43 protein-coding genes, 2 tRNA genes, 2 rRNA genes, 1 pseudogene and 1 riboswitch (1 of these 49 running past the window's edge) are annotated in these 47,984 nt (G+C 64.5%); of the genes and pseudogenes, 33 read left to right on the top strand and 15 right to left on the bottom strand.

The genetic code is table 11. The features are described 5' to 3' along the window. Positions 1 to 731, top strand: a pseudogene (locus SE92_RS20085) (LysR substrate-binding domain-containing protein); the annotation flags it as partial. On the opposite strand, the gene SE92_RS20080 reads toward SE92_RS20085, so the two are convergent. Continuing rightward, positions 728 to 1,381, bottom strand: coding sequence for a DNA-3-methyladenine glycosylase family protein (locus SE92_RS20080; protein ID WP_063203652.1), 654 nt, complete (start codon positions 1,379 to 1,381; stop codon positions 728 to 730). The pseudogene SE92_RS20085 and the gene SE92_RS20080 overlap by 4 nt on opposite strands. Before the next feature lie 114 nt (positions 1,382 to 1,495). Between SE92_RS20080 and gluQRS the strand changes: the two genes are divergently transcribed. Next, positions 1,496 to 2,368 (top strand): tRNA glutamyl-Q(34) synthetase GluQRS, encoded by an 873-nt coding sequence (gene gluQRS, locus SE92_RS20075; RefSeq protein ID WP_063203651.1) that lies wholly within the window; start codon positions 1,496 to 1,498, stop codon positions 2,366 to 2,368. A gap of 104 nt (positions 2,369 to 2,472) precedes the next feature. Continuing rightward, positions 2,473 to 3,741 (top strand): ATP-binding protein, encoded by a 1,269-nt coding sequence (locus tag SE92_RS20070; protein ID WP_063197758.1) that lies wholly within the window; start codon positions 2,473 to 2,475, stop codon positions 3,739 to 3,741. On the opposite strand, the gene SE92_RS20065 is transcribed toward SE92_RS20070, so the two are convergent. Beyond that, positions 3,668 to 4,561, bottom strand: a complete 894-nt coding sequence (locus tag SE92_RS20065; protein ID WP_063197756.1) for a YihY/virulence factor BrkB family protein — start codon at positions 4,559 to 4,561, stop codon at positions 3,668 to 3,670. The two genes, SE92_RS20070 and SE92_RS20065, sit on opposite strands and share 74 nt — an antisense overlap. A gap of 223 nt (positions 4,562 to 4,784) precedes the next feature. Between SE92_RS20065 and SE92_RS20060 the strand changes: the two genes are divergently transcribed. From SE92_RS20060 to SE92_RS20035, 6 genes are all read left to right on the top strand, one after another. Beyond that, positions 4,785 to 4,979 carry a twin transmembrane helix small protein gene (locus SE92_RS20060; protein WP_063197754.1) on the top strand — a complete coding sequence of 65 codons (195 nt, stop codon included), beginning with the start codon at positions 4,785 to 4,787 and terminating at the stop codon, positions 4,977 to 4,979. A gap of 1 nt (position 4,980) precedes the next feature. Next, a complete protein-coding gene (locus SE92_RS20055) occupies positions 4,981 to 5,553 on the top strand; it encodes a cob(I)yrinic acid a,c-diamide adenosyltransferase (protein ID WP_063197752.1) in 573 nt (190 codons plus the stop codon). 127 nt (positions 5,554 to 5,680) lie between these two features. Then, entirely contained in the window at positions 5,681 to 6,430 is a 750-nt protein-coding gene (locus SE92_RS20050) for an electron transfer flavoprotein subunit beta/FixA family protein (protein ID WP_063197750.1), read from the top strand. Then, positions 6,430 to 7,374, top strand: a complete 945-nt coding sequence (locus tag SE92_RS20045; protein ID WP_063197748.1) for an electron transfer flavoprotein subunit alpha/FixB family protein — start codon at positions 6,430 to 6,432, stop codon at positions 7,372 to 7,374. The genes SE92_RS20050 and SE92_RS20045 overlap by 1 nt, the downstream gene beginning before the upstream one ends. A 191-nt stretch (positions 7,375 to 7,565) precedes the next feature. Beyond that, the gene (locus tag SE92_RS20040) at positions 7,566 to 8,447 is read left to right on the top strand and encodes a 3-hydroxybutyryl-CoA dehydrogenase (RefSeq protein WP_063203650.1); all 882 of its coding nucleotides are present in this window, start codon (positions 7,566 to 7,568) and stop codon (positions 8,445 to 8,447) included. A gap of 218 nt (positions 8,448 to 8,665) precedes the next feature. Then, positions 8,666 to 8,860 (top strand): hypothetical protein, encoded by a 195-nt coding sequence (locus tag SE92_RS20035; protein WP_063197746.1) that lies wholly within the window; start codon positions 8,666 to 8,668, stop codon positions 8,858 to 8,860. A 6-nt stretch (positions 8,861 to 8,866) separates the two neighbouring features. On the opposite strand, the gene tlpA is transcribed toward SE92_RS20035, so the two are convergent. Further along, positions 8,867 to 9,532 carry a thiol:disulfide interchange protein TlpA gene (gene tlpA, locus SE92_RS20030; protein WP_063203649.1) on the bottom strand — a complete coding sequence of 222 codons (666 nt, stop codon included), beginning with the start codon at positions 9,530 to 9,532 and terminating at the stop codon, positions 8,867 to 8,869. Between the two features lie 101 nt (positions 9,533 to 9,633). Here tlpA and argH point away from each other — a divergent pair, with 101 nt between their 5' ends. From argH to lysA, 3 genes are all read left to right on the top strand, one after another. Next, positions 9,634 to 11,031: an argininosuccinate lyase gene (gene argH, locus SE92_RS20025; RefSeq protein WP_063197744.1), complete on the top strand. Its 1,398-nt coding sequence runs from the start codon at positions 9,634 to 9,636 to the stop codon at positions 11,029 to 11,031. A 94-nt stretch (positions 11,032 to 11,125) separates the two neighbouring features. Continuing rightward, entirely contained in the window at positions 11,126 to 11,419 is a 294-nt protein-coding gene (lptM, locus tag SE92_RS20020) for an LPS translocon maturation chaperone LptM (RefSeq protein ID WP_063197742.1), read from the top strand. A gap of 22 nt (positions 11,420 to 11,441) precedes the next feature. Then, positions 11,442 to 12,707 (top strand): diaminopimelate decarboxylase, encoded by a 1,266-nt coding sequence (gene lysA, locus SE92_RS20015; protein WP_063197740.1) that lies wholly within the window; start codon positions 11,442 to 11,444, stop codon positions 12,705 to 12,707. Between the two features lie 175 nt (positions 12,708 to 12,882). Here the strand turns inward: lysA and SE92_RS20010 are convergent, their stop codons facing one another. Then, entirely contained in the window at positions 12,883 to 13,773 is an 891-nt protein-coding gene (locus tag SE92_RS20010) for an NAD(P)-dependent oxidoreductase (RefSeq protein WP_063197738.1), read from the bottom strand. A 241-nt stretch (positions 13,774 to 14,014) separates the two neighbouring features. After that, positions 14,015 to 14,398, bottom strand: a complete 384-nt coding sequence (locus tag SE92_RS20005; protein WP_018316258.1) for a carboxymuconolactone decarboxylase family protein — start codon at positions 14,396 to 14,398, stop codon at positions 14,015 to 14,017. Positions 14,399 to 14,575: 177 nt separating this feature from the next. Here SE92_RS20005 and SE92_RS20000 point away from each other — a divergent pair, with 177 nt between their 5' ends. Next, on the top strand, positions 14,576 to 16,513 hold the full coding sequence (locus SE92_RS20000; RefSeq protein ID WP_063197737.1) for a TIGR02302 family protein: 1,938 nt from the start codon (positions 14,576 to 14,578) through the stop codon (positions 16,511 to 16,513). Then, positions 16,501 to 17,652 (top strand): DUF4175 family protein, encoded by a 1,152-nt coding sequence (locus SE92_RS19995; protein WP_063197734.1) that lies wholly within the window; start codon positions 16,501 to 16,503, stop codon positions 17,650 to 17,652. The genes SE92_RS20000 and SE92_RS19995 overlap by 13 nt, the downstream gene beginning before the upstream one ends. Before the next feature lie 67 nt (positions 17,653 to 17,719). Here the strand turns inward: SE92_RS19995 and SE92_RS19990 are convergent, their stop codons facing one another. Further along, positions 17,720 to 18,094 carry a response regulator gene (locus SE92_RS19990; protein ID WP_063197732.1) on the bottom strand — a complete coding sequence of 125 codons (375 nt, stop codon included), beginning with the start codon at positions 18,092 to 18,094 and terminating at the stop codon, positions 17,720 to 17,722. Between the two features lie 36 nt (positions 18,095 to 18,130). Beyond that, complete coding sequence (locus SE92_RS19985; RefSeq protein ID WP_063203648.1) at positions 18,131 to 19,009, bottom strand: MJ0042-type zinc finger domain-containing protein; 879 nt, start codon at positions 19,007 to 19,009, stop codon at positions 18,131 to 18,133. A 179-nt stretch (positions 19,010 to 19,188) separates the two neighbouring features. On the opposite strand from SE92_RS19985, the gene ftsE reads away from it, so the two are divergent. The 4 genes from ftsE (at position 19,189) to SE92_RS19965 (ending at position 22,437) form a co-directional block, all read left to right on the top strand. Further along, positions 19,189 to 19,848 carry a cell division ATP-binding protein FtsE gene (gene ftsE / locus SE92_RS19980; RefSeq protein WP_063197730.1) on the top strand — a complete coding sequence of 220 codons (660 nt, stop codon included), beginning with the start codon at positions 19,189 to 19,191 and terminating at the stop codon, positions 19,846 to 19,848. After that, complete coding sequence (locus SE92_RS19975; protein WP_063197728.1) at positions 19,841 to 20,809, top strand: cell division protein FtsX; 969 nt, start codon at positions 19,841 to 19,843, stop codon at positions 20,807 to 20,809. The genes ftsE and SE92_RS19975 overlap by 8 nt, the downstream gene beginning before the upstream one ends. Positions 20,810 to 20,924: 115 nt before the next feature. Beyond that, a complete protein-coding gene (locus SE92_RS19970) occupies positions 20,925 to 21,629 on the top strand; it encodes a YdcF family protein (RefSeq protein ID WP_063197726.1) in 705 nt (234 codons plus the stop codon). A gap of 34 nt (positions 21,630 to 21,663) precedes the next feature. Next, positions 21,664 to 22,437, top strand: coding sequence for a lysophospholipid acyltransferase family protein (locus SE92_RS19965; RefSeq protein ID WP_063197724.1), 774 nt, complete (start codon positions 21,664 to 21,666; stop codon positions 22,435 to 22,437). Here SE92_RS19965 and SE92_RS19960 read toward each other — a convergent pair. After that, positions 22,434 to 23,045, bottom strand: coding sequence for a gamma-glutamylcyclotransferase (locus SE92_RS19960; RefSeq protein ID WP_063203647.1), 612 nt, complete (start codon positions 23,043 to 23,045; stop codon positions 22,434 to 22,436). The two genes, SE92_RS19965 and SE92_RS19960, sit on opposite strands and share 4 nt — an antisense overlap. A gap of 110 nt (positions 23,046 to 23,155) precedes the next feature. On the opposite strand from SE92_RS19960, the gene SE92_RS19955 reads away from it, so the two are divergent. The 4 genes from SE92_RS19955 (at position 23,156) to SE92_RS19940 (ending at position 27,097) form a co-directional block, all read left to right on the top strand. Then, positions 23,156 to 24,340, top strand: a complete 1,185-nt coding sequence (locus SE92_RS19955; protein WP_063197722.1) for a DUF2125 domain-containing protein — start codon at positions 23,156 to 23,158, stop codon at positions 24,338 to 24,340. Positions 24,341 to 24,557: 217 nt separating this feature from the next. Further along, complete coding sequence (locus tag SE92_RS19950) at positions 24,558 to 24,785, top strand: hypothetical protein (RefSeq protein WP_063197720.1); 228 nt, start codon at positions 24,558 to 24,560, stop codon at positions 24,783 to 24,785. A 265-nt stretch (positions 24,786 to 25,050) separates the two neighbouring features. Then, positions 25,051 to 26,619, top strand: a complete 1,569-nt coding sequence (locus SE92_RS19945; protein WP_198172710.1) for a hypothetical protein — start codon at positions 25,051 to 25,053, stop codon at positions 26,617 to 26,619. A gap of 34 nt (positions 26,620 to 26,653) precedes the next feature. Beyond that, a complete protein-coding gene (locus tag SE92_RS19940) occupies positions 26,654 to 27,097 on the top strand; it encodes a hypothetical protein (protein WP_063197716.1) in 444 nt (147 codons plus the stop codon). Here the strand turns inward: SE92_RS19940 and SE92_RS19935 are convergent. The 3 genes from SE92_RS19935 to SE92_RS19925 are packed head-to-tail and all read right to left on the bottom strand — an operon-like array spanning position 27,091 to position 30,013. Then, on the bottom strand, positions 27,091 to 28,035 hold the full coding sequence (locus tag SE92_RS19935) for a prephenate/arogenate dehydrogenase family protein (protein WP_063197713.1): 945 nt from the start codon (positions 28,033 to 28,035) through the stop codon (positions 27,091 to 27,093). The genes SE92_RS19940 and SE92_RS19935 overlap by 7 nt on opposite strands. Continuing rightward, on the bottom strand, positions 28,032 to 29,129 hold the full coding sequence (gene hisC / locus SE92_RS19930; RefSeq protein ID WP_063197711.1) for a histidinol-phosphate transaminase: 1,098 nt from the start codon (positions 29,127 to 29,129) through the stop codon (positions 28,032 to 28,034). Before hisC ends, SE92_RS19935 begins: the two co-directional genes overlap by 4 nt. A gap of 35 nt (positions 29,130 to 29,164) precedes the next feature. Further along, the gene (locus tag SE92_RS19925) at positions 29,165 to 30,013 is read right to left on the bottom strand and encodes a chorismate mutase (RefSeq protein ID WP_063197709.1); all 849 of its coding nucleotides are present in this window, start codon (positions 30,011 to 30,013) and stop codon (positions 29,165 to 29,167) included. A gap of 158 nt (positions 30,014 to 30,171) precedes the next feature. After that, a riboswitch (SAM riboswitch) is annotated at positions 30,172 to 30,251 on the top strand. A gap of 89 nt (positions 30,252 to 30,340) precedes the next feature. Here SE92_RS19925 and metX point away from each other — a divergent pair. Both metX and metW read left to right on the top strand, forming a co-directional pair. Next, positions 30,341 to 31,543, top strand: a complete 1,203-nt coding sequence (gene metX, locus SE92_RS19920) for a homoserine O-acetyltransferase MetX (protein WP_063197707.1) — start codon at positions 30,341 to 30,343, stop codon at positions 31,541 to 31,543. Between the two features lie 2 nt (positions 31,544 to 31,545). After that, positions 31,546 to 32,208 carry a methionine biosynthesis protein MetW gene (gene metW, locus SE92_RS19915; RefSeq protein WP_063197705.1) on the top strand — a complete coding sequence of 221 codons (663 nt, stop codon included), beginning with the start codon at positions 31,546 to 31,548 and terminating at the stop codon, positions 32,206 to 32,208. 121 nt (positions 32,209 to 32,329) lie between these two features. Here metW and SE92_RS19910 read toward each other — a convergent pair whose 3' ends face one another. Further along, positions 32,330 to 33,193, bottom strand: coding sequence for an alpha/beta fold hydrolase (locus tag SE92_RS19910; RefSeq protein ID WP_063197703.1), 864 nt, complete (start codon positions 33,191 to 33,193; stop codon positions 32,330 to 32,332). A gap of 217 nt (positions 33,194 to 33,410) precedes the next feature. Between SE92_RS19910 and SE92_RS19905 the strand changes: the two genes are divergently transcribed. Continuing rightward, positions 33,411 to 34,160 carry an NlpC/P60 family protein gene (locus SE92_RS19905; RefSeq protein WP_063197701.1) on the top strand — a complete coding sequence of 250 codons (750 nt, stop codon included), beginning with the start codon at positions 33,411 to 33,413 and terminating at the stop codon, positions 34,158 to 34,160. A 138-nt stretch (positions 34,161 to 34,298) separates the two neighbouring features. On the opposite strand, the gene SE92_RS19900 is transcribed toward SE92_RS19905, so the two are convergent. Next, positions 34,299 to 35,087: an MOSC domain-containing protein gene (locus tag SE92_RS19900; protein ID WP_063197699.1), complete on the bottom strand. Its 789-nt coding sequence runs from the start codon at positions 35,085 to 35,087 to the stop codon at positions 34,299 to 34,301. A 237-nt stretch (positions 35,088 to 35,324) separates the two neighbouring features. Here SE92_RS19900 and clpB point away from each other — a divergent pair, with 237 nt between their 5' ends. From clpB to SE92_RS35980, 4 genes are all read left to right on the top strand, one after another. Continuing rightward, positions 35,325 to 37,964: an ATP-dependent chaperone ClpB gene (clpB, locus tag SE92_RS19895; protein WP_063197697.1), complete on the top strand. Its 2,640-nt coding sequence runs from the start codon at positions 35,325 to 35,327 to the stop codon at positions 37,962 to 37,964. Between the two features lie 306 nt (positions 37,965 to 38,270). Continuing rightward, entirely contained in the window at positions 38,271 to 39,194 is a 924-nt protein-coding gene (locus SE92_RS19890) for a hypothetical protein (protein WP_063197696.1), read from the top strand. A gap of 44 nt (positions 39,195 to 39,238) precedes the next feature. After that, complete coding sequence (locus SE92_RS35985; RefSeq protein ID WP_157095574.1) at positions 39,239 to 39,409, top strand: hypothetical protein; 171 nt, start codon at positions 39,239 to 39,241, stop codon at positions 39,407 to 39,409. Positions 39,410 to 39,478: 69 nt separating this feature from the next. Then, the gene (locus tag SE92_RS35980; RefSeq protein WP_157095573.1) at positions 39,479 to 39,616 is read left to right on the top strand and encodes a hypothetical protein; all 138 of its coding nucleotides are present in this window, start codon (positions 39,479 to 39,481) and stop codon (positions 39,614 to 39,616) included. 277 nt (positions 39,617 to 39,893) lie between these two features. Here the strand turns inward: SE92_RS35980 and SE92_RS19885 are convergent, their stop codons facing one another. Next, positions 39,894 to 41,513, bottom strand: a complete 1,620-nt coding sequence (locus SE92_RS19885; RefSeq protein WP_063197694.1) for an NHL repeat-containing protein — start codon at positions 41,511 to 41,513, stop codon at positions 39,894 to 39,896. 164 nt (positions 41,514 to 41,677) lie between these two features. Then, positions 41,678 to 43,741 (bottom strand): M23 family metallopeptidase, encoded by a 2,064-nt coding sequence (locus tag SE92_RS19880; protein ID WP_063197693.1) that lies wholly within the window; start codon positions 43,739 to 43,741, stop codon positions 41,678 to 41,680. 1,118 nt (positions 43,742 to 44,859) lie between these two features. On the opposite strand from SE92_RS19880, the gene SE92_RS19875 reads away from it, so the two are divergent. From SE92_RS19875 to SE92_RS19860, 4 genes are all read left to right on the top strand, one after another. Continuing rightward, positions 44,860 to 46,348, top strand: a 16S ribosomal RNA gene (locus SE92_RS19875). Between the two features lie 188 nt (positions 46,349 to 46,536). Then, a tRNA-Ile gene (locus SE92_RS19870) sits at positions 46,537 to 46,613 on the top strand. Positions 46,614 to 46,646: 33 nt separating this feature from the next. Further along, a tRNA-Ala gene (locus SE92_RS19865) sits at positions 46,647 to 46,722 on the top strand. 407 nt (positions 46,723 to 47,129) lie between these two features. Next, a 23S ribosomal RNA gene (locus SE92_RS19860) occupies positions 47,130 to 47,984 on the top strand (it continues 1,991 nt past the right edge of the window). The 16S and 23S rRNA genes sit together here with 2 tRNA genes alongside, the layout of an rRNA operon.

The raw sequence follows: 47,984 nt of genomic DNA, 5'->3' as shown, positions 1-47,984 counted from the left end.
ACGGCTTTGTGCTCACTGCCGACGGCCGCATCCTGCGTGAGCACGCCGAGGCGATGGCGGCTGCCGCGCTCCGCGCCGAGGCCGCCGTCGGCGCCGGCGGGCGCCAGGCGCGCGGCACGGTCAAGCTGTCGATCGGGGCGACGCTGGCCTCGCACTGGCTGATGCCCCGGCTCCACGCCTTTCTCGGCGCACATGATCACATCCGCCTCGAGATCATCACCCATCCGTTTCCAGCCAGCGTGCGGCGCCGGGAAGCCGACGTCGTGCTGCGGCCGCTCGACAGCGGCGAGGAAAATCTGGTCGGCCGCAAGATCGGCCGGCTCGGCACCGGCTTCTATGCCTCGCGCGACTATGCCGCCGGCCGGTCCCTGCCGGAGCGCAGCGCCGAGTGGAAGGGGCATAGCGTGATCGGCTTTGCCGACCAGGATTCCAACGCGCAGCTGGCGCGCTGGAGCGATGCGATCACCCGCCAGGGCACCGTCGTGATGCGCTGCTCGTCGCAGGGCGACATGCTGGCGGCGGCGCGCGCCGGGATCGGAATTTCCGCGCTGTCGTGCTTCGTCGCGGAAAGCTATCCCGACCTCGTGCGCGTCGCGCCGCAGAAGCTCGCCAGCGTGGCCGACCTGTGGCTGCTGGCGCATCCCGACCTCGTCGAGCTCCCTGCGGTGCGGGCCGTGGTCGATTTCGTGGCCGAATGCGCCCGCGCCGATCGCGAGCGTCTGCGCGGCTAGTTTGAGCCGGCGAGCACGCCCTCACGCTTCTTCACCGCGCGATAATAGCTCCACCAGAGATGCGCCGCCGCGCCGCGCAGCGGACGCCAGGGCTCGGCGAGCGGCGCCATCTGCTTCACGGTCGGCCGCGCCTTCAGGCCGAGGCCGATCTTGATGGCTTCCTGCACGGCGAGATCGCCGGCCGGCCAGGCATCGCCATGGCCGAGGCAGAACAGCAGATAGACGTCCGCGGTCCAGGGGCCGATACCGGGTAGCGCGATCAGCGTGTGATGCGCGGCGTCGGCGTCTTCCTCGGCAAGCACGTCGAGGTTCAGCCGCTGTGCGCGGATCTCGCGCGCCAGGTGCTTCAGCGTCTTGATCTTGGCGGCCGAGAGTCCGAGCCGTCCCAGCCGGTCGGCGCGGGCGCGTCCCACCGTCTCATGGTCGAACGGATCGAACGCCGCCGACAGCCGCCCCCAGATCGCCGCGGCGCTCGCGGTCGAGAGCTGCTGCCCGCAGACGATGTGGGCAAGCCCGGCAAACCCCGGCTCGCGCCGCCGCAGCGCCGGCATGCCCGCGATATCGAGCACCGGTTTCAAGCGCGGATCGCGCTTGATCAGCGCATCGACGGCCTCTTCGAGATCGGATTGGGTTTCGAGGTGGATGGTCATGGTGTGTTTCAACTCGTCATGCGCGGGCTTGACCCGCGCATCCATCTCCTATCGTAACAGAGTCCTTGGAAGATGGATGGCCGGGTCAAGCCCGGCCATGACGAGATTCATCCGATGGCACCACCCGTTTTCCGATTTGCCCCCAGCCCCAACGGCTTCCTGCATCTCGGCCACGCCTATTCCGCGCTGCTCAATTTCGACCGCGCGCGCGAGACCGGCGGGCGGCTGTTGCTGCGCATCGAGGACATCGACGCGACGCGATGCCGGCCGGAGTTCGAGGCGGCGATCTTCGAGGATCTTGCCTGGCTCGGGATCGCGTGGGAAATGCCGGTAAGGCGGCAGTCGGAGCATCTCGCCGATTATCGCGACGCGCTGGACAGGCTGTCGGCACTTGAGCTCGTCTATCCCGCCTTCGAAAGCCGCGCCGAGATCGCAAGGCTCGTTGCCGCGCGCGAGGCGGATGGCCCCTGGCCACGCGATCCCGACGGCGCGCCGCTTTATCCCGGCGATGCGAAATCACTCTCAGCTTCCGCGCGCGATCGTCTCGTCGCATCGGGCATGCCTTACGCGTTGCGGCTCGACATGGCGGCCGCCTGTCAGCGCGTTACCGGCCTGAGCTGGAATGAGCTCGGTGAGGGCCCCGATGGCGAGCGTGGCATCGTCCCCGCACACCCCGCGGCATGGGGCGACGTGATCCTCGCCCGCAAGGAGACACCGACCAGCTACCATCTGTCCGTCGTCGTCGACGACGCGCTGCAGGGCGTCAGTGAGATCGTGCGTGGCCAGGACCTGTTTTATGCGACCTCGGTGCACCGCCTGCTCCAGGCCCTGCTCGGCCTGCCCGGACCCGCCTACCGCCATCACCGGCTGATTTGCGACGACGAGGGGCGCAAGCTGTCGAAATCGAGCGGCTCGACCGGCCTGCGCGCCTTGCGCGCGGCCGGCATCACGCCCTCAAGCATCCGCCAGTTGGTGGGATTAGATTAAGTTTCTCTGGGGGTTAGCTAAACGCCGCCGTGACTCCGGGGGTTCCGCCGTGCCATGCTTGATCGACAGCCCGGGGTTCGAAGGGGATACTTCGAAGGGGATTCATGGCGGCGAAAAAGCGCGCAGCGCACACCACGCGGACGTCCAAGCGACCGCCTCGGAAGCGGTCCGGGCCGGTCGCCCCGTTGCGCAAGCGCAGCACAAAGACGGTCGCGCCCGACGTGGTCCAGGCCGCTCTCGCCGCCTTTGCCCATGAGGTCCGCACCCCCCTGACCGGAATCCTGGCGATCAGCGACCTGCTCGCGACCTCCGATCTCGGCGAACGGGAACGGCGCTGGGCCGACACCATCAAGGCCGGGGCTGAGCATCTGGCGAGCCTTGCCACGCTGTTCGTGGATGCCGCCAGAACCGGCAAGGGGGCCGGGAAGGGCGGAAGTACGCTGCGGCAGGACCTGTTCGATCTCAGGACGCTCGCCCGCAGCGCCGGCGATTCGCTCGCGGGGCGGGCCGCGGCCAAGGGGCTCCAGGCCCAGGTCGAGATCTCCGACAAGCTCCCTGGCCTCGTGGTCGGCGATCCCGTCCGGCTGCGCGCCGCGCTCGAGAACCTGATCGACAATGCCGTGAAGTTCACCGACCAGGGCGGTGTGGCGCTGGCTGTCGAGCCGTGGCGTCCCGCCAAGGGCAAAGCCAAAGGCAAAGGCAGGGTCGGCGTTGCGTTTGCGGTGTCCGACAGCGGCATCGGCCTGACCATGGCCGAGATCAAGCGGCTGTTCCGCCCGTTCACCCAGGCCAATGTCACCATTGCCTCGCGCTTCGGCGGCGCTGGCCTCGGCCTGTCCTCGGTCAAGCAATTGGCGCGTGCGATGGGCGGGGACATCACGGTTGCGCCACGCCGCGGCGGCGGCGCCACCTTCACGCTGACGATGTCGCTGGATGCGACGGGATCGGGCAAGTCCCGCAAGAGGAAGGGCGAGGCCGAACCTGATGCGGTCGCGGCGCTGCGCGTCCTCAGCGTCGAGGACAATCCGTTCGGTCGCGTCGTGCTCAACACCATTTTGACCGAGCTCGGCCATCATGCCGAGTTCATCGGGCGCGGCGAGGACGCCGTGAACCGACTGGCGCAGGGCGCCTTCGATGCGGTGCTGATGGACATGGTGCTGCCGGGCATCGACGGCGTCGAAGCCATCCGGCGGATCCGCACTATGGACGCGCCGCTGGCTCAGATCCCGATCATCGGCGTGTCCGGCCGCGGCGAGGACGAGGCGGCCTCGCGCGAGGCCGGCGCCGACGCCTTCCTGGTCAAGCCTGTGTCTCCGCGGGCGCTAGCGACTGCGCTGCTTGAAGCGACACGCCGTGAGGAAGTCGCGACTTGATGATCGCGGCGTTGAGCTCTCCGCCGTAAACGAAGATCGCGGCGATGAAGTACAGGAACACCAGCGCGATGATCACCGAGGCGAGTCCCGCATACATCGTCACGTAATTGTTGGCGAAGCGCGCCAGGTATTGTCCGAACACGATGCCTGAGATCAGCGAGGCCACGATGGTGAAGACGATGCCGGGCAGGATCTGGACAAATCTGCGACGTCCCGCCGGCAGCCACACGTGGAGGATGATCAGCGCCACAACGAGCGCACCGATGGTGATGCCGTAGCGCAGCCAGGTGAGGATGCTCTCGTTGGACTCGACGAACAGCGGGATATGGCGCCGCGCCGCTTCGATCAGGAGCGGGCCGAGCACGATCAGGAACGCCATGGCGAGCGCGGTGAAAGCCGCAATCAGCGTGTAGAGGATCGATTCCAACCGCAGCCAGTACCAGCGCCGCATCTCCACCACCGCATAAGCGCGGTTGAGCGCGACCCGGAGTGCCTCGACGCCGTTGGAGGCGAAATAGACCGACAGCGCCGCGCCGATGGTGAGCACGCCGGTGCGGGTCGTGGTCAGCACGTCATGCACCTCGCCCGAGATCGAATCGGCGACCTGCTTGGGCCAGATCTGCAGCATCAGGCTGGCGGCCTGGTCGGCGAGTTCCTTGGAACCGAAGAAGCCGGCGAGCGAGGTCAGCACGATCAGGAACGGGAATAGCGCCATCAGCGTCGACAGCGCGATGTGGCTGGCGATCGCCCAGCCGTCATCGGCCAGGAACGTATAGAACGCGTCCTCCACGACGCAATAAATGTAGCGGATGGCTTTCACGTGGCACCTACACCGCTGCTCTCTCCCCCTGGACGTAGGGAGAGGCCAGGAGGACAGGCAACGGGCGTAAATCGAAAATCATCGCGCCACCATCTGATATTATTGGTCCAAAAGCCAGTTCGCGAAGCGCCACGCTGTCATTCCGGGCTAGATGCTTCGCATCGCCCCGGAATGACGAACCGGGGAGATGGCGGACCGCCGCGCACGGTGTTATCACCCCCTAATGGCATCCCTCCTGAGTACTTTCATCCTGCCGGTGGCTGCCGGCGCTGTGGCCTTGGTGCTGCTGCTCGGTCTCATCAACATGATGCGCGGCGGCTCGCCCAATACCTCGCAAAAGCTGATGCGCTGGCGCGTGCTGCTTCAGTTCGTGGCGATCGTCATCGCGATGGCCGCGGTCTGGGCGATGGGGCGCTGATATGGTCACGTTGAACCGCATCTACACCAAGACCGGTGACGACGGCACGACGGCGCTCGGAACCGGCGAGCGGCGTCCGAAATACGATCTGCGCATCGAAGCCTATGGCACCGTCGACGAGACCAACGCCGCCATCGGTGTCGTCAGGCTCCATACCCATGACATGCCTGAGCTCGACGCGATGCTCGGCCGCATCCAGAACGATCTGTTCGATCTTGGCGCCGACCTTGCTGTGCCCGAGCGTGAGGGCAAGGCGGAGCGGCTGCGGGTGGTGGCGAGCCAGGTCGAGCGGCTCGAGCGCGACATCGACGCGCTCAACGACAAGCTCGCGCCGCTCACCTCTTTCGTGCTTCCCGGCGGCACGCCGTCCGCCGCGTATCTCCATGTGGCGCGCACGATATGCCGCAGGGCGGAACGCGTGATCGTGGAACTGGCGGCGCGGCCCGGAGAGCCGGTCAGCACAGCTGGCATCCATTATATGAATCGGCTGTCGGACTTCCTGTTCGTGGCCAGCCGAGCCGCCAACGGGAATGGCTCCGGAGACGTGCTCTGGGTTCCGGGCCAGAACCGCTGACCCATCGGGTCGCCGCATTTCAGCAGGCCCAAAATTAGGCCCGCTCGCGCGTTGACCGGGGCAGATCAGGCCTTTAGGTTCCGCGCCAGTTGATAACCCCCCTCCCAAATTGAGTGAAAGAGGATCGATGAAGGTCTTAGTGCCGGTAAAGCGGGTGGTCGATTACAACGTCAAGGTCCGCGTCAAGGGCGATGGATCGGGCGTTGAACTCGCCAACGTCAAGATGTCGATGAACCCGTTCGACGAAATCGCGGTCGAGGAAGCGCTGCGCCTGAAGGAAGCCGGCAAGGCGACCGAAGTCGTGGTGGTCTCCATTGGACCGGCGCAGGCGTCGGAGACGATCCGCACAGGTCTTGCGATGGGCGCCGACCGCGGCATCCTGGTGAAGGTCGAAGGCAGCGTCGAGCCGCTCGCCGTCGCCAAGATCCTGAAGAAGGTCGCGGAAGAAGAGCAGCCCGGCCTGATCATTCTCGGCAAGCAGGCGATCGACGACGACTCGAACCAGACCGGCCAGATGCTGGCTGCGCTGCTCGGCTGGTCGCAGGCGACGTTCGCCTCGAAGCTCGAGGTCGAAGGAAGCGACTTCAAGGTCACTCGCGAAGTCGACGGCGGTTTGCAGACCGTCAAGCTAAAGGGACCGGCGATCGTCACCACGGATCTCCGTCTCAACGAGCCGCGCTATGCTTCGCTGCCGAACATCATGAAGGCCAAGAAGAAGCCGATTGCGGACAAGACCGTCGCCGATTACGGCGTCGATGTCGCTCCGCGTCTCGAGGTCGTCAAGACGACGGAGCCGGCGGGCCGCAAGGCGGGCGTCAAGGTCAAGGACGTCGCCGAGCTGGTGTCGAAACTCAAGAACGAAGCCGGGGTGCTCTGATGACGACGCTTCTGATTGCTGAACACGACAATGCGTCGCTCAAGGATGCGACCAACAAGGCGCTGACCGCAGCTGCCGCGCTCGGCGCGGATGTCGAGGTCCTGGTCGCCGGCCAGAACGCCAAGGCGGCGGCGGATGCCGCCGCCAAGCTTGCCGGCGTGAAGAAGGTGCTGCTCGCAGATGGCGAACTCTACGCGCACGATCTTGCCGAGCCGCTGGCCGCGCTGATCGTCTCGCTGGCGTCCGGCTATGACGCGATCGTCGCGCCCGCGACCTCGCGCTTCAAGAACGTGATGCCGCGTGTTGCCGCCCTGCTCGACGTCATGCAGGTCTCGGAGATCATCAAGGTGGTCGCCCCCGACACCTATGAGCGTCCGATCTATGCCGGCAACGCCATCCAGACGGTGAAGTCGAAGGACGCCAAGAAGGTCATCACGGTGCGCACCTCCACCTTCGCCGCAGCAGGCGAAGGCGGCAGCGCGCCGGTCGAGAGCGTCGCGGCGGCCGCTGATCCGGCCCTGTCGTCCTTCGTCGGCGAGGAGGTCGCCAAGAGCGACCGTCCCGAACTGACCTCGGCCAAGATCATCGTCTCCGGTGGCCGCGCCATGCAGAGCCGCGAGAATTTCGCCAAATACATCGAGCCGCTCGCTGACAAGCTTGGGGCCGGTGTCGGTGCCTCGCGCGCGGCAGTGGATGCCGGCTATGCACCGAACGACTGGCAGGTCGGCCAGACCGGCAAGGTGGTGGCCCCCGAGCTCTATGTCGCCGTCGGCATTTCCGGCGCGATCCAGCATCTGGCCGGCATGAAGGACTCCAAGGTGATCGTCGCGATCAACAAGGACGAGGACGCGCCGATCTTCCAGGTCGCCGATTACGGCCTGGTCGCCGACCTCTACCAGGCGGTTCCGGAGCTGACGGCCGAACTCGGCAAGCTCGGCAAGTAAAACGAGCCAAAAACACCGGCCGGAGCTATAAACTCCGGCCGGTGTTTCATTTCTGAGGCGTTTTCTTTGGCGTGGGGCACGCCTTCGAAGCGATCCAATCTAGGTTTCGAGCCAAGGTTCTGATTAAATCGGACCTCCCGGCTCGGGGGATAGGCAGGCGCGACATGCGCGCCGTTCCGGTGGATGACAAGATGGCGGCAGTGATCAAGAAGGTCGGCGTGATCGGCGCGGGTCAGATGGGCAGTGGCATCGCGCACGTGGCGGCGCTGGCCGGCTTCGACGTGGTGCTCAACGACGTCTCGGCCGACCGCCTCAAGTCGGGCATGGCCACCATCAACGGCAATCTGGCGCGCCAAGTCTCCAAGAAGGCCGTCTCCGAGGATGACAAAGCCAAGGCGATGGCGCGTATCACGCCCGCCGAAAAGCTCGACGATCTCGCCGATTGCGACCTCGTGATCGAGACCGCGGTCGAGAAGGAAGAGGTCAAGCGCAAGATCTTCCACGAGCTTTGCGCGGTGCTGAAGCCCGAGGCGATCGTCGCCTCCGATACCTCCTCGATCTCGATCACGCGGCTTGCCGCCGCGACCGACCGGCCCGAGCGCTTCATCGGCATTCACTTCATGAATCCGGTGCCGCTGATGGAGCTGGTGGAGCTGATCCGTGGTATCGCCACCGACGATTCCACCTTCGAGGCGTCCAAGGAATTCGTTGCCAAGCTCGGCAAACAGGTCGCGGTCTCCGAGGATTTCCCAGCCTTTATCGTCAACCGCATTTTGCTGCCGATGATCAACGAGGCGATCTACACGCTGTATGAAGGCGTCGGCAACGTCGAGGCGATCGACGCGGCGATGAAGCTCGGGGCGCACCATCCGATGGGCCCGCTGGAGCTCGCCGATTTCATCGGCCTCGATACCTGCCTCTCCATCATGCAGGTGCTGCACGAGGGCTTGGCTGACTCCAAGTACCGCCCGTGCCCGCTGCTGGTGAAATATGTCGAGGCCGGCTGGCTCGGCCGCAAGACCCAGCGTGGCTTCTACGACTACCGCGGCGCCAAGCCGGTTCCGACGCGGTAGGGCGGACTCGTGCCCCGGACGCTGCGCAGCGCGTTAGCGATGCGCTGCAGAGCCGGGGCCCAGAAGCCGCGTTCACGCAAAAGCATGGGTCCCGGCTCTGCGGAGCGCCACGTCGTGCCGCGCCGCGTCCGGGACACGGCCACTTCACAGCATCCGTGTCATTTCATGTCCCGTTAACCTCTCGCGCCTAGGTTACGGCCAGTACGAGGGTTCGCGTAATGGACATGATGGCTATGGTCAGCACCATGCTGGCCGCTCAGCAAGGCGCGCTGCAGTCGAATATTGCGGCGACGCTCAGCAAGCAGAACGCGGATATGGAGAAATCCACCGTCCTGACGTTGCTCGGCGCCGGTCAGCCCTCGCTCGCCAATGTCGGTGCCGGCGTCGGCGGCAATCTCAACGTCACGGCTTGAAAATCCCTAGAGCGCTGCGGCGGCCTTGCCGGTCGCGGCCCGGATCAGCTTGAGCGCGTCCTCGCTTGCCCATTCCGCCGGCCCCGCGATCGTCGCGATCTCGCAGCCCTGCGGATCGACCAGCACCGAGGTCGGCATGCCCAGGGCCCGACCTATCGCCTTAAGATCCTGAAAAACCTTGGCTTTTTGATCGCTGAAATAGCTTAATCGGGCCAGATTGGCCTCTTTCAGGAAGGTCTTCGGCTTCTCGGCGTCGCGGGTGTCGATATTGATCGCCACCACCTCGAAATTCGGGCCCGACAGCTTGCCCTGCAGCTCGTCCAGCGCCGGCATTTCCTTCCGGCACGGCACGCACCAGGTCGCCCACAGGTTCACCAGCAGCGTCTTGCCGCGGAAATCGGACAGTTTCTTCGGCTTGCCGTCGGCGTCCTCGAAGGCGAGGTCGGGCAGCTTCAGCGGGGCGCTCGCCATGGTCAGTGCCGCCAGCTCGCCATGGGCGAGGGGAGCGATCTTTTGCGCGGTCGCCACCGCCGGCTTGCAGGTCGGATCGCCTGAGGGGGCCCGGCTCAGGCCCAGTCCGTACAGCGCGGCGAAGCCGGCCAGCCCTCCGACCACCACGGTGGCGATGACGAGGGGGACCCGGCGCGTGGCGGAAGGCGTCTTGTCGAGCATATCGTTTGTCATCCGGTCGCAGATATGGCTATCAGGGGCCTCTTAATACGGCTGGCGGCGGCCAGCAAACGTGCGGCAGATCAAGGCGTGAGCAGGGGATCATGAGCAACAAGATGTGGGGCGGCCGGTTCTCGGAACGTCCCGATGAGATCATGGAAGAGATCAACGTCTCCATCGACGTCGATCGTCACCTCTACGCCCAGGACATTGCCGCGTCCAAGGCCCACGCTGCGATGCTCGCCAGCCAAGGCATCATCACGAGTTCTGATGCGAAAAATATCGGCAAGGGTCTAGACACGATTTTGTCAGAGATCGGCAAGGGGGGCTTCGCGTTCAAGCGCGCGCTCGAGGACATTCATATGAATGTCGAGAGCCGCCTGTCCGAGCTGATCGGCCCCGCCGCCGGCCGCCTGCACACCGCGCGCTCGCGCAACGACCAGGTCGCGACCGATTTCCGTCTCTATGTCCGCGATGTCCTCGACGAGACCGATGCCGCGCTCGCCGCGTTCCAGCAGGCGCTGGTCGAGCGCGCGCTGGAGCACGCCGGCACCGTGATGCCAGGCTTCACGCATCTTCAAACCGCGCAGCCCGTGACCTTCGGCCACCATCTGCTCGCCTATGTCGAGATGGCCGCGCGTGACCGCGGCCGCTTCCAGGACGCGCGCAAGCGGCTCAACGAATCGCCGCTCGGCGCCGCCGCGCTGGCCGGCACCTCGTTCCCGATCGACCGCCACGCCACCGCGAAGGCGCTTGGCTTCGACCGCCCGATGGCGAACTCGCTCGATGCGGTGTCCGACCGCGACTTCGTGCTGGAGACGCTGTCGGCCGCCTCGATCTGCGCCGTGCACATGTCGCGCTTCGCGGAGGAGATCGTGATCTGGACCTCGCCGCTGGTCGGCATGATCCGGCTCAGCGACAAGTTCACCACGGGATCCTCGATCATGCCGCAGAAGCGGAATCCGGATGCCGCGGAACTGGTGCGCGCCAAGACCGGCCGCGTCATCGGCGCGCTCAACGGGCTTCTGATCGTGATGAAGGGCCTGCCGCTCGCCTATCAAAAGGACATGCAGGAGGACAAGCAGGGCGCGATGGAGGGCTTTGCGGCGCTGTCGCTGGCGATCCGCGCCATGACCGGGATGGTCCGCGACCTCGTGCCTGATGAGGCCAAGATGAAGGCGGCCGCGGGCGAGGGCTATGCCACCGCGACCGACCTGGCCGACTGGCTGGTGCGCACCCTGAAGATGCCATTCCGCGAGGCCCATCACGTCACCGGGCGGATCGTGGCCAAGGCCGCCGAGGGCGGCGTCGCGCTGCACGAGCTGCCGCTTGGGGAGATGCAGGCGATCGAGCCGAAAATCACCAAGGACGTGTTCGGCGTGCTCTCGGTCGAATCGTCGGTGAAGAGCCGCACCAGCTTCGGCGGCACCGCGCCGAAGAACGTGACGGCCCAGGCCAAGGCTTGGGTGAAGCGGCTGGAAAAAGAGCGAAAATTGGGCTGAGGGTCAAATTTCGCTGATGTTTCATGGTCATCCGGGCTCTCGCCAGAGCGCGTCAATCTCTGTATGGTGCGGCCCGCGTAGTGGGGATTTCGTCGTGACGTCAAAGTTTCGCCCGGCCGGCTCGGGGTGGGCCATCATTGTCTTGAGCCTGACGGCGCTTGCGCTTGCCGGCTGCGGCCGCAAGGGTCCGCTGGATTTGCCGCCGACCGCCACCAACGCGCCCGCGGCCAGCGGCGCAGCTCCGACCAACCCTGACACCGCTGCCCAGAAGACGTCGAGCATGTTCAATCCCAGCTCAGGTGCGGATGCCGAGCCCGCGGCGGCCAAGGGCCGGAAGAAACCGTTTATTCTCGACCCGCTCCTGGACGAACCTCCCGGCAAGAAATAAGCCGGGACAACCGAGCTAAGCCATGAACCATTTCGACTATCGCAACGGCGTGCTGCACGCCGAGGCGGTGAACCTGTCCGAGCTGGCCGCGACCGTCGGCACGCCGTTCTATTGCTATTCGACCGCGACGCTGGAGCGGCACTATCGCGTCTTCACCGAGGCCTTCGCCGGCGAGAAGGTGCTGGTCTGCTACGCCATGAAGGCGAACTCGAACCAGTCGGTGCTGCGCACGCTGGCCAAGCTCGGGGCCGGTGCCGACGTGGTCTCCGGCGGTGAACTGAAGCGCGCTCTGGCCGCCGGCATTCCGCCAAACAAGATCCTGTTCTCCGGCGTCGGCAAGACCGAACAAGAGCTGCGCGCCGCGCTCGCCGCCGACATCCTCTGCCTCAACGTCGAGTCCGAGCCCGAGCTTGAATTGCTGTCGCGGCTTGCGACCGAGATGGGCAAGACCGCGCGCGTCTCGCTGCGCGTCAACCCCGACGTCGATGCCGGCACCCACGCCAAGATCTCCACGGGCAAGTCCGAGAACAAGTTCGGCATCCCGATCGTGCATGCGCGCGAGGTCTATGCGCGCGCCGCGAAACTCCCGGGCATCGAGGTGACCGGCACCGACGTGCATATCGGCAGCCAGATCACCGACCTCTCGGGCATGGAGACCGCGTTCCGCATCCTCTCCGAATTCGTGCAGACGCTGCGCGCCGACGGCCACAACATCAGCCACGTCGATTTCGGCGGCGGCCTCGGCATTCCCTATTACATGGACCGCGAGGCGCCGCCGGCGCCGGCCGCCTATGCCGCCATGGTCAAGCGCGTCAGCCACAATCTCGGCTGCACGCTGATGTTCGAGCCGGGCCGCATGATCGTCGGCAATGCCGGCATCCTGGTCGCCAAGGTGATCTATGTGAAGCACGGCGACGGCAAGAACTTCGTCATCATCGACGCTGCGATGAACGACCTCATCCGCCCGACGCTGTACGAAGCGCATCACGACATCCTGCCGGTGACGCAGGCCCCGAAGGGCGCCGCCACCATCACGGCCGACGTCGTCGGCCCGGTCTGCGAGACCGGCGACTATCTCGCGCTCGACCGCACGCTGCCGACGCCGAAACCCGGCGATCTCCTCGCCATCATGACGGCAGGTGCCTACGGCGCGGTGCAGGCCGGAACGTACAACACAAGGCCGCTGGTGCCGGAAGTGCTGGTGAAGGACGATCAGTACGCCGTGGTGCGCCCGCGCATCGAGGTCGAGCAGCTCATTGCGATGGACAAGCCGGCGCCGTGGCTGTAAGGGCGAGCCAAAACCTGAAAAACAACCCCATGCACAGTAGACCAACGTTGTGAAATCAACGGGTTAGGCGTGCGCAGAGATCCGTCCAAGTTACCGACCTTCAGGTTCGACCCGTCGGGCAGAACCGCTTGATCCGGCAGGCAAATCAAGCGGCGTCCGCACAATCCAGTGAACGTTATTTTTTTCCGCCCACCACAACGCCCGCCTTCTTCTCGATCGGCTTGATCGCCGCGGTGAAATCGGACTCCGCGCCTTCCGCAGCGATCACGGTCTCCCACAGCCGCCCGACGGCGTCCGCGACCTCCATCGAGAGGCCGAGCTGCTTCATCTCCTCCAGCGCGAGCCGGACGTCCTTCACCATCAGTCCCGTGGCGAAGCCGAAGTCGAAGCTGCGCGGCAGCACCGCGCGCGGAAACTTGTCGCGGCTCGCGGTGTTCATGCCCGAGCCGGCATTGATGACGTCGATCATCACGGCGGGATCAAGCCCGGCCTTCACGCCCATCACCACCGCCTCCGACGTCGCCACGATCGCGGTGGCCGAGAGAAAATTGTTGGCGAGCTTCATGGTCTGCGCCGCGCCGGGCTTCTCGCCGATGAAGAACACTTTTCCGATCACGTCGAGCGCGGGCTTGAGCAGTTCGAACTCGGTCCGAGGCCCGGAGACCATCACCGCCAGCGTGCCCTTCTCGGCGCCGCCGACGCCGCCGGAGACGGGGCAGTCGATCTGTACGATGTTGCGCTTGGCGAGGAGGCCGTGAATCTTCACGGCCATCGTTGAGCCGACGGTCGACAGATCAATGAAGCGTTTGACGCGGCTGCCCTCGATCACGCCGTTCGCGCCGGTTGCCACCTCGAGCGAAGCCTGCAGCGAGGGCAGGCTCGCCATCACGGTCTCGACCTGATCGGCGACGTCCTTCGGCGATGTTGCGGCGGTCGCGCCGAGCGCCGTGAGCTTGCCCATAACGTCCTTGCGCGTGTCGAACACGACGAGCCTGTGCCCCGCCTCGATCAGCCGCCGCGCCATCGGGAAACCCATGTTTCCGAGGCCGATAAATCCGATGTCCATGGTGTTTCCTTGTTTGGTTTTCGTTGTTGTGAAAGACGCGCACTCCATCCCCGGTGTCGTCCCGGACAAGCGCGCCTCAGGCGCGCGCCGATCCGGGACCCATAACCTCAGGGAGGAGTCGTTGCGCGAAAGCGGTCACTACGAGTCCCCGTAACCACATCCTCCGGTGGCTATGGGTCCCGGATCAGCGCTTCGCTTCGCTACGCTTGTCCGGGACGACAACGGAGATGGGCGCCGCATCTCACGCCTTGCCGTCGATCTCGGCGAACACCTCGCGCGCGATGCGGAAGCTGTCGACGGCGGCGGGCATGCCGCCATAGATCGCGACCTGCATCAGGATCTCGCGGATCTCCTCGCGACTGACGCCGTTGGTCAGCGCGCCCTTCAGATGCGCGCGAAACTCGTGCTGGCGGTTGAGGATCGCGATCATGGCGATGTTGAGCATGCTGCGGGTCTTGCGCGGCAGCTCCTCGCGGCCCCACACGGTGCCCCAGCAATATTCGTTCAGCATCTCCTGGAACGGGCGGTTGAAGTCGTCGACGTTCTTCAGAGCGTTGTTGACATAGGCCTCGCCCAGCACCGCTTTGCGGACTTCCAGGCCCTTGTCGTGCATCTTCTTGTCCATGGCGTTTCCCTTGACTTCCCTTGCGTTTCCCTCAGGTGGTGCGCGGAAATTACGGGGTTGGGCCGGGCCAGTCACGTCCTCGTGTTATGCGGGAAAAGGGGTGTCTCCCGTACCGGAACGGATGCCTCAGTGCTGCCGTTGTGATACGCTTCTCTCCCGGGCAACCTGGAGAGTTGATTGAACGGCGTCACCCCCGACCCGTCAGACCCGATCCGCAACAGTGACGCTCTGTCGCGGCTGAAGCTGGCGCAGGCCCTCGACCGGGCCATTTATGCCATCGCGTGGGAGCGTGCCTGGCCGAACCTGGCGCGGCTTCTGACCGTCGTCGGCTTGTTCCTGGTGGTGTCCTGGGCCGGCCTCTGGCTGGCGTTGCCGTTCATCGCCCGTGCCATCGGTCTCGTCGTTTTCGCCGGCGTTGCGATTGCCGCCCTGCTGCCCCTGATTCGCTTCCGCTGGCCGAGCCGCGAGGAGGCGCTTGGCCGGCTCGATCGGGGCTCCGGCATCCGTCACCGCCCGGCCACCACCCTGACGGACACGCTGTCCTCGCAGGATCCGGTCGCACAGGCGCTGTGGCAGGCCCAGCGCGAGCGTACGCTGGCCTCGCTCAAGCGCATCCGCGCCGGTCTGCCGCATCCTCGGCTGGCGCTGCATGATCCCTGGGCGCTGCGCGCGCTGGTCATGGTGATGCTGGTTGCCACCTTCTTCGCCGCCGGTGACGAGCGCGCGATGCGGCTCGGGGCCGCCTTCGACTGGAACGGCGTGCTGGCGCCGGCGAATGTTCGCGTCGATGCCTGGGTCACCCCGCCGATCTACACCGGCAAGCCGCCGGTCATCCTGTCGGCCGCCAACAAGGAGGCCGCAGCGCTGCCGGCTTCCGGGCCGCTTGCCGTTCCCGCAGGATCGACCCTGATCGTACGCTCCTCCGGCGGCAGCCTGGATGTCGCCGTCTCCGGCGGCCTCAAGGAGGTCGCTCCCGCGGAGGCCGCCCCCAAGGGCACCAACGAGAAGCATTTTACCATCACCACTGATGGCACCGCGCGTGTCCGCGCGCCCGCCGGCCAGCCGCAATGGGCGTTTGCGGCCACGCCGGACCGCGCGCCGACGATCGCGCTTGCCAAGGATCCCGAGCGCCAGGCGCGGGGCGGGCTCCAGCTCTCCTACAAGATCGAGGACGATTACGGCGTCACCGGCGCGGACGCGCACATTGCCCTGCGCCCCGCTGACGCCAAAGATGACGGCAAGAATTCCGACGCAAAGACCGCGGCGCGGCCGCTGTTCGAGCCGCCGCAATTCCCGCTGGTGCTGCCGAACGCGCGCACCCGCAACGGCGTCGGCCAGACCGTGAAGGATCTCAGCGAGGATCCCTATGCCGGTGCCGATGTCACGCTGACGCTCACCGCCAAGGACGAAGCCGGCAACGAGGCGAGAAGCGAACCCTTCAACATGCGACTGCCCGAGCGTCTGTTCACCAACTCGCTCGCGCGCGCGCTGATCGAGCAGCGCCGCATCCTCGCGCTCGACGCCAACAGGAATGCAGACGTCTACACCGCGCTCGACGCGCTGATGATCGCCCCCGAATTGTTCACGCCGGATGCCGGCTGCTATCTCGGCCTCCGCAGTCTTGCGACCCAGCTCGAGGCGGCCCGCACCGACGATGCGCTGCGCAACGTGGTGGCGAGCATGTGGGCCTTCGCGACCACCATCGAGGACGACGGCGTCGCCGGCAGCGTCAACGCCGCGCTGCGCTCGGCGCAGGACGCGCTCAAGGCGGCGCTGGACCGCGGTGCCAGCGAGGACGAGCTCAGGGTGCTGACGCAAAAGCTCCGCGAAGCCATGGCCGGCAAGGTGCGCGATCTCGCCCGTCGTGCCGAGCAGAACCCGCTCGGTGCCCGACAGCCGTTCCCCGCCGAGGTCCAGCTCATCCTCGACAAGGCCATCGAGCTGCGCCAGAAGACCCAGAACGCGACGCCCGAGCAGCTCGCGGAGCTGGCGCAGCAGCAGGACGTGCTGCGTGAGCAGCTTCAGGCCTATCGGAAGTCGGCGAACAACCGGGCCAACAAGGCGGGGGACGACAAGACCAACCAGTTTACGCGGGACCGGAAATGCGGAAGCTAGCGCGCGTGCCAGTCTTGAAGGCGATCTCGATCGCCTGCCTCGCTCTGCTGCTCGGCGGCGTCTCGCCGGCTGCGGCCCAGCTGGACCAGGATCCCGACGCGCTGCTCGACAGTGCCGAAAAGGCGATGCAGGAATCCGGCGACAGCCTCAGGCAGAAGGAATCCGGCAAGAGCCTCGGCAACCAGTCCGACGCCATCCAGAGGCTCGAGGAGTACAAGCGGGCGACCGAGCGGAGCCAATCCTCCAACCGCGACCGCAACGTCATCACGCAGCGCGATCTGGACGACCTGTTGCGGCAGATCGAGAAGGCGGCGCGTGAGGGCAACAAAGAAGCCGCGCAGCGCTTGCTCGAGCAGCTCGCGCAGATCATGGAAAATCTCCAGATGGCGCAGCCCGGGCAATCCGGCGAGAGCGAGATGGAGCAGGCGCTGAACGAGCTCAGCGACATGATCCGCAAGCAGCAGCAATTGCGCGACAAGACCTTCAAGCAGGGCCAGGATTCCCGACGTGACCGCTCGCGCGGCAAGCAGGGCGAGCAGTCGATGTCGGACCTGCAGCAGGATCAGCAGTCGCTGCGCGACCGCCTGAAGAAGCTGCAGGACGAACTCGCCAAGCGCGGCCTCACGCAGAAGGGACAAAAGGGCCAGAAAGGGCAGCAGGGTCAACAGGGACAGAAAGGCCAGCAGGGCGACCAGGGCCAGAGCGGCGATCAGGACGGCGACGACGGCGATGACGATGGCAGCCTCGACACCGCCGACGGCGCCATGGGCGATGCCGGCTCGAAGCTCGGCGAGGGCAATGCGGACGGGGCCGTGGACTCGCAGGGCAAGGCACTCGACGCGATGCGCAAGGGCGCGCAGAAGATGGCCGAGGCGATGCAGCAGGGCGATGGCGACGGGCAGGGCGATGGTCCCGGCAATCGCCCCGGCCGGCAGCAGAGCGGCGGCAACCAGACCGATCCGCTGGGGCGTCCGCTTCACGGCCGCGATCTCAGCGACGACTACACCGTCAAGATCCCCGGCGAGATCGACGCCCAGCGTGTCCGCCGCATCCTCGAAGAGCTCCGCCGCCGCTTGGGGGACAGCTCGCGCCCGCAGATCGAGCTCGATTACATCGAGCGGCTGCTGAAGGATTTTTAGGGCCACACTCGGTGTCATCGCCCGGTCAAGCCGGGCGATGACAGCGGAATCCGTGGCGGCGGTCGGGCTACGCCTTCTTCGCCGCCAACGCGTCCGCCACTGCGGTGCGGATATCCGCGACCGAGAACGGCTTCGTCACGACGTCATGCACCAGCGCATTGAGGTTGGAGGCGCGCTCGCGCTGATCGGCGAAACCGGTCATCAAGAGGATGGTCAGATCGGGGAAATCGCGCGCGGCGGAGAGCGCCAGCGCGATGCCGTCCATCACGGGCATCTGGATGTCGGTGAGCAGCAGGTCGAAGGCGCCGTCCTCGCGGGTCAGGATCTCCAGCGCCTCGGCGCCATCCTGCGCGGTGACGGTGTCATGGCCGTCCATGGCGATGGCGCGCGCCACCAGCGTGCGCATCGAATCCTCGTCGTCGGCGATCAATATCTTCGGCATGGGACAAGCCTTCCCGTGCGGGATTCCACAAGCTGATTATACGCTGCCGCCGGCAATGTCGCGCCGGTTGAAGAAGCGAACGTCGATATTGCGGCCCTCGGGCGGCGGCGAGGCGAGGCGGGAGCGGAAGAAGGCGCGCTCTCCCGGCCGCAGCACGGTCTGCTCCAGCACCGTATTCCAGGCGTAGATCTCCGCGCCTTGGCCGTCGCGCACGGCGAAGCGCAGCCGCGGGATGTCGAGCGGCTTCTTGCCCTCGCCGACGATCACGCCCTCGATCACCAGCACCTGCTTACCGTCCACGGTCTCGCTGGACAGCTTCACATCCTTGAAGGCCAGCCCGCGCAGATTAACGTCGAGCCCGACCATCTTATAGAAGGCGGCGGTCTGCGGCAGCAGCCGCACCATGTCGCCGCGCCAGATCACCAGTGCCAGCACCAGCGCGCCCATGGCGGCGCAGGCGGTCGGCAGGCCGAAATGCGATTTTCGCGGCGCCGCGGTCGCGACCGGACGGCTGACCCGCGCACCGCGTCGGCCGAACAGGCCGCGGAACCAGGATTGGTGCTGCACCCCGGCGACCTCCTCCTCCGCCTCCCGGGCCGCCGCTGTCCACTCGTCCTCGGTTTCCTTGGCCTCTTCATCGGGCCAGTCGCTGGCGATCGAGGGGCTGTCGACGACCGGCGCATCAGCGGCGCTGTCGTCCTTGGCATAGGAGTTCCACTGCTCGGCGAGGTCGGACTGGTCGTCGGCCTGGCTGGCTGCGGCCATGGCCGGGACGGATGCCTCCTCGATGGCATCCTCGGCATGGGCGATCCAGGTCTCCTTGCAGCGGGAACAGCGGACCGCCCGTCCGTTCGCCCCAAGGCTCGCGAGCTTGATGGCGTAGGATGTCATACAATGGGGGCAGACGATATGCATGGACGAGCCTTGATGCATGAACGAGGAGTTGACGGTGACCCGTCGCGGAGAACGGGGCGGCCTTTATGCTACAAGGCGACCGTTAACGAACCGGAAACCATAACGGCCGCAAAACCCGTTGATCGCCTGTGGCGGAGCGCAGCCGTGCGACCCGCGCCCCCTCTCGAACGGAGCTGAGCTTGGTTCGGTTCGAAAATGTCGGATTACGTTACGGTTTGGGGCCTGAGATCCTGCGCGATCTCAGCTTCCAGATCCAGGCGCATTCGTTCCAGTTCCTCACCGGCCCGTCCGGCGCCGGCAAGACCTCGCTGCTGCGCCTGTTGTTCCTGTCGCATCGGCCGACACGGGGCCTCGTCAATCTGTTCGGCCACGACATCTCGCAGCTCGGCAAGGACGAGATCGCCGATTTGCGCAAGCGCATCGGCATCGTGCTGCAGGATTTCCGTCTGCTCGATCACATGACGACTTACGAGAACGTCGCGCTGCCGTTCCGCGTCATGGGGCGCAGCGAGTCGAGCTATCGCAAGGAGGTGATCGACCTGTTGCGTTGGGTCGGGCTCGGCGAGCGCATGGACGCGCTGCCGCCGATCCTGTCGGGCGGTGAGAAGCAGCGCGCCGCGATCGCGCGCGCCGTGATCTCGCGGCCGCAGCTACTGCTCGCGGACGAGCCGACCGGCAGCGTCGATCCGACGCTTGGCCGCCGCCTGCTGCGGCTTTTCATCGAGCTCAACAAATCGGGCACCGCCGTCATCATCGCGACCCACGACATCGGCCTGATGGACCAGTACGAGGCACGGCGGCTCGTGCTGCACCAGGGACGGTTGCACGTTTATGAATAGGACCGACGAGCGCGGCGTGCTGGTCGATCTCGGACAGGAGCGTCCGCAGCTTCCGGCCAGGGCGCGCAACATGTCGCCGATCGTGCCGCGCGCCTCGATCCACGGCCGCGCGCTGGTCGCCGTCGTCGCCATCATGACCTTCCTGGCGTCGATGACCACGGGCGCGGTGCTGCTGGTCAGCGCCTCCGCCGCCGAATGGCAGTCGGACGTCGCGAGCGAGATCACCATTCAGGTTCGTCCGCAAGCGGGGCGCGATCTCGATCGTGACACCGCGGCGGTGACGGAGGCGATGCGCGCACTGGCCGGCATCGTCGAGGTCAAGCCGTTCAGCAGGGAGGAGAGCGGCAAGCTGCTTGAGCCCTGGCTCGGCACCGGGCTGTCGATGGACGATCTGCCGGTGCCGCGCATGATCATCGCGCGCGTGCAGCCCGGCACGCCGCTCGATCTCGGCGCCTTGCGCGCGCGCGTGACCCAGGTCGCCCCTAGCGCCAGCGTCGACGATCACCGCGCCTGGATCGAGCGGATGCGCTCGATGACCAATGCCACCGTGCTCGCAGGTCTCGGCATTCTCGCGCTCGTCATTATCGCCACCATCATCTCCGTCTCGTTCGCCACCCGCGGCGCCATGGCGGCGAACCGTCCGATCGTCGAGGTGCTGCATTTCGTCGGCGCAGGCGATCGCTACATCGCCAACCACTTCCTGCGCCATTTCCTCAGGCTGGGGCTGGAGGGCGGCGTGATCGGCGGCGGCGTCGCCATGCTGGTGTTCGGCTTCTCGGAGTCGATCGCCGGCTGGTTTTCCGGTACCCCCGTCGGCGACCAGTTCGCCGCGCTGCTCGGCACCTTCTCGCTGCGGCCGTCCGGCTACATCGTGCTGGCGGTCCAGGCCGTGCTGATCGGCGCCATCACCGCCGTGGCCGCGCGCCAGACGCTGTTTGCGACGCTGAACGATGTGGATTGAGGATTCTTCGCCTCTCCCCGCAAGCGGAGCGAGGGAGCCCACCATCGCGACGCGGGACTCCACTTCGTCTCAAAACGTCATAAAATCACCTCAGGGAAGGGATCACCGACACCACATGACCTCGCCGACCGACGATCGATCGCCGAACTTGCCGCGCGGCTGGCTGCGCGCGGCATTGGTGTCGACGATTGCATTCGCCTTCGTCGGCGCCGCGGCGGGTTTCATCGCGTTCCTGTCGCAATTGCGCGGCGCCGAGGTCGCGCCGGGGCGCAAGGCTGACGGCATCGTGGTGCTGACCGGCGGCTCCTCCCGGGTGTCCGATGCGATGGAACTGCTCGCGGCCGGCTATGGCAGGCGGCTGCTGATCTCCGGCGTGCACCCGACCTCCACGGCGAACGACATCTCCAGAACCTTGCCGGAGAACCAGTCCTTCATGACCTGTTGCGTCGATCTCGACCGCACCGCGCTCTCGACCCGCGGCAATGCGGCGGAGGCGCGACGCTGGGCCGAGAGGCGCCGTTTCCAATCGCTGATCGTGGTCACCTCGAACTATCACATGCCGCGCGCGCTGGTGGAGTTCTCGCATGCGATGCCACAGACGACGCTGATTCCGTTCGCGGTGGTCGGTGACAAATGGCGCGAGGAGCCATGGTGGACCTCGGCGTCCACCTTGCGGCTGCTGCTGTCGGAATATGTCAAGTACATCGCGGCCGAGATCAGGGTGCGGCTGGAGGATTTCGGGATTGACCTTTCGCCCGAGATGTCGGAGCAGCCTTCAAGTCAGCAGCCGAAGCGGCCCGCCACCGCCCAGGCAAATTGACAGCCCAATTGACAGGCAATTGATCGGACCGTCGATGTTCCTGATTTTCCTGCGCTCGCTGGTGTTCAACGTGCTGTTCTACGCCGTGCTGGTGTGCCTCGCGATCGTTGCGCTGCCGACCTTCGCATTGCCGCCGCGCGCCATGCTGACGGTCGCGGAATGGTGGGCCAAGGCGACGCTGGTCCTGATGCGCGTGGTCTGCAACATCAAGGTCGAATTCCGCGGTGAGGAGAAGATTCCGCAGGGGCCGCTGGTCATCGTGGCGAAGCACCAGTCGTTCTGGGAGACCTTCGTGCTGCCGGGCTTCTTCAATCGGCCGATCTTCATCCTCAAGCGTCAGTTGATGCAGATCCCCGTATTCGGCCAGTTCCTGGTCAAGACCGGAATGATTGCGATCGACCGCAATGCCGGGGTGAAGGCGCTGCTGGACATGACACGGCGAGCGCGCGATGCGGTTCGCAGCGGCAAGCAGCTGGTGATCTTTCCGGAAGGTACGCGCCGGGCGCCGGGCGCACCGCCCGACTACAAGACCGGCTTTGCGCAGATCTATTCGTCCTGCGGCGTGCCGTGCCTGCCGATCGCGCTCAACTCCGGCCTGTTCTGGCCCCGCCGCACCTTCATGCGCTATCCCGGCACGCTGGTGGTGGAGTTTCTCGATCCGCTGCCGCCGGGCCTGCCAAAGGACGAGTTTCTCTCCCGCGTGCAAACCGCCATCGAGGATGCGACCGGGCGCCTCGTCGAAGCGGGCCGAAAAGAGCAGGAGCAGTTGATTGGCTCGACGCCGAGCTATGCGCCGAGTGGCGGCTAGCGGTTGTCGCGGTCTTCGGCGGGCGACGGTGCGTGCAGCGAATGTGGATCACCATGCAGCATCAATGCGAGCTGATGCAGCTGCGTGTCGCGAAAACCTTCGGCCTCGATCGCCTTTACCGTGGCGGTCACGTAGTCGCGATTGGCGCCGGACTGACCATGGCCCTGGATCACATGACGATGCTGCTCGGTAAGCGAGAGACGGCCGGCATATTGAACATGGCCGCGGTCGACGACATAGGTGAGCGCGGAGACGCGCTGCCGGGCATCGTTCTCCAGCCACACCGAACGCATCACCTCGCGATAGACCGAAGTGACCTGCTCGCGCGCCCGCAAATAAGCGACGACCTCGGCGCGCTTCTTCTCGGCGACGCGGAAGGCGATGCCGCGGCAGGCACCGCCGCGGTCGAGCCCGAGCACCAGGCCCGGCTTCTCCGGCGTGCCGCGATGCACGAAGGAATAGACGCAGAGCGCGCGGTGCTCGCCGACCAGCCGCGCCGGGACGCGCTCCTCGAATGCGAAGCCCGGCCGCCACATCAGCGAGCCGTAGCCGAACACCCAGAGATCGCCGTTGGCTGTGGTGACGGAGGGAAGGGTGATTTCCGACATGTCGGGCACGGCTACCAGAACCGCGCCCTCAAGCGAAGCGAATTCTCCGTCTTTCGTCGCAGTCCGCCCTCGCTTACATTTGCCTGAATCTGGGGTCAAAGGGTCGCCGCATGTCCAATATGACCGTTGCCGCAGGCCGCCGCTCCCGTTGGGGCCTTTTCATCGCACCCGTCCTCGTCCTGATCCTCGCCGTGGCGTGGAGCTGCTTCTGGTTCTATGCGGCGTCGCAGGCCGAAGTCGCCGCCGACGCCTGGCGGGCGCAGGAGGCCAAGGCCGGCCGCATCTATGATTGCGCCAAGCGCTCGATCGCCGGCTTCCCGTTCCGCTTCGAGGTCCAGTGCTCCGGCGCCAGCGTCGCCCTGGTGTCGCAGAACGCGAGCAAGACGCCGTTCACGGCGAAGCTCGACAACATCCTGGTCGTCGCCCAGGTCTACGATCCCAAGCTCGTCATCGCCGAATTCTCCGCGCCGGCAACCCTGATCGACGGCGTCACGCAAAACACCTTCGTGGTGAACTGGAGCAAGGGTCGCAGCAGCGTGGTCGGTCTGCCCTCGGTGCCGGACCGCGCCTCCATCGTGTTCGACGATCCCAGCATCAATCGCGTTGATGGGTCGGTGCAGGTGCCGCTCGCGCGCGCCAAGCAAGTCGAACTGCACGGCCGCCTTGCGGACGGCTCGCCGGCCGATCATCCCGTGATCGAGACCGTGCTCCATGTCGCGCAAGGCAGCATCCAGGGCGTTCATCCCTTGCTCGCCGAGCCGTTCGAGGCGGACACGCGGGCCAAGATCACCGGCCTCTCCGATCTCACGCCAAAGCCCTGGCCGCAGCGCTTCCGCGAGATCCAGGCCGCCGGCGGTCACATCGAGATCGTGCAGTCGCGGATCCAGCAGGGCGAGATGATCGCGGTCGCGGCCGGCACGCTCGGCCTGTCGGCCAACGGCCGCCTCGACGGCGAATTGCAGATGACCGTGACCGGCCTCGAGCGCGTGATCCCGGCGCTCGGTATCGAGAAGATGCTGGAGGAGGGCGTGCCGCAGGCAACGCTCGATCGCGTCGCGCCCGGGGTGAAGTCGCAGGACCTCAACAATCTCTTCGGTGCGCTCGATCGCGCCGTGCCCGGCCTCGGCAAGGTCATCAAGCAGAACGCCAATGCGGGCGTCGCCGCCGGCATCAACTCCATCGGCACCGAGAGCACGCTGGAAGGCAAGAAGGCGCGCAGCTTCCCGTTGAAGTTCGTCGACGGCGCCGTGCTGCTCGGCCCGGTCAAGGTCGGTCAGATCCCGCCGTTGTATTGATTCCTGTAGCCCGGATGGAGCGGGGCGGAATCCGGGGTTCTTGATCGCGGCGGCGCTGTCCCGGATTACGCTGCGTTCCCTCCGGGCTACGGGCCTATGCCCTCACGCCTGCTTCCCCAGATCGTGATTGCATGCGCGGGAATGCGGGGCCTGCACCGCCGCTCTCTCTCCATGTCGGCCGCACGATGATGCGGGCCGCCAGGCAGGAGAGACTACCATGACAAAGTCCAAGCTGTTCGTTGCCGCGCTCGCCATCTCGGCCGGGTCCGCGACGCCGGCGCTCGCGCAGTGGCAGTGGCAGATGCAGGAGCCGGCTGCCTATGCCTCGATGTATCCGAACGGCGATCGCAGCCTCGCAAGTCCTGCGACGCGGGATACGATGGCGTTCGTTCCGTCACCGAAATCACCGCGTCCCACGGTGATGCGCGCGACCAAGGGCAAATAACCGCCGTCCATCGCTTGCCCGTCGCGAACGGGCCCGGCCATGCCCCCCGGCCGGGCCCCATGAACAGAACCTCGGAGAATAGCGACGCGATCGGCAAGGCCGCGCAAATATTCCGAACGAGACCGTCAGGAAAACGTGATGCAGAACATACGCCTCGCCGCGAATAACCGCAGCCGACGTCCAATCACTCCACACCAGGGAAGCATGCAGCTGCCGGAGACGGCAGGAGGAAACCAACCTGCTTCCCAACAGGAGGGAGGTTCAAGTGCGGATCATCACTTGCGGACTGATGCTGGGCATCGCGGCTGCTAATTCGGGCGCAGCGCGTGCCGACGACAATGTCGCAACCGAAATCCAGTTGTTGAAAGCCAAGCTGAAGGAACTGCAGCAACGGGTGGATTCGGAGGCACGCAAGACGCGCCAGGTTGAAGCGCAGGCGAAGGCGGCTCCGATGCCCGCGACCTACAAGGCGCTGCCCGTCGATCCCTGTGCGGCCGGCAAGGTCTGCTACAAGGGCATCACGCTGACATTCGGCGGCTGGGTCGATCTCACCGGCATCTACCGCTCGCGCAATCTCGCCTCCGACACCGGCTCCGTCTACAACTTCATCCCCTATCAGCAGAGCCGTAATTTCAACATTCCGGAAACGCGCTTTTCCGCGCGTCAGAGCCGCTTGTCGGTGCTGGCCGAAGGCAATGCGGGTGCTGATACGCACCTTGCCGGTTACGGCGAGATCGACTTCGAAGGCGCGGCGCAGACGGCGAGCTCGGTTGCGACCAACTCGTTCAATCCGCGCATGCGGCAGCTCAGCCTCGAGGTCGATCGCAGCGATCTCGGCCTTCACTTCCTTGCCGGGCAATCATGGTCGCTGAACGCGCCGAGCAAGATGGGCATTGATCCGCGCGGCGTCGATGCGCCCGGCGTGATCGATTTCGAATCCGTTCCGGGATTCCTGGCGGCGCGCCAACCAGGCCTGCGCGTCTGGCAGGACATCGGACCTGAATTCAAGCTCGCCGCATCGATCGAGAATGCCCAGACCGCATTCTTCGGCGGCAACGTGCCGGCCGTCGGCACGCCCGCGGTCGGTCCGCAAGGCGTGCTCAATCCGAACCTCCAGGTCAATCTGACTGGGCCGGGCGGCAGCTTCTTCAACAACCTCAACAATGTCAGCCTGAACCAGGTGCCCGACGTCACGGTGAAGGCGGCATGGGATCCGCGGCTCGGCCCTTACAAGCTGCATGTCGAGGCCTGGGCGCTCTATCGCCAACTGTTCGACCGCTTCAACGACGCCAACCATACTTACGACACCGGCAGCTTCGGCGGCCACGTCTATGCCGAGCTGATTCCGAAAACCCTCGATCTGCAGCTCTACGGCTCGCACGGCGTGCTTGGCCGCTTCACGGCGACGCCATTCCCCGACGCCGCGGTGGCGCAGGACGGCACGCTGCTGCCGCTGACCATCACGGCGGCGGCTGTCGGCCTGATCTGGCACGCGACGCCGAGTCTCGACCTCTACAGCTACGCCGGTCTGGAGAAAGCCAAGGCGAATTTCGCTGATGTCGGCACGGTGCCGTTCGGCTACGGCAATCCGCTCTACAACAACACCGGCTGCGGCATCGAGAGCTCGCCGGCCGGGACCTGCAACGGCAACACCAGGGAGGTTCGCCAGATCACGGCCGGACTCTACGACACCATCTACCAGGGCAATTACGGCACGCTCAAAGCCGGCGTGCAGTATTCCCACACGCAGCGGTTCGCGTTTGCCGGGGTCGGTGGTGCGCCGAAGACGGACGACAACGTCGTCATGACGCAGATCCGGTACTACCCGTTCTAGTCATGAAGCGCGTGCGGCGAAGCGAGGGCGACGATTGTCTGACGGGCTTCTGATCCTTCGGCTCGCGCAGATCATCGCCCGGCTTGGCCTTGCCATGACGGGCGCGGCAGGCGCGACCTTCGTCGCGGCGCTCTTGATGCGTGTCGATCTGTTCTGGTTCGACACGGTCGAATTCACGGCCGCGCTCATCGTGCTCGGCATGGCCGGCGCCTATCTCGGGATCGACATCCCGCGCTGGCCGCCGCTGCAGGAGCGCACCCTGCACCGCTCGGCTGCGCTCGACCTCGTCAGCGCGGCAGGGACTTTCTTTGCGGCCGGGGCAGGGCTGCTCGCGCTCTATACGTTCGTGTTCGACGAAGCCGCCGATGGCGGCTGGAACCTGGCGCTCGGATTCTCCTGGGCGCTCGGCGTCTGCATGCAGGTCGGCGCCGGTCTGGTCGGCCGCTTGTTCAAGACCGGCGCGGACAGCCGCTACTGAGGCGGCTTCCTGCCGAGCTGGCCATGCTGCCGGCCGAAATCCGCAGCGGCCGAATCCTGGCCGATCTCGACGATGCCGCGGCGGATGGCGCGGGTGCGGGTGAAGTGGTCGAACAGCGCTTCCCCATCGCCGCGGCGGATCGCGCGGGTGAGCTTTGCCAGATCCTCGGTGAAGGTGCCGAGCATCTCCAGCACCGCCTCCTTGTTGGCGAGGAAGACGTCGCGCCACATCGTCGGATCGGAGGCGGCGATGCGGGTGAAATCGCGAAAGCCACCGGCCGAGAACTTGATCACTTCTGATTCCGTCACCTGCGCCAGCTCGTCGGCAGTGCCGACGATGGTGTAGGCGATCAGATGCGGCAGATGGCTGGTGATGGCGAGCACGAGATCATGATGATCCGGCGTCATCACTTCGACCTTGGCGCCCATCGCCGCCCAGAACGCGCGCAGGCGATCGGTGGCGGTCGCATCGACGCCTTCGGGCGGGGTGAGGATGCACCAGCGGTTGATGAAGAGCTCGGCGAAGCCTGAATCCGGTCCCGAATGCTCGGTGCCGGCGACGGGATGCGCCGGCACGAAATGAACGCTCTTCGGCAGATGCGGCGCCATGTCCCTGACGATCGCGCCCTTCACCGAGCCGACGTCGGAAATGATTGCACCGGGCTTCAGATGCGCGGCGATCTCCTGCGCCACCGGCCCGCAGGCGCCGACGGGAATGCAGAGGATGACGAGATCGGCATCCTTCACCGCTTCCGCATTGGTCGCCACGACCTGGTCGACGATGCCGAGCTCCATCACCCGCGCGCGCGTCTTCTCCGAGCGCGCGGTGGTGACGATCTCGCCGGCCAGGCCCTGGAGCTTCGCAGCGCGCGCGATCGAGCCGCCGATCAGGCCGAAGCCGATCAGCGCGACGCGCTGGAAGTGCGGCTGCGCGCTCACTTGCCGGCCATGAAGTCGCGCAGGCCATCGACCACGAGGCGGTTGGCCTCCTCGGTGCCGATGGTCATGCGCAGCGAGTGCGGCAGGCCGTAATTCTTCAGCGCGCGCAGCACCAGGCCGCGCTTGGTGAGAAAAGCGTCGGCGTCGTCTGCGGTCTTGCCCTTCTCGGTCGGGAAGTGGATCAGCACGAAATTGGCGACGCTCGGCGTCACCTTCAATCCGAGCTTGGTGATCTCCTCGGTCAGCCAGTTGCGCCAGGTCTCGGTGAACTGCTTCGACATCGCCTGATGCGCGGTGTCCTCGATCGCGGCGACCGCGGCATACATCGCCGGCGTCGACACGTTGAAGGGACCGCGGATGCGGTTGACGGCGTCGATGATGTGCTCCGGCCCGAACATCCAGCCGATGCGCAGCGCGGCGAGGCCGTGGATCTTGGAGAAGGTGTGCGTCACCACCGTGTTCTCGGTAGTGGCGACCAGCTCGATCCCCATTTCATAGTCGTTACGGGAAACGTAGTCGGAATAGGCGGCGTCCAGCACCAGCAGCACGTGCGAGGGCAGGCCGGCGCGCAGCCGCTTGACCTCGTCGAACGGCACATAGGTGCCGGTCGGGTTGTTGGGGTTGGCGAGCCAGACAAGCTTGGTCTTCGGCGTCACGGCTTTCAGGATGGCGTCGACGTCACAGGTGAGGTTCTTCTCCTGCGCGACGACATTCTTGGCGCCGACCGCCATGGTCGCGATCGGGTAGACCAGGAAGCCGTGCGTGGTGGAGATCGCCTCGTCGCCGTGGCTGAGGTAGGTGTGGGCGAGCAGATTGAGGATTTCGTCCGAGCCGGCGCCGCAGATGATGCGGTTGGGGTCGAGCCCGAACGAACGGCCGATCGCCTCGCGCAGCACGCGCGAGGTGCCTTCCGGATAGTCTTCCAGATGGTCCGCCACGCGCTTGAAGGCTTCGATCGCCTTGGGCGAGGGCCCGAACGGCGTCTCGTTGGCGGAGAGCTTGAATACCTTGCGGCCCGGCTCGGCGACCGGGCTCTTGCCGGGCGTGTAGGGCGCAATATCGAGAATGCCGGGATTCGGCACGGGGCGGGACATCTTGAACTCCGAAAATGGCGGGGCGGGCGCGCGGTTTACGATTTCGCCCCGGTCGGGGGCACCGTATAGCGCGTTGCGTGGCTGCCGACGAGGGCCACAGAGCGCACCGAGGCCCCCGCCTCGATCAGGGCAGCCCTGATTTTGTCGATGCTGGTCGCGCTCGTGACCGAGACCAGCAGTGCCGCGCCGTCGAAGGCGGTGTCCGGCACGGCCACGATCTCGGCGAGCGGCGACAGAGCGCGCGCGACCTCGGCGTTCCAGCCGGACACGCGGACGCTGAAGGTCTCGACCTCGGTCACCAAAGCGCTGTCGGCGACGCGCGAGATCGCGAACACCGGCAGTGCGGCCGGATGGTCGGCACGCTCGATGAAGGGCATTCGCGCGATGATTTTCGGCGCGCCGACCGCTTCCAGCTCCAGCCACCACGGCGTGCGGCTCGAGGTGGCCGAGACCATTGCCAGATCGCCCTTGGATTTCGCCACCGCCTCGACCGCGGCCTGCGCGCTGAAATGGGCGACGTAAGGCACCGTGAAGCCGAAATGGAAGCGCACGGAATCGCGCATCGCCGCCTCGCTGGCCGAGATGTCGGCATGCACGGAGAACGGCGCCTGCACGTAGGTGAACGTCGAGATGATGACGCGCCAGATGCTCTCGACCGTGTCGAGCGGCAGGATGCCGCGATGACGCTGCACGAGCTCGCGCATCATGGCGGCCTCGCGCGCCGGGCGGAACGCGGAGCCGACCTCCTGGGTCTGCTTCACCTGGATCAGGCGGTCGATGATGTCGCCGCGCTGCATCAGCAGGCGATGCATGCCCTCGTCGATCGCGTCGATCTCCTTGCGCAGTTCCTGCAGCGATGGTGGCGCGGGCGGGCGTTGGGACATATCTGGCTGTCGATCGTTCCGATTGGGGGATGCTCTGATTAGGCAGTCAGGGCGGCGAAAGCAAAGAGAAATGACGGCCTTTTCGGCCCTCGGCCTGGAGGGCAAATCCGGTCGATCCGGCTCGCGGCTTGACGAAAACCGCCTAAGCCGGTAGATTTTACCTGTTCCGTGGTCATTTGAGCCGGCCGGCTTGCAGCCACGTTAAAAAACTCGCTAAACAGGCCGGGGACGCTTCGATCCCGGCCGAACCTATCGTTCAGGCCGGGTTTTTCATGGCCTGATGTCACTGCGGTCTCAAGTCTGATCGCAAATGAGGTCGATGGTCAGATGGGTGGCGTCAAGTCGATTCCGAGTCCGGCGATCAGCACCGATGAGCGGTCGCACGAGGTGGATCATCCGAGTTCGCAGGTCGCGCATTTCGGCACCGAGCAGCCGCTGCGGCTCGATTGCGGCGTCGATCTCACCCCGTTCCAGATCGCCTACCAGACCTATGGCGAGCTCAACGCCGATCGCTCCAACGCGGTCCTGATCTGCCATGCGCTGACCGGCGACCAGCATGTCGCCAATGTGCATCCCGTCACCGGCAAGCCCGGCTGGTGGGAGACGCTGGTCGGCCCCGGCCGTCCCATCGATCCCAAGAACTACTTCATCATCTGCTCCAACGTGATCGGCGGCTGCATGGGCTCGACCGGGCCGGCTTCGATCAATCCCGCCACCGGCAAGGTCTGGGGCCTGGATTTCCCTGTCATCACCATTCCCGACATGGTGCGCGCACAGGCGATGCTGATCGACCGGCTGGGCATCGACACGCTGTTCGCGGTGGTCGGCGGCTCGATGGGCGGCATGCAGGTGCTGCAATGGACCGCGGCCTATCCTGCGCGCGTCTACTCCGCGCTGGCGATCGCCTGCGCGACGCGGCACTCGGCGCAGAACATCGCCTTCCACGAGCTCGGCCGCCAGGCCGTGATGGCCGATCCCGATTGGCACGGCGGCGGCTATGCCGATCAGGGCATCCATCCGCATCGCGGGCTCGCGGTGGCGCGGATGGCGGCGCACATCACCTATCTCTCGGACGCGGCGCTGCATCGCAAGTTCGGTCGGCGCATGCAGGACCGCGAGCTGCCGACCTTCTCGTTCGACGCCGATTTCCAGGTCGAGTCCTATCTGCGCTACCAGGGCTCCTCCTTCGTCGAGCGCTTCGACGCCAATTCCTATCTCTACCTGACGCGCGCGATGGACTATTTCGACATCGCCGCCGACCATGGCGGCGTGCTGGCGAAGGCGTTCGCCGATATCAAGACCCGCTTCTGCGTGGTTTCGTTCACCAGCGACTGGCTGTTTCCGACCTCGGAATCGCGCGCACTGGTGCACGCGCTGAACGCATCGAGCGCGCGGGTATCGTTCGCCGAGATCGAGACCGATCGCGGGCATGACGCCTTCCTGCTCGACGTGCCCGAATTCTTCGACATCTCCCGCGCCTTCCTGCAATCGGCAGGCAAGGCGCGCGGGCTCACAGCCAAGGACGGCTAGCGATGTCTGTACAAGAAGTGCTGCCGCTGAGCGGCGTGACGACAAGATCGTCCGGTGAGTATCGCGCCGACCATGTCCTGGTCGCCGACATGGTCAAGCCGGGCTCGAAAGTGCTCGACGTCGGCTGCGGCGAGGGCGATCTGCTCCAACTGCTCGAGACCCGCGGCATCGACGGCCGCGGCATCGAGCTGTCGCGCGAGGGCGTCAACCGCTGCGTCGCCAAGGGCCTTGCGGTGGTGCAGGGCGATGCCGACACCGACCTCATCAACTATCCCGACGACGCCTTCGACTACGTGATCCTGTCGCAGACGCTGCAGGCAACGCGGCAGCCGCGGGTGGTGCTGGAAAACCTGCTGCGCATCGGCCGCCGCGCCATCGTCTCGTTCCCGAATTTCGGCTTCTGGAAGATGCGGCTGCAGCTCCTGATCGGCGGCCACATGCCGCGCACGGAGAACCTGCCGGCGACCTGGTACGATACCGCCAACATCCATTTCTGCACCATCAAGGATTTCGTGCAGCTCTGCGACGAGATCAACGTCAAGATGGAGCGCTCGGTCGCGCTCGATCTCTACGGCCGCCCCGTGCCGCTGAACCTGCCCTGGTGGGTGTGGAACATGTTCGGCGAGCAGGCGGTGTTTCTTCTTAGCCGCGGCGGTGGGAAGTAGTTTCCAGTAGCCCGGATGGAGCGGAGCGCAATCCGGGGCAGGTCGTGCCGCACTCGAGAATCCCGGATTACGCTTCCGCTCCATCCGGGCCACGAGACGGAGCGTTTGGCAGCGCCTTCGCCTAATGCGCCGCCACCGACCGCAGATCGCGCACCGGCCAGCGGCCGGCTTCCACCAGCGTGACGAACCGCTCTACCGCCTCGTTGAACAGCGCAGGCTCTTCGAGATTGAGCACGTGGCCGGACTTCGGAAACATCGCGAGGCCCGCGGCCGGCAGATGCTTCTTCAGGAACAGGCTCGGACCGATACACGGATCGTCTTCGTCGCCACAGATGATCAGCGCCGGCGTCGTCGCCTTCGCGATCGCGTCGGTCATCGTAAAGATCGAGGGACGGCCGCCCTGGAAGCCGCGCATCGTGCGCGCCGAACCCTTGGCGTCGTGCCGCGCCAGCGCGGCGTAGAAATCGGCGTGGCCGCGCGGGTCCTTCACCAGGAAGGGAATCCGGCTCGGCGCCTCGCGCGTGACCTTTGCGACTTCCACCGAGCCCAGCGTCTCGAACTGCTCGGCGTTGGCACGGCATTGCTTGCGCCAGGCATCGAGGTTCTCGATCTCGGAGCCGGAGCCGACGCCGGCCAGCGTCATCGACAGCGCGCGCTGCGGCGCGTTCAATCCGATCTGCAGAGACGAATAGGCGCCCATCGAAAGCCCGACGAGATGCGCGCGCGCGATCCCGAGATGATCGAGCACCGCGAGCGCGTCGGTGTAGAAATGCGTGTAGCTGTAGACCTCGCCCTCGGGCACGTCCGACGGTGTATAGCCGCGCGCCGAATAGGTGATGCAGCGGTGGCCGCGCGAGAAGTAGCGCATCTGCGGCTCCCAATTGGTGTAGTCGGCCGCGAATTCGTGCAGAAAAAGTATCGGCGTTCCCTGGCCCGCCTCTTCGAAATAGATGCGGACGTTATCCTTGGTCGTGGCGTGGGGCATTAACCGTTTCCCTCTCTTCAAGCCGCTTTTGCAGGATCGCAGTTAATGCTGTTGTCCGCAATGCGGCAGCATTGAAGCAGTGTCGGCGCAAAATCATCGCAGCTATTCGCAGGCAGCCCGCGTCTTTTTCTCGCCACATCCGGCGGCTTAACGGCCAGACGGATGTCGGCGCTTGCACGGGCCGATCGGAAGTGGGGGTGTCAACGAAGGATGAAGAATGGTTGAGTTGTTTGCGTCCCGCCTGTCGCGTTGTGTTGTCGCGCTGGCGATTTTCCTTGCGGCGGTTGCCGCGTTCGTTTCTCCGGCCTCAGCGCGGCCTCATCATCGTCATAGCGCAGAACGGCACGCTTACGTGCACCACACCAGACATCATCATTACCGGCATCATGCACGCAGCTCGCGCTTCGAGCGCAGCGCGGCGCAGTTGCAGGCGAGCGGTTTCGGCAACACGTTTGCCAGCTATGATCCGAACACCAATAGCCCCGGCGTCGCCATGAGCGGCAATGGTGGAACGATCATCACCGGCGGCGGTCGAATGGTCACGCGTGCAAGCCGTCGAGCGGCGCTGAGCGCGAGCGGCGGCATGGCGAGTGAGGCCACGAGCAGTGGTGGCTTCGGCGGCGGCTCCCTGGTGTCGGAAGCGCGCCGTTACGTCGGCGGCAATCCGACCGGGCGCGGCAGCCTGTGGTGCGCGCGCTTCATGAACATGGTGCTGGAGAAGACCGGTCATCGCGGCACCGGCTCGGACATGGCGAACTCCTTCGCCCATTACGGCACGCGCGTCTCCGGTCCGCAGGTCGGCGCCATCGCGGTGATGTCGCGCGGCCGCCGCGGCGGCCATGTCGGCATCATCACGGGCATCGACGCGCAGGGCAATCCGATCATGATCTCCGGCAATAACGGCAACCGCGTCCGCGAAGCGCCGGTCTCGCGCGGCCGCATCTATGCCTATGTGATGCCGAATTGAGAAAGGTGCCGTGGGGTGGATCAGCGAAGCGCAATCCACCAACTTCGCTCGGTGATCGACGAAGCATGGTGGATTACGCTAAGCGACTGCACTTCGCGCAGCCGCTCAGCTAATCCACCCTACGGCCGCGGCGTCGGCTCACAGCAGCTTCGGCTCTTCCACCGCGACCGCATCGCCCACACCGATCTCGCCGCCTTCGATCACCTCGGCATAGATGCCGCAGTCCATGTGGCCGAGATGGCGCGACAGCGTGGGCGGGATTTCGAGATCGCGCTGCGCCGTCACCGGGTCCACATTGGTGGCAGGGCAGCGGACGATGCGCTTGACCACCTTCAGCCGGGCCTGCCCGACCGCGAGCGTCTGGCCGACGAGATCGAGTTCCGACCAGGCCGCCCAGCCCTTGACGTAGAGATTGGCGCGGAAGCGCAGCGGATGCACGGCAGTGCCGCCCAGCATGGCCTCGAGGGCGTGGACGCTGTTCAGATTGATGATGGACACGACCTTGCGGGCGACGTCGGAGAAGCTGTGGTCACGGCCGGATAGCAGCTTTGGCGGTCCCTTCAGCTCCGGCTGAAAATTCTCCGCGAAATAGCGCTCGATGGCGGTGCGCCCGGCCGCGGTTTCAAGGTCGCCGCTGGCGACGATTTGGCCGTCCTTTCGGATGGTCAACACATTGGTGGCGTCGTCGAAACGACTGTCGAGTTCCGCCAGCCGTTCATTGCGCGCGAGCATCAGAAATTGGATTTTCGGCTTCCATGCGGGCGCTTCCGGATCGAACCCGCTCGGGCCGTTCTCGATGGCGTAGCGGCGGTCGGCGGGTAGGGTCTGACCGACCCGCAAAGGGGCGCGCGGCAGGCGTTCCGGCGTCAGGCCCTTGATGGGGTAGCGGTAGAGGCCGGTGATCTCGGCAAAGCGGCTGGCTGTCATGCCGTTACTTAAGGGATTCGGCCGGCCGGAGCCAAGCCCGCCCGCCCGCGCACGAAATTGTGAAGGCGCCTCTTTCGCATCCGCGACTTGCTTCCCACATCTGCGTCAGGCCGGCGCAATGTCGGCAAAATACGACCGTTACCGGTTGAGAAACGTCAATGCGGTAATCGGAAACCCAATGAAGATGCCGTTTGGGGTGCCTTAGGGGCCCCAAGGGCAGGCCGAGGGACAGAAAAGATGAATATCGAAAAATATACCGAACGCTCCAGGGGCTTCATCCAGTCCGCGCAGTCGCTCGCGATGCGCGAGGGGCACCAGCAGTTTTCAACCCTGCACCTCCTCAAGGTGCTTCTCGACGACAGCGAGGGGCTGGCCGGCGGTCTGATCGACCGCGCCGGCGGCAATTCCCGCGCAATCCTGAAGGCGACCGAGGACGCCCTCGGCAAGGTGCCGAAGGTCAGCGGCGGCGGCGCCGGACAGATCTATCTGGCGCCCGAGCTCGCCCGCACCTTCGATGCCGCCGAAAAGGCCGGTGAGAAGGCTGGCGACAGCTTCGTCACCGTCGAGCGGCTTCTGCTCGGGCTGACGCTGGAGAAGTCCAGCGAGGCCGGGACGATCCTGAACAAGGGCGGCGTCACCCCGCAAAACCTCAACGCGGCGATCGAGGCCCTGCGCAAGGGCCGCACCGCCGACAGCGCGACCGCCGAGAACGCGTACGACGCGCTGAAGAAATATGCCCGCGACCTGACCCAGGCCGCGCGCGACGGCAAGCTCGATCCGGTCATCGGCCGCGACGAGGAGATCCGCCGCACCATCCAGGTGCTGTCGCGCCGGACCAAGAACAATCCCGTCCTGATCGGTGAGCCCGGCGTCGGCAAGACCGCCATCGCCGAAGGCCTCGCGCTGCGCATCGTCAACGGTGACGTGCCGGAGAGCCTGAAGGACAAGAAGCTGCTGTCGCTGGACCTCGGCGCGCTGATTGCCGGCGCAAAATATCGCGGTGAGTTCGAGGAGCGGCTGAAGGCCGTGCTCCAGGAGGTCACCGGCAGCGAAGGCACCTTCATCCTGTTCATCGACGAGATGCACACGCTGATCGGCGCCGGCAAGGGCGACGGCGCGATGGACGCCTCCAATTTGCTGAAGCCGGCGCTCGCCCGCGGCGAGCTGCACTGCATCGGCGCGACCACGCTCGACGAGTATCAGAAGCATGTCGAGAAGGACGCCGCCCTGGCGCGGCGTTTCCAGCCGATCTTCGTCAGCGAGCCCTCGGTCGAGGACACCATCTCGATCCTGCGCGGTCTCAAGGACAAGTACGAGCAGCACCATGGCGTGCGGATCACCGATTCCGCGCTCGTGGCCGCCACGACGCTGTCCAACCGCTACATCACCGACCGCTTCCTGCCCGACAAGGCGATCGACCTGATGGACGAAGCCGCGGCGCGGCTCAAGATGCAGGTCGATTCCAAGCCGGAAGAGCTGGATTCGCTCGACCGCGAGATCATCCGGCTCAAGATCGAGCAGGAGGCGCTGAAGAAGGAAAGCGATCCCGGCTCCAAGTCCCGGCTCCAGACCCTGGAGAAGGACCTCGCCGAGCTCGAGGAGAAATCTGCGGCGCTGACGGCGCGCTGGAGCGCGGAGAAGAACAAGCTCTCCGATGCCCAGAAGCTGAAGGCCGAACTCGACGGCTTGCGTGTCGAGCTTGCCAATGCGCAGCGGCGCGGCGAATTCCAGAAGGCCGGCGAGCTGGCCTATGGCCGGATCCCCGAGCTGGAGAAGCAGCTTGCGGATATCGAGGCGCGCGAAGGCTCCGGCGAGATGATGGAGGAGGCGGTCACCGCCAACCATATCGCGCAGGTGGTCTCGCGATGGACGGGCGTGCCCGTCGACAAGATGCTGGAGGGCGAGAAGGAAAAGCTCCTGAAGATGGAGGAGCAGCTGGGACAGCGTGTCGTCGGCCAGGCCGAGGCCGTGCGTGCGGTCGCGACCGCCGTGCGCCGCTCGCGCGCAGGCCTGCAGGACCCGCATCGCCCCACCGGCTCGTTCATGTTCTTAGGGCCGACCGGCGTCGGCAAGACCGAACTGACCAAGGCGCTCGCTGAGTACCTCTTCAACGACGAGACCGCGATGGTCCGCCTCGACATGTCCGAATACATGGAGAAGCACTCGGTCTCGCGGCTGATCGGCGCGCCTCCGGGCTATGTCGGCTATGACGAGGGCGGCGCGCTCACCGAAGCGGTGCGGCGCCGGCCTTACCAGGTCGTGCTGTTCGACGAGATCGAGAAGGCGCATCCTGACGTCTTCAACGTCCTGTTGCAGGTGCTCGACGACGGCCGCCTGACCGACGGCCAGGGCCGCACCGTCGACTTCCGCAACACGCTGATCATCATGACTTCGAACCTCGGCTCGGAATTCCTGGTGAACCAGCCGGAGGGCGAGGACACCTCGGCCGTGCGCGAGCAGGTGATGGGAATGGTGCGCGGGCATTTCCGCCCCGAATTCCTCAACCGCGTCGACGAGATCATCCTGTTCCACCGCCTGCAGCGCAGCGAGATGGGCCGGATCGTCGAGATCCAGTTCGCACGGCTGCAGAAGCTTTTGACCGATCGCAAGATCGTGTTGACGCTCGATGCAGCCGGCCGCGACTGGCTGGCCGCGAAGGGATGGGATCCCGCCTACGGCGCAAGGCCGCTGAAGCGCGTGATCCAGCGTCACGTCCAGGATCCGCTCGCCGAGATGATCCTGGCCGGCGACGTCAGGGATGGCGAGAGCGTCGCGATCTCGTCCGAAGGCAACGTGCTGACCTTCAACGGCAAGGCGCCACAGACCGCCGAGATTGCGCAGTTCGAGGCGCCGCCGGCGAAGCGCAAGCTGAACTGAGCGCGGCTGTTCGAAGCCTGAAACGACAAACCGCCCCGGAGAGGTCAGCCTCCCCGGGGCGATTTTTTGCGGGTGGCTCGTTCGCTGATTGTGGATGCGGAGCGCCGCTCGCCGGGGCGCGCGAGCTTCGCAGTGCACTCTCCCCGGCATATGCACGCCATCTACAATTTTGACGCACCGCACGCAAAGGAAGTGTTGTGCAAATGAAACACGGCAAGCGCTTTAGCGCTCTGGCTGTGCGAATCTTCTCGAACAACTCGTCACATCGTCGCCACAATCCCTAACGGGGAGTTAAGGGGGCGTGTGATGCGTAGCGTGGCGGCGTTGCGTCGACGGTATGTGGCTGTGGCCGCCTTTGTGTTGGCCGGCCTAATCCTGTCAGGTTGCGAAACCTTCCGGGGAAGGCCCGATCGAATTTACACAGTCGCGGAAGAGGTGGCGAACGCACGAGAGGCGCTGCCAGGTATCGCAACCAGCTACGAGTTCGCGAGCACCGACAACGATCGGATGTTCTACCGCAACGAGTACATCGCTCGCCGAATGTACATCATCGACGCTGAATTCACCGAGTTCGAGACCGCGCTGACGAGGGAACGGGGCGAGTTTGGCTTCACGACGGCATTGGTTACGCAGGGTTTGACGACGGCCGGAGCGGTGTTCACACCGGTAAACACCGTGCGAACGCTGAGCGCGCTCGCGGGCGGTGTAAATGCGAGCAGGGGCTTCTATGATTCAGAGTTGCTTGTAAACAAGACGATCCAGATCGTGCAGGCCCAGATGGAAGCAAAGCGCGACATCGTCGCCGCGCGCATCTTCAGGAAGGTTGATTTTCCGCCCCGCACTTACCCACTCTCGGCCGCACTGCATGATCTCGAAGATTATTATCGTGCAGGGACGCTCACCGCAGGTTTGATCAAGGCTGCAGCCGAAGCCGGAGAGGCGGCGAAAGACGCTTCGCTTCAAAAGGAAGCCGCCATGATCGTCCAGGGCGGCGCGTACCAGCCAAAAGAGGTTACGACGAAACTGGTACTGGCCTATCTGAACGTTGCGGATAAGGACCTCAAAGCGAAGCGGTTTAACGACATGAGCACTTGTCTGTTCAATGCGAACTTCAAGACCATTGGTGGCGGTAAGCCGAATCCATACAGCTATGCTATCGGCCAAAACAACTTGACCGCTAGAAGCAAGATGATCGCGTGTGCTCACAATAACGGAGACCCTATGCAATAGGGCAGATCGGACTTCGGATACATCAAGTCACAAGGAGTTGCGGGATGTCTGAAACCACGACGTTGGTCGACATTGAGTCCAAGGAGGACGCGAAAGTCCTGATCGAGATCTTCTTGGGGCACGACAAGACGACCAAGATCGAGATTAAGAAAGACGTTATCGGCTATAAGGGCCAATTCACCGTTCAAGATCCAGCGCACGAGGCGGTCGCCTAGATCGCCGTCGATTTTCTAGATCGTGGAGTGCAAGCAAGCGGGAATTTCAGTCATCACAGGAGGGCAATCGTGGTCGCGCCGAAGAAGGACCTATCCGCAGAAGATGCTCAAAAGGAAGCTTTCGCTGCACTCGACAAGGATGACACGATCAAGGTCACTTTGGAGAAGCAGGACGACGGAAAGTGGACGTTATCAGTTGAGCCGTGAGTCCGGTCCGGCTGTCGTGCATGCGAAAGCCGTCGTGTCCCGGCGGCGCCTCTCATAAATTGCTGGCACCGACAAACTGCTAACACCGATTGTCACCGGACCGCCGGCGGATGGTCCGCCTGCAACCATGCAGACGGCACGGCACTGCCCGTCCAGGGTGGCTTCGCGCAATTGTGGCGGCCGAGTAGTGTTACTTCGCCAACCTCCAGCGTAGGCCAAAAAGAACGAGCCGCGGCCAGCTCGCCAAGTCCAGTCGCCGATAGATGCGCGCCGGGACCTATTTTTTCGCGACCTTGTAGATCGCATTCTCCACGTCCGACGAGAAATAGATCACGCCGCTCGTCCCGACCGCCACACCGGTCGGAATATTGGTCGGCAATCCGCCGGGCGCGCCCGGCATCCCGATCGGAAGATTGGCAGCGATCTCCGTCACCGTGCCGCTCTCCGGTGCAATCGCGATCAGCCGCTTGGCGCCGACTTCCGCCACGATCAGCGTGCCGTCGCCAGCGCGCGCGATGCCCTCCGGCATTTTCAGTTCCTTGGCGATCACGGTCTTTTCGCCGTTGCTGTCGATCCGGGAGACGTTGCCTGCAAAGGCTTCGGTCACATAGACCTCGTCGGTCTTGCCACGGACGAGCCCGACCGGGCCCTCGAGGTCGCCAATCAGGGTGGTGCGGTCCTTGCCGTGCTCGCCGCTCACCTTGACCAGCGATTTGGTGCCGAGCTCGGCCACCAGAATGGTGCCGTCAGCGAGCACGATCGCATCGTGCGGCGCCTTGAAGCCGTGCAGCATGTCGCGCGTCGCGCCGGTCTTGGCGTCGATCACCTGCACGGTGCCGGTAAACCAGCTCGACAGCACCACGTCGTTGCCCCTCGCCGTCGCGCTCATCGGATATTCGAGCGTGGTGCCGGCGGCGTGCATGCGCGCCTTCTCGGTGACCTCGCCGGTCGCGCCATCCACCGTGCGATAGGCGAACACGTCGGCGATGTGGATCGTATCCTTGCCGTTCTCGCTGGTGACACCGATGCCGCCCGGCAGCGCGAGCTTGCCGATGATGATCTGCTTGGCCTGGCCGGTCGCCGGATCGACCTCCTGGATGCCGTTGTCGGCCATGTTGGAGACGTAGATGCGGTCCTTGTCGTCGATGGCGAGATTGTCCAGCGACGGCTTCAATTGCGCGACCATGGTCTTGGCGCCCGATTTGGGATCGACCCGGACCAACTGGCCGAGCGCGGTGTCGACCACGAAGAGATTGCCCTTGGAATCGAAGTTCACCGCGGCCGGGACCTTGAAGCCGTCGGCGACGACAGTCAGCTCGGCCTTGTCGACGTCGACCCGTGCGACCTGGCCCTTGAACCAGAGCGGACCGTAGAGCTTGTCGTCGGAGCCGAACTCGAAGCCGTTGAGGCCGCCCATCTTTTCCATGATCTGGCGCGGCGGCTTCACGCCCTCGACGTCGATCTCATAGAGCGTGTCGCCGAGGAAAACGGTGGTGGCATAGAGCCGGCCGTCCTTGCGGAAGGCGAGCGAGTTGATGCCGGGAAGGCCGGATGCGAGCTTCTTGATCGGGCCGTCGCCCTTGCGCGCATAGAGATCGCCGGCGAGGAATCCGGTCCAGGCCATGGTGCCGTCGGGCGCAAACGCGATGTCGTCGGCCATCCCCACGGGAGAAGGGATTGCAACCTTGGCGGTACCGCTGGAGATGTCGACCTCGTAGAGCGCCGCGCCGGCGACGCTGCCGGCGAACAGACGGCCGGCCTTGTCGATGCCGAGCCCGTGTACGCCATGGAATGCGGAGCCGGGAACGAGTTTTGTCACGTCCCAACCGTCGGCGGAAGCGCTCGACGTGGCGAAAAGCGCAGCGATAAAGGCTGCGCAGGCGAGCCTGTTCTTCATGGCGAGACCTCCCGTTTTTTGGAAAGTATTCGCTCCTCACGCCGCTTTGGCAAACGAAACTTGACGTTGTGAGCGACGCCGCAAAGCTGCCTGGTTCGGCAACGTCGAAATTCGGATTGTGTGGGAGATGTCCGGCCGATATCGATTGATTGCCGGTCGCCGACTTACCGGTTGGTGACCTGCAGCGGGCCGCCGGTCGCATCCGACATGCGGGCGATGGCGCCGCCGCGACCGCTCATCATGCCCTCGAGCCGGTCGCGCTCCTTCTCGAAGCTTGCCAGCATCGGGCCTTCGAGCGAGCGGCCGCGCGGCAGCTTCACGCGCATCGGGTCGACGAAGCGGCCGTTGACCAGGATCTCGTAGTGGACGTGGGGGCCGGTCGACTGGCCGGTCGAACCGACGAAGCCGATCACCTGGCCCTGGCGCACCTTCTTGCCCGCTTCCATGCCCTTGGCGAAGGCCGACATGTGGCCGTAGGCGGTCTCGTAGCCGTTGGAATGCTTGATGCGGATGTATTTGCCGTAGCCGCCTTCGGGCCCGACCTTCTCGATCAGGCCGTTGCCGGAGGCGAAGATCGGGGTGCCGTAGGCGGTGGCCCAATCGACGCCGGTGTGCATCTTGACGTAGCCGAGGATCGGATGGCGGCGGCCGCCGAAGCCTGAGCGCATGATGGCGTTGTTGACCGGCTTCCTGACCAGGAACTTCTTCGCGCTCTTGCCGGTCTCGTCGTAGTAGTCGACGACGCCGTCGTCGGGGCTCTGATAGCGGTAGTATTTCTTGGTCTCGCCGCCGACTGTGAGGGAGGCGAACAGCACGTCGTTCTTTTCGCTCGACGTCGTGCCCTCGTCTTCACCGGCGTAGAACACGTCGAAGGAATCGCCCGGCTGCACCTTGCGCTGGAAATCGACGTCGTAGGAGTAGATCTTGATCATGTCCTCGATGACCGGCATCGGGACCTTGTTGCGCATCGCGGTCTCGTAGATGCTCTGGTACAGCCGCACGCCGCTGCCGTCATCGTCGTCATCGTCGTCGCTGTTGGCGCTGGCCGCAGCGTCGGCGACGGTGTTCATGCTGGAGACGTCGACCGCGACGTATTTGCCGAGATCGGACAGCGCCGCGATCGCCTCGACCATGGTCTCGTTGGCGACGACGACGCGGTAGGGCTGCAGGCGGGCGCCGGGGCTTGCGGGCGCCATCAGGATGCGAAGCTTCTCGCCTTCCTTGAGGCCGCCGTCGCGGCCGCGGGGGCCGAGCGTCGCGGTGATCGCCTTGATCTCGTCGGCGTTCGCGCCGAGATCGCGCAGCACGCCGGCGACGCTGTCGCCCTTCTTGACCAGATGGACGCGTTCGCCGTTGGGATTGCCGCCGGTGATCTGCTCCTTGGTCTTGGGCAGCAGCGTGACGTTTTCCGGCACCACGCGCGTCTCAAAGCCGGCATAGGGATCGGACGGCGAGGCTTCGGCGGCGTAAGCGGTCCTGATGTCGGAGGGGCCGGTCGCGCCGGAAATGTCGGCGGTGGCATTGGCGAGCGAGGCGTAGCGCACCCCGCCATTGCCGCGCCAATTGGCGGCGTCGCGCACCCGCATCAGGATGTCGTCGAGCGCCACCACCGCGGAAATCTTGGCCTTCGGCAGCACCGCCGACAGGTCCTTGGTGACGAAGGAGACTTCCGCGTCGGGCTCGACGGCTTCCGGATTGTTCGGGTCTTCCGCTGCCGCCTTCGGATCGGAGCCGACGTCGGTGAGCAGGCGCTGAGCGTTGAACGGCGGAATCTTCGCCGACAGATCGCTGGTCGTCATCGACAGATTGCCGGCGATCCGCACGAACGGACGCACCCGCATCACGTCGCGATTGCCGACGCGGGCGACGGTGGAAACGCGCACGATGTTGCGGGACGCCGTGGATTCGTTCGGCGGCGGCAGGCGGTCGCTCTTGTGCAGCGTGGCGGCGCGATCGGCCGCGCCGAATGCTCCGCGCAGCGCGCCCTCGACCCGCTCCGGCACCTTGGCGAAGGTCATCTCGCCGTCGAGCGATGCGAAAACGGCGCCGCCGATCAGGGCTGCGCCGCAGAGTCCGGTCAGGATCGTGCCGCTGAACCATTGCACCGAGACGCGGCGACGATCGATCACGGCGGCCTCGGAACCATCGACGGACAGCGGCGGCTCGTGGCCGAGATCGATGATCCCGGTCTCACGCCCGTAAGCGCCGCGTGACGTCCTGTGGTTCACTCAAGTCCCCCAATCAACGACCCAAGAAGCCCGCTTCGAACCTGCCTCTCCAGTTGCCCTCTTGAAGGGGGATCGCCGGAAAATGCAAGCCGCACAGGCGTCCGCGCTCAGAAGGTCCCGAGAACGGGACCGGCCGAAATTACGAACAGCTGGACGGAAAAAGCTCTCTCGATGTCTCTCGAATGTCCGGGGAAGGCCGCGTCATCTGCAAGATCGCCTTCCTCTGACCCCATGAAAACCGCTGGCGGCCCCCACCGGCACCCCCGCGATTCAAGCTCGTCTCTTAGCAGAACGCCGCGGGATTGTGGCTCAAGTACGGCGCCTGTCATGGAAAAAGTTTCCTGAATGACAGGCCGTAAAAGCCCGGCCTGAAGGGGGGGCAAAGCTCGGCCCGAGCCGAGCGGTTGATCCGGCCGGGTCTCTGGCCGGGGATTGCCGGGCCGCTTCTGGATCCGCCGCGCCAAGGTAAGGGGGACGCCGGGAGAGGGGAGGCGAAGGGCCCGGGAAGGGGGGGCCTGGAGCGCTCTCCGGAGCCCGCCGGCGCGCAAACTTTTTTTCAGATTTTTTGCGGCGCGGGCGCCGACGTCGCGTCCTGCGTCTTGCTAATCGACTGGAATCGCTAGAATTTTCGCGGCGATCCACTGTGCGACGTTTTGTTGACGATTGGCGTTGACAGCCCGGAAGGTGGGGCCTATAACCCCAACCACTGAGCGCGGCGCCGCCGGGTCACTGACCAAGGCGAGCGAACGCGCCACTGATGCTCCTCACCTTGTTGAGTGACACAACAGCCGACACAAGTCGGTTGGAGTTCATTCATCGTCGGTAAGGGTGTCGGAACCCTTCCTCTCTGGAAGGTTGAGGCCTCCACGGTCTCGGGCTGTTTGACAAGTGAAGATGAAGAAAGAGAAACGTGGACGGCGGAGTCCTTGCGGGTCTCGCATTTAAAGAGCTTCGGCTTTTTGGATCGGGACCGGACGAAAGACTTCGGCGGTACACGTTTTAAAGGAAACACCATCGTTGCCAGCGATGTGAATCGCGGGCAGCTCGGCGGCTTCGGTCGTCGGAAAAATGGTGGGACCTCGTCAAACGTTGTGATCAGCCGGTTCAAAGTTCAAGTCCAACTTGAGAGTTTGATCCTGGCTCAGAGCGAACGCTGGCGGCAGGCTTAACACATGCAAGTCGAGCGGGCGTAGCAATACGTCAGCGGCAGACGGGTGAGTAACGCGTGGGAACGTACCTTTTGGTTCGGAACAACACAGGGAAACTTGTGCTAATACCGGATAAGCCCTTACGGGGAAAGATTTATCGCCGAAAGATCGGCCCGCGTCTGATTAGCTAGTTGGTGAGGTAATGGCTCACCAAGGCGACGATCAGTAGCTGGTCTGAGAGGATGATCAGCCACATTGGGACTGAGACACGGCCCAAACTCCTACGGGAGGCAGCAGTGGGGAATATTGGACAATGGGGGCAACCCTGATCCAGCCATGCCGCGTGAGTGATGAAGGCCCTAGGGTTGTAAAGCTCTTTTGTGCGGGAAGATAATGACGGTACCGCAAGAATAAGCCCCGGCTAACTTCGTGCCAGCAGCCGCGGTAATACGAAGGGGGCTAGCGTTGCTCGGAATCACTGGGCGTAAAGGGTGCGTAGGCGGGTCTTTAAGTCAGGGGTGAAATCCTGGAGCTCAACTCCAGAACTGCCTTTGATACTGAAGATCTTGAGTTCGGGAGAGGTGAGTGGAACTGCGAGTGTAGAGGTGAAATTCGTAGATATTCGCAAGAACACCAGTGGCGAAGGCGGCTCACTGGCCCGATACTGACGCTGAGGCACGAAAGCGTGGGGAGCAAACAGGATTAGATACCCTGGTAGTCCACGCCGTAAACGATGAATGCCAGCCGTTAGTGGGTTTACTCACTAGTGGCGCAGCTAACGCTTTAAGCATTCCGCCTGGGGAGTACGGTCGCAAGATTAAAACTCAAAGGAATTGACGGGGGCCCGCACAAGCGGTGGAGCATGTGGTTTAATTCGACGCAACGCGCAGAACCTTACCAGCCCTTGACATGTCCAGGACCGGTCGCAGAGATGTGACCTTCTCTTCGGAGCCTGGAGCACAGGTGCTGCATGGCTGTCGTCAGCTCGTGTCGTGAGATGTTGGGTTAAGTCCCGCAACGAGCGCAACCCCCGTCCTTAGTTGCTACCATTTAGTTGAGCACTCTAAGGAGACTGCCGGTGATAAGCCGCGAGGAAGGTGGGGATGACGTCAAGTCCTCATGGCCCTTACGGGCTGGGCTACACACGTGCTACAATGGCGGTGACAATGGGATGCTAAGGGGCGACCCTTCGCAAATCTCAAAAAGCCGTCTCAGTTCGGATTGGGCTCTGCAACTCGAGCCCATGAAGTTGGAATCGCTAGTAATCGTGGATCAGCACGCCACGGTGAATACGTTCCCGGGCCTTGTACACACCGCCCGTCACACCATGGGAGTTGGTTTTACCTGAAGACGGTGCGCTAACCCGCAAGGGAGGCAGCCGGCCACGGTAGGGTCAGCGACTGGGGTGAAGTCGTAACAAGGTAGCCGTAGGGGAACCTGCGGCTGGATCACCTCCTTTCTAAGGATGGTTCTTCAGAAGCTTGCTTCTATCGAACCGTTTTAGAAACATCAGTGGCCAACAGATCGCCAGATCGTTGAGCTGCATTGGCGGGATTTCGCCGTCTACGTTTCTCTTTCTTCGCGGACGAACACGCGCTGGGGCTGCAAGCTTGCAGAATCCCTGGTCCTTAACAGGATATGCGTTAGGGGCTTGTAGCTCAGTTGGTTAGAGCGCGCGCTTGATAAGCGTGAGGTCGGAAGTTCAAGTCTTCCCAGGCCCACCACTTTCATCGAGTGAGCATTCGTCTTCTGGTTACGGGGCCATAGCTCAGCTGGGAGAGCGCGTGCTTTGCAAGCATGAGGTCGTCGGTTCGATCCCGTCTGGCTCCACCAGATGGTTTGATCACCGAGATCTTGTACCGTCGTCCGCGAAACATCACTTCGCACTTATCAGTCTGGATAGACGATAAGCTGCGTGATTTCTGACATCGTAAAGAGGAGATCGATCCGAGTTGGATCGTGGGGCAAGCAATTGCCACGCGAGACTTCATTATCTCCGGATCATTTCGGCGCTCGTGCGTCATTCAAAGGGAGCTCACAAGGCTGCGTTTGAAGGACAAGCGAGTTGTAAATGATCCTTTTAGCGAAGCTTGACCGCCTCGCTATCGGAACGATCTTACGAAGCAAGCTGGTCTTTCTAGTCAATGTCCGGCTGTACGTAGCATTCATCGAGGGTGCGCGCCGCAAGGCAATCGTACAGACAACATTCTGCCGAGTGTGTGGACATTGATAATGAGAGCAATCAAGTGCCTTAAGGGTGTTCGGTGGATGCCTTGGCGCTGAGAGGCGATGAAGGACGTGCTACGCTGCGATAAGCCGTGGGGAGCTGCGAAGAAGCTTTGATCCACGGATTTCCGAATGGGGAAACCCACCTTCGATAGCCGGAACTCCAAGACCTTGTGTCTTGGTGTTCGACCAGAAATGATCGGGACCATGACCGCGAGGTTTTGGATTTCCGGTTATCAAGAGAAGGTATGAGACTTCTGAATACATAGGAGGTTTCAAGCAAACCCAGGGAACTGAAACATCTAAGTACCTGGAGGAAAGGACATCAACAGAGACTCCGTTAGTAGTGGCGAGCGAACGCGGACCAGGCCAGTGATACATCAAAGACAATCGGAACCAGTCAGGAAAGCTGGGCCTCAGAGGGTGATAGCCCCGTACGAGTAATGCGATGATGTATCCACGAGTAAGGCGGGACACGTGAAATCCTGTCTGAACATGGGGGGACCACCCTCCAAGCCTAAGTACTCCTCAGCGACCGATAGTGAACCAGTACCGTGAGGGAAAGGTGAAAAGCACCCCGACGAGGGGAGTGAAATAGACCTGAAACCGGACACCTACAAACAGATGGAGCCCAAGATACGTTCTGGGTGACATCGTACCTTTTGTATTATGGGCCAGCGACTTAATTTAACGAGCAAGCTTAAGCCGATAGGCGAAGGCGTAGCGAAAGCGAGTCTGAATAGGGCGTCAAGTTCGTTGTATTAGACCCGAAACCTAGTGATCTAGCCATGAGCAGGTTGAAGGTGAGGTAACACTCACTGGAGGACCGAACGGGTGCCTGTTGAAAAAGGCTCCGATGACTTGTGGTT

Origin of the sequence: Bradyrhizobium sp. AT1 (genome assembly GCF_001590795.1) — a bacterium.
Taxonomy (GTDB): Bacteria; Pseudomonadota; Alphaproteobacteria; order Rhizobiales; family Xanthobacteraceae; genus Bradyrhizobium.
The sequence above is the reverse complement of the archived record's forward strand: the minus strand, read 5'-3'. Positions and strand labels throughout refer to the sequence as shown.

Bases quoted from the DNA above. Each gene is read 5' to 3' on its own strand.
- SE92_RS19960 (WP_063203647.1), bottom strand. From the start codon at position 23,045: ATGTCGGAAATCACCCTTCCCTCCGTCACCACAGCCAACGGCGATCTC.
- SE92_RS20045 (WP_063197748.1), top strand. From the start codon at position 6,430: ATGACGACGCTTCTGATTGCTGAACACGACAATGCGTCGCTCAAGGAT.
- SE92_RS19925 (WP_063197709.1), bottom strand. From the start codon at position 30,013: ATGTCCCAACGCCCGCCCGCGCCACCATCGCTGCAGGAACTGCGCAAG.
- SE92_RS19950 (WP_063197720.1), top strand. From the start codon at position 24,558: ATGACAAAGTCCAAGCTGTTCGTTGCCGCGCTCGCCATCTCGGCCGGG.
- SE92_RS19900 (WP_063197699.1), bottom strand. From the start codon at position 35,087: ATGACAGCCAGCCGCTTTGCCGAGATCACCGGCCTCTACCGCTACCCC.
- SE92_RS19905 (WP_063197701.1), top strand. From the start codon at position 33,411: ATGGTTGAGTTGTTTGCGTCCCGCCTGTCGCGTTGTGTTGTCGCGCTG.
- SE92_RS20040 (WP_063203650.1), top strand. From the start codon at position 7,566: ATGGCGGCAGTGATCAAGAAGGTCGGCGTGATCGGCGCGGGTCAGATG.
- SE92_RS20060 (WP_063197754.1), top strand. From the start codon at position 4,785: ATGGCATCCCTCCTGAGTACTTTCATCCTGCCGGTGGCTGCCGGCGCT.
- SE92_RS19970 (WP_063197726.1), top strand. From the start codon at position 20,925: ATGACCTCGCCGACCGACGATCGATCGCCGAACTTGCCGCGCGGCTGG.
- SE92_RS19885 (WP_063197694.1), bottom strand. From the start codon at position 41,513: ATGAAGAACAGGCTCGCCTGCGCAGCCTTTATCGCTGCGCTTTTCGCC.
- SE92_RS19990 (WP_063197732.1), bottom strand. From the start codon at position 18,094: ATGCCGAAGATATTGATCGCCGACGACGAGGATTCGATGCGCACGCTG.
- SE92_RS20080 (WP_063203652.1), bottom strand. From the start codon at position 1,381: ATGACCATCCACCTCGAAACCCAATCCGATCTCGAAGAGGCCGTCGAT.
- SE92_RS20035 (WP_063197746.1), top strand. From the start codon at position 8,666: ATGGACATGATGGCTATGGTCAGCACCATGCTGGCCGCTCAGCAAGGC.
- SE92_RS20070 (WP_063197758.1), top strand. From the start codon at position 2,473: ATGGCGGCGAAAAAGCGCGCAGCGCACACCACGCGGACGTCCAAGCGA.
- SE92_RS19995 (WP_063197734.1), top strand. From the start codon at position 16,501: ATGCGGAAGCTAGCGCGCGTGCCAGTCTTGAAGGCGATCTCGATCGCC.
- tlpA (WP_063203649.1), bottom strand. From the start codon at position 9,532: ATGCTCGACAAGACGCCTTCCGCCACGCGCCGGGTCCCCCTCGTCATC.
- metX (WP_063197707.1), top strand. From the start codon at position 30,341: ATGGGTGGCGTCAAGTCGATTCCGAGTCCGGCGATCAGCACCGATGAG.
- SE92_RS19910 (WP_063197703.1), bottom strand. From the start codon at position 33,193: ATGCCCCACGCCACGACCAAGGATAACGTCCGCATCTATTTCGAAGAG.
- SE92_RS19985 (WP_063203648.1), bottom strand. From the start codon at position 19,009: ATGCATATCGTCTGCCCCCATTGTATGACATCCTACGCCATCAAGCTC.
- argH (WP_063197744.1), top strand. From the start codon at position 9,634: ATGAGCAACAAGATGTGGGGCGGCCGGTTCTCGGAACGTCCCGATGAG.
- SE92_RS35985 (WP_157095574.1), top strand. From the start codon at position 39,239: ATGTCTGAAACCACGACGTTGGTCGACATTGAGTCCAAGGAGGACGCG.
- lysA (WP_063197740.1), top strand. From the start codon at position 11,442: ATGAACCATTTCGACTATCGCAACGGCGTGCTGCACGCCGAGGCGGTG.
- SE92_RS20055 (WP_063197752.1), top strand. From the start codon at position 4,981: ATGGTCACGTTGAACCGCATCTACACCAAGACCGGTGACGACGGCACG.
- hisC (WP_063197711.1), bottom strand. From the start codon at position 29,129: ATGTCCCGCCCCGTGCCGAATCCCGGCATTCTCGATATTGCGCCCTAC.
- SE92_RS19890 (WP_063197696.1), top strand. From the start codon at position 38,271: ATGCGTAGCGTGGCGGCGTTGCGTCGACGGTATGTGGCTGTGGCCGCC.
- gluQRS (WP_063203651.1), top strand. From the start codon at position 1,496: ATGGCACCACCCGTTTTCCGATTTGCCCCCAGCCCCAACGGCTTCCTG.
- clpB (WP_063197697.1), top strand. From the start codon at position 35,325: ATGAATATCGAAAAATATACCGAACGCTCCAGGGGCTTCATCCAGTCC.
- metW (WP_063197705.1), top strand. From the start codon at position 31,546: ATGTCTGTACAAGAAGTGCTGCCGCTGAGCGGCGTGACGACAAGATCG.
- SE92_RS20050 (WP_063197750.1), top strand. From the start codon at position 5,681: ATGAAGGTCTTAGTGCCGGTAAAGCGGGTGGTCGATTACAACGTCAAG.
- SE92_RS19975 (WP_063197728.1), top strand. From the start codon at position 19,841: ATGAATAGGACCGACGAGCGCGGCGTGCTGGTCGATCTCGGACAGGAG.
- SE92_RS20005 (WP_018316258.1), bottom strand. From the start codon at position 14,398: ATGGACAAGAAGATGCACGACAAGGGCCTGGAAGTCCGCAAAGCGGTG.
- SE92_RS19955 (WP_063197722.1), top strand. From the start codon at position 23,156: ATGTCCAATATGACCGTTGCCGCAGGCCGCCGCTCCCGTTGGGGCCTT.
- SE92_RS19965 (WP_063197724.1), top strand. From the start codon at position 21,664: ATGTTCCTGATTTTCCTGCGCTCGCTGGTGTTCAACGTGCTGTTCTAC.
- SE92_RS20010 (WP_063197738.1), bottom strand. From the start codon at position 13,773: ATGGACATCGGATTTATCGGCCTCGGAAACATGGGTTTCCCGATGGCG.